The organism is Escherichia sp. KTE52 (genome assembly GCF_000408325.1).
Taxonomy (GTDB): domain Bacteria; phylum Pseudomonadota; class Gammaproteobacteria; order Enterobacterales; family Enterobacteriaceae; genus Escherichia; species Escherichia marmotae.
The window spans coordinates 576,210-632,961 of the sequence record NZ_KE138676.1 but is presented as its reverse complement, the minus strand read 5'-3'; the positions used below and the strand labels follow the sequence as shown (position 1 = coordinate 632,961).

The 56,752-nt window shown below is 50.1% G+C and carries 61 protein-coding genes and 2 pseudogenes (1 of these 63 running past the window's edge); 38 read left to right on the top strand and 25 right to left on the bottom strand.

Annotation, left to right across the window (positions count from 1 at the left end):
- The 9 genes from xthA to ynjE all read left to right on the top strand — a co-directional run.
- Positions 1–523 carry the 3' portion of an exodeoxyribonuclease III gene (xthA, locus tag A1SC_RS18045; protein WP_000673938.1) on the top strand. Its footprint begins 284 nt before the window's first position, so the window shows 523 of its 807 coding nt (coding positions 285–807); its start codon lies beyond the left edge, outside the window; the stop codon is at positions 521–523.
- A gap of 166 nt (positions 524–689) precedes the next feature.
- A complete protein-coding gene (locus A1SC_RS18050) occupies positions 690–1,400 on the top strand; it encodes a TVP38/TMEM64 family protein (protein ID WP_016242631.1) in 711 nt (236 codons plus the stop codon).
- Positions 1,401–1,404: 4 nt separating this feature from the next.
- Positions 1,405–2,082: a lipoprotein YdjY gene (ydjY, locus tag A1SC_RS18055; RefSeq protein ID WP_016261964.1), complete on the top strand. Its 678-nt coding sequence runs from the start codon at positions 1,405–1,407 to the stop codon at positions 2,080–2,082.
- Positions 2,083–2,096: 14 nt separating this feature from the next.
- A complete protein-coding gene (locus A1SC_RS18060; protein WP_016248648.1) occupies positions 2,097–2,804 on the top strand; it encodes a TVP38/TMEM64 family protein in 708 nt (235 codons plus the stop codon).
- Complete coding sequence (locus tag A1SC_RS18065) at positions 2,804–3,352, top strand: carboxymuconolactone decarboxylase family protein (protein ID WP_000524099.1); 549 nt, start codon at positions 2,804–2,806, stop codon at positions 3,350–3,352. Before A1SC_RS18060 ends, A1SC_RS18065 begins: the two co-directional genes overlap by 1 nt.
- A 9-nt stretch (positions 3,353–3,361) precedes the next feature.
- Complete coding sequence (locus tag A1SC_RS18070; protein WP_016261963.1) at positions 3,362–4,528, top strand: ABC transporter substrate-binding protein; 1,167 nt, start codon at positions 3,362–3,364, stop codon at positions 4,526–4,528.
- Positions 4,501–6,036 (top strand): ABC transporter permease family protein, encoded by a 1,536-nt coding sequence (locus tag A1SC_RS18075; protein WP_016261962.1) that lies wholly within the window; start codon positions 4,501–4,503, stop codon positions 6,034–6,036. The genes A1SC_RS18070 and A1SC_RS18075 overlap by 28 nt, the downstream gene beginning before the upstream one ends.
- Positions 6,036–6,689 (top strand): ATP-binding cassette domain-containing protein, encoded by a 654-nt coding sequence (locus A1SC_RS18080; protein ID WP_016261961.1) that lies wholly within the window; start codon positions 6,036–6,038, stop codon positions 6,687–6,689. The genes A1SC_RS18075 and A1SC_RS18080 overlap by 1 nt, the downstream gene beginning before the upstream one ends.
- Before the next feature lie 66 nt (positions 6,690–6,755).
- Positions 6,756–8,063, top strand: coding sequence for a thiosulfate sulfurtransferase YnjE (ynjE, locus tag A1SC_RS18085; protein WP_001516290.1), 1,308 nt, complete (start codon positions 6,756–6,758; stop codon positions 8,061–8,063).
- Between the two features lie 8 nt (positions 8,064–8,071).
- On the opposite strand, the gene A1SC_RS18090 is transcribed toward ynjE, so the two are convergent.
- On the bottom strand, positions 8,072–8,692 hold the full coding sequence (locus A1SC_RS18090) for a CDP-alcohol phosphatidyltransferase family protein (protein WP_001516289.1): 621 nt from the start codon (positions 8,690–8,692) through the stop codon (positions 8,072–8,074).
- Between the two features lie 86 nt (positions 8,693–8,778).
- Here A1SC_RS18090 and A1SC_RS18095 point away from each other — a divergent pair, with 86 nt between their 5' ends.
- Positions 8,779–9,192 (top strand): pyrimidine (deoxy)nucleoside triphosphate diphosphatase, encoded by a 414-nt coding sequence (locus tag A1SC_RS18095; RefSeq protein ID WP_000781858.1) that lies wholly within the window; start codon positions 8,779–8,781, stop codon positions 9,190–9,192.
- Here the strand turns inward: A1SC_RS18095 and A1SC_RS18100 are convergent.
- A complete protein-coding gene (locus tag A1SC_RS18100; protein ID WP_016261960.1) occupies positions 9,152–9,424 on the bottom strand; it encodes a YnjH family protein in 273 nt (90 codons plus the stop codon). The genes A1SC_RS18095 and A1SC_RS18100 overlap by 41 nt on opposite strands.
- Before the next feature lie 331 nt (positions 9,425–9,755).
- Here A1SC_RS18100 and gdhA point away from each other — a divergent pair, with 331 nt between their 5' ends.
- On the top strand, positions 9,756–11,099 hold the full coding sequence (gene gdhA / locus A1SC_RS18105) for an NADP-specific glutamate dehydrogenase (RefSeq protein WP_000373052.1): 1,344 nt from the start codon (positions 9,756–9,758) through the stop codon (positions 11,097–11,099).
- Positions 11,100–11,264: 165 nt separating this feature from the next.
- On the opposite strand, the gene topB is transcribed toward gdhA, so the two are convergent.
- From topB to A1SC_RS18120, 3 genes are all read right to left on the bottom strand, one after another.
- Positions 11,265–13,220 (bottom strand): DNA topoisomerase III, encoded by a 1,956-nt coding sequence (gene topB, locus A1SC_RS18110; RefSeq protein ID WP_016248644.1) that lies wholly within the window; start codon positions 13,218–13,220, stop codon positions 11,265–11,267.
- A gap of 4 nt (positions 13,221–13,224) precedes the next feature.
- Complete coding sequence (gene selD / locus A1SC_RS18115) at positions 13,225–14,268, bottom strand: selenide, water dikinase SelD (protein WP_001516286.1); 1,044 nt, start codon at positions 14,266–14,268, stop codon at positions 13,225–13,227.
- A gap of 116 nt (positions 14,269–14,384) precedes the next feature.
- Complete coding sequence (locus A1SC_RS18120) at positions 14,385–14,936, bottom strand: NAD(P)H nitroreductase (RefSeq protein ID WP_016261959.1); 552 nt, start codon at positions 14,934–14,936, stop codon at positions 14,385–14,387.
- A gap of 161 nt (positions 14,937–15,097) precedes the next feature.
- On the opposite strand from A1SC_RS18120, the gene sppA reads away from it, so the two are divergent.
- The 4 genes from sppA (at position 15,098) to pncA (ending at position 19,725) form a co-directional block, all read left to right on the top strand.
- Complete coding sequence (gene sppA / locus A1SC_RS18125; RefSeq protein ID WP_001259890.1) at positions 15,098–16,954, top strand: signal peptide peptidase SppA; 1,857 nt, start codon at positions 15,098–15,100, stop codon at positions 16,952–16,954.
- A gap of 115 nt (positions 16,955–17,069) precedes the next feature.
- Positions 17,070–17,780: an SIMPL domain-containing protein gene (locus A1SC_RS18130; RefSeq protein WP_016261958.1), complete on the top strand. Its 711-nt coding sequence runs from the start codon at positions 17,070–17,072 to the stop codon at positions 17,778–17,780.
- Between the two features lie 131 nt (positions 17,781–17,911).
- Positions 17,912–18,928, top strand: coding sequence for an asparaginase (ansA, locus tag A1SC_RS18135; RefSeq protein ID WP_001516285.1), 1,017 nt, complete (start codon positions 17,912–17,914; stop codon positions 18,926–18,928).
- Between the two features lie 155 nt (positions 18,929–19,083).
- Complete coding sequence (pncA, locus tag A1SC_RS18140; RefSeq protein WP_001120524.1) at positions 19,084–19,725, top strand: bifunctional nicotinamidase/pyrazinamidase; 642 nt, start codon at positions 19,084–19,086, stop codon at positions 19,723–19,725.
- A 153-nt stretch (positions 19,726–19,878) separates the two neighbouring features.
- Here the strand turns inward: pncA and A1SC_RS18145 are convergent, their stop codons facing one another.
- Both A1SC_RS18145 and msrB read right to left on the bottom strand, forming a co-directional pair.
- Positions 19,879–20,151, bottom strand: a complete 273-nt coding sequence (locus A1SC_RS18145) for a YeaC family protein (protein WP_010376102.1) — start codon at positions 20,149–20,151, stop codon at positions 19,879–19,881.
- Between the two features lie 41 nt (positions 20,152–20,192).
- The gene (gene msrB / locus A1SC_RS18150; protein WP_001284624.1) at positions 20,193–20,606 is read right to left on the bottom strand and encodes a peptide-methionine (R)-S-oxide reductase MsrB; all 414 of its coding nucleotides are present in this window, start codon (positions 20,604–20,606) and stop codon (positions 20,193–20,195) included.
- Positions 20,607–20,947: 341 nt separating this feature from the next.
- On the opposite strand from msrB, the gene gapA reads away from it, so the two are divergent.
- Entirely contained in the window at positions 20,948–21,943 is a 996-nt protein-coding gene (gene gapA / locus A1SC_RS18155; protein WP_000153502.1) for a glyceraldehyde-3-phosphate dehydrogenase, read from the top strand.
- A gap of 83 nt (positions 21,944–22,026) precedes the next feature.
- Positions 22,027–22,911 (top strand): D-hexose-6-phosphate mutarotase, encoded by an 885-nt coding sequence (locus tag A1SC_RS18160; protein WP_016261957.1) that lies wholly within the window; start codon positions 22,027–22,029, stop codon positions 22,909–22,911.
- Between the two features lie 50 nt (positions 22,912–22,961).
- Here A1SC_RS18160 and yeaE read toward each other — a convergent pair whose 3' ends face one another.
- Together yeaE and mipA are read right to left on the bottom strand one after the other, a co-directional pair.
- The gene (yeaE, locus tag A1SC_RS18165) at positions 22,962–23,816 is read right to left on the bottom strand and encodes a methylglyoxal reductase YeaE (RefSeq protein WP_001186329.1); all 855 of its coding nucleotides are present in this window, start codon (positions 23,814–23,816) and stop codon (positions 22,962–22,964) included.
- Between the two features lie 89 nt (positions 23,817–23,905).
- Complete coding sequence (gene mipA / locus A1SC_RS18170) at positions 23,906–24,652, bottom strand: scaffolding protein MipA (RefSeq protein ID WP_000163778.1); 747 nt, start codon at positions 24,650–24,652, stop codon at positions 23,906–23,908.
- Between the two features lie 435 nt (positions 24,653–25,087).
- On the opposite strand from mipA, the gene yeaG reads away from it, so the two are divergent.
- From yeaG to yeaK, 5 genes are all read left to right on the top strand, one after another.
- Positions 25,088–27,022, top strand: a complete 1,935-nt coding sequence (gene yeaG / locus A1SC_RS18175; protein WP_001019882.1) for a protein kinase YeaG — start codon at positions 25,088–25,090, stop codon at positions 27,020–27,022.
- Between the two features lie 123 nt (positions 27,023–27,145).
- On the top strand, positions 27,146–28,429 hold the full coding sequence (locus tag A1SC_RS18180) for a YeaH/YhbH family protein (protein ID WP_000219671.1): 1,284 nt from the start codon (positions 27,146–27,148) through the stop codon (positions 28,427–28,429).
- A 278-nt stretch (positions 28,430–28,707) separates the two neighbouring features.
- Positions 28,708–30,051 carry a sensor domain-containing diguanylate cyclase gene (locus A1SC_RS18185; protein WP_001516280.1) on the top strand — a complete coding sequence of 448 codons (1,344 nt, stop codon included), beginning with the start codon at positions 28,708–28,710 and terminating at the stop codon, positions 30,049–30,051.
- A 180-nt stretch (positions 30,052–30,231) separates the two neighbouring features.
- On the top strand, positions 30,232–31,722 hold the full coding sequence (gene dgcJ / locus A1SC_RS18190) for a diguanylate cyclase DgcJ (RefSeq protein ID WP_001516279.1): 1,491 nt from the start codon (positions 30,232–30,234) through the stop codon (positions 31,720–31,722).
- A gap of 42 nt (positions 31,723–31,764) precedes the next feature.
- Positions 31,765–32,268 carry a mischarged aminoacyl-tRNA deacylase gene (yeaK, locus tag A1SC_RS18195; protein ID WP_016248639.1) on the top strand — a complete coding sequence of 168 codons (504 nt, stop codon included), beginning with the start codon at positions 31,765–31,767 and terminating at the stop codon, positions 32,266–32,268.
- On the opposite strand, the gene yoaI is transcribed toward yeaK, so the two are convergent.
- Positions 32,269–32,373, bottom strand: coding sequence for a small membrane protein YoaI (yoaI, locus tag A1SC_RS22705; RefSeq protein ID WP_050558860.1), 105 nt, complete (start codon positions 32,371–32,373; stop codon positions 32,269–32,271). It lies immediately after the preceding gene.
- Positions 32,374–32,541: 168 nt separating this feature from the next.
- Here yoaI and A1SC_RS18200 point away from each other — a divergent pair, with 168 nt between their 5' ends.
- Both A1SC_RS18200 and A1SC_RS18205 read left to right on the top strand, forming a co-directional pair.
- The gene (locus tag A1SC_RS18200) at positions 32,542–32,988 is read left to right on the top strand and encodes a DUF441 domain-containing protein (protein ID WP_001516278.1); all 447 of its coding nucleotides are present in this window, start codon (positions 32,542–32,544) and stop codon (positions 32,986–32,988) included.
- Positions 32,989–33,085: 97 nt separating this feature from the next.
- Positions 33,086–33,433, top strand: coding sequence for a DUF488 domain-containing protein (locus A1SC_RS18205; RefSeq protein WP_010376127.1), 348 nt, complete (start codon positions 33,086–33,088; stop codon positions 33,431–33,433).
- A 21-nt stretch (positions 33,434–33,454) separates the two neighbouring features.
- Here the strand turns inward: A1SC_RS18205 and A1SC_RS18210 are convergent, their stop codons facing one another.
- A complete protein-coding gene (locus A1SC_RS18210) occupies positions 33,455–33,709 on the bottom strand; it encodes a putative hemolysin (protein WP_016261956.1) in 255 nt (84 codons plus the stop codon).
- A 184-nt stretch (positions 33,710–33,893) separates the two neighbouring features.
- Between A1SC_RS18210 and A1SC_RS18215 the strand changes: the two genes are divergently transcribed.
- From A1SC_RS18215 to yoaJ, 3 genes are read left to right on the top strand one after another with little or no spacing between them, the layout of a single operon-like run.
- Positions 33,894–34,919: a sensor domain-containing diguanylate cyclase gene (locus A1SC_RS18215; RefSeq protein ID WP_001516275.1), complete on the top strand. Its 1,026-nt coding sequence runs from the start codon at positions 33,894–33,896 to the stop codon at positions 34,917–34,919.
- A gap of 32 nt (positions 34,920–34,951) precedes the next feature.
- Positions 34,952–35,050, top strand: a complete 99-nt coding sequence (locus A1SC_RS0121255; RefSeq protein WP_001219350.1) for a YoaK family small membrane protein — start codon at positions 34,952–34,954, stop codon at positions 35,048–35,050.
- A gap of 2 nt (positions 35,051–35,052) precedes the next feature.
- A complete protein-coding gene (gene yoaJ / locus A1SC_RS24415; protein WP_001386836.1) occupies positions 35,053–35,127 on the top strand; it encodes a protein YoaJ in 75 nt (24 codons plus the stop codon).
- Between the two features lie 58 nt (positions 35,128–35,185).
- On the opposite strand, the gene A1SC_RS18220 is transcribed toward yoaJ, so the two are convergent.
- The 5 genes and pseudogenes from A1SC_RS18220 to A1SC_RS0121250 form a co-directional block, all read right to left on the bottom strand.
- On the bottom strand, positions 35,186–35,434 hold the full coding sequence (locus A1SC_RS18220; RefSeq protein WP_000512152.1) for a GlsB/YeaQ/YmgE family stress response membrane protein: 249 nt from the start codon (positions 35,432–35,434) through the stop codon (positions 35,186–35,188).
- Positions 35,435–35,582: 148 nt separating this feature from the next.
- Positions 35,583–35,765, bottom strand: coding sequence for a DUF1869 domain-containing protein (locus A1SC_RS18225; RefSeq protein WP_000513737.1), 183 nt, complete (start codon positions 35,763–35,765; stop codon positions 35,583–35,585).
- 3 nt (positions 35,766–35,768) lie between these two features.
- Positions 35,769–36,128: a DUF1971 domain-containing protein YeaR gene (yeaR, locus tag A1SC_RS18230; RefSeq protein ID WP_000939314.1), complete on the bottom strand. Its 360-nt coding sequence runs from the start codon at positions 36,126–36,128 to the stop codon at positions 35,769–35,771.
- A 171-nt stretch (positions 36,129–36,299) separates the two neighbouring features.
- On the bottom strand, positions 36,300–36,938 hold the full coding sequence (leuE, locus tag A1SC_RS18235) for a leucine efflux protein LeuE (RefSeq protein WP_000457213.1): 639 nt from the start codon (positions 36,936–36,938) through the stop codon (positions 36,300–36,302).
- 126 nt (positions 36,939–37,064) lie between these two features.
- Positions 37,065–37,385, bottom strand: a pseudogene (locus A1SC_RS0121250) (LysR substrate-binding domain-containing protein); the annotation flags it as partial.
- A gap of 1 nt (position 37,386) precedes the next feature.
- Between A1SC_RS0121250 and A1SC_RS25720 the strand changes: the two are divergent.
- A pseudogene (locus tag A1SC_RS25720) lies at positions 37,387–37,497 on the top strand (tartrate dehydrogenase); the annotation flags it as partial.
- A 97-nt stretch (positions 37,498–37,594) separates the two neighbouring features.
- On the opposite strand, the gene rnd reads toward A1SC_RS25720, so the two are convergent.
- The 5 genes from rnd to A1SC_RS18260 all read right to left on the bottom strand — a co-directional run bounded on the left by rnd (position 37,595) and on the right by A1SC_RS18260 (position 43,966).
- Positions 37,595–38,710 (bottom strand): ribonuclease D, encoded by a 1,116-nt coding sequence (gene rnd / locus A1SC_RS18240; RefSeq protein WP_001516274.1) that lies wholly within the window; start codon positions 38,708–38,710, stop codon positions 37,595–37,597.
- An 81-nt stretch (positions 38,711–38,791) separates the two neighbouring features.
- On the bottom strand, positions 38,792–40,477 hold the full coding sequence (fadD, locus tag A1SC_RS18245; RefSeq protein ID WP_010376141.1) for a long-chain-fatty-acid--CoA ligase FadD: 1,686 nt from the start codon (positions 40,475–40,477) through the stop codon (positions 38,792–38,794).
- A 204-nt stretch (positions 40,478–40,681) separates the two neighbouring features.
- Positions 40,682–41,263 (bottom strand): Slp family lipoprotein YeaY, encoded by a 582-nt coding sequence (gene yeaY / locus A1SC_RS18250; protein ID WP_000290579.1) that lies wholly within the window; start codon positions 41,261–41,263, stop codon positions 40,682–40,684.
- 39 nt (positions 41,264–41,302) lie between these two features.
- Entirely contained in the window at positions 41,303–41,998 is a 696-nt protein-coding gene (gene tsaB, locus A1SC_RS18255; protein ID WP_016261955.1) for a tRNA (adenosine(37)-N6)-threonylcarbamoyltransferase complex dimerization subunit type 1 TsaB, read from the bottom strand.
- A gap of 57 nt (positions 41,999–42,055) precedes the next feature.
- A complete protein-coding gene (locus A1SC_RS18260) occupies positions 42,056–43,966 on the bottom strand; it encodes a DNA repair helicase YoaA (protein WP_000128825.1) in 1,911 nt (636 codons plus the stop codon).
- Positions 43,967–44,097: 131 nt separating this feature from the next.
- On the opposite strand from A1SC_RS18260, the gene A1SC_RS18265 reads away from it, so the two are divergent.
- A complete protein-coding gene (locus tag A1SC_RS18265) occupies positions 44,098–44,442 on the top strand; it encodes a RidA family protein (RefSeq protein ID WP_010376144.1) in 345 nt (114 codons plus the stop codon).
- A 419-nt stretch (positions 44,443–44,861) separates the two neighbouring features.
- The gene (locus A1SC_RS18270) at positions 44,862–45,161 is read left to right on the top strand and encodes a DUF1889 family protein (RefSeq protein ID WP_001112001.1); all 300 of its coding nucleotides are present in this window, start codon (positions 44,862–44,864) and stop codon (positions 45,159–45,161) included.
- A 91-nt stretch (positions 45,162–45,252) separates the two neighbouring features.
- Here A1SC_RS18270 and A1SC_RS18275 read toward each other — a convergent pair whose 3' ends face one another.
- A complete protein-coding gene (locus A1SC_RS18275; protein ID WP_000618094.1) occupies positions 45,253–45,705 on the bottom strand; it encodes a pentapeptide repeat-containing protein in 453 nt (150 codons plus the stop codon).
- Positions 45,706–45,711: 6 nt separating this feature from the next.
- Entirely contained in the window at positions 45,712–45,891 is a 180-nt protein-coding gene (locus tag A1SC_RS18280; protein ID WP_000457334.1) for a YoaH family protein, read from the bottom strand.
- Between the two features lie 73 nt (positions 45,892–45,964).
- On the opposite strand from A1SC_RS18280, the gene pabB reads away from it, so the two are divergent.
- The 4 genes from pabB to A1SC_RS18300 all read left to right on the top strand — a co-directional run bounded on the left by pabB (position 45,965) and on the right by A1SC_RS18300 (position 51,184).
- Complete coding sequence (gene pabB, locus A1SC_RS18285) at positions 45,965–47,326, top strand: aminodeoxychorismate synthase component 1 (protein WP_016261954.1); 1,362 nt, start codon at positions 45,965–45,967, stop codon at positions 47,324–47,326.
- 3 nt (positions 47,327–47,329) lie between these two features.
- Positions 47,330–47,908: a CoA pyrophosphatase gene (locus A1SC_RS18290; RefSeq protein ID WP_000456725.1), complete on the top strand. Its 579-nt coding sequence runs from the start codon at positions 47,330–47,332 to the stop codon at positions 47,906–47,908.
- Positions 47,909–48,091: 183 nt separating this feature from the next.
- Positions 48,092–49,456 (top strand): L-serine ammonia-lyase, encoded by a 1,365-nt coding sequence (sdaA, locus tag A1SC_RS18295; RefSeq protein WP_000624308.1) that lies wholly within the window; start codon positions 48,092–48,094, stop codon positions 49,454–49,456.
- Between the two features lie 129 nt (positions 49,457–49,585).
- On the top strand, positions 49,586–51,184 hold the full coding sequence (locus A1SC_RS18300) for an EAL domain-containing protein (RefSeq protein ID WP_001516271.1): 1,599 nt from the start codon (positions 49,586–49,588) through the stop codon (positions 51,182–51,184).
- A 3-nt stretch (positions 51,185–51,187) separates the two neighbouring features.
- Here A1SC_RS18300 and yoaE read toward each other — a convergent pair whose 3' ends face one another.
- Complete coding sequence (gene yoaE / locus A1SC_RS18305; protein ID WP_000395006.1) at positions 51,188–52,744, bottom strand: CNNM family cation transport protein YoaE; 1,557 nt, start codon at positions 52,742–52,744, stop codon at positions 51,188–51,190.
- On the bottom strand, positions 52,732–52,890 hold the full coding sequence (locus A1SC_RS26005) for a protein YoaL (RefSeq protein WP_269471531.1): 159 nt from the start codon (positions 52,888–52,890) through the stop codon (positions 52,732–52,734). Before A1SC_RS26005 ends, yoaE begins: the two co-directional genes overlap by 13 nt.
- 316 nt (positions 52,891–53,206) lie before the next feature.
- Here A1SC_RS26005 and manX point away from each other — a divergent pair, with 316 nt between their 5' ends.
- The 4 genes from manX to A1SC_RS18325 all read left to right on the top strand — a co-directional run bounded on the left by manX (position 53,207) and on the right by A1SC_RS18325 (position 56,418).
- Complete coding sequence (manX, locus tag A1SC_RS18310; RefSeq protein WP_000150534.1) at positions 53,207–54,178, top strand: PTS mannose transporter subunit IIAB; 972 nt, start codon at positions 53,207–53,209, stop codon at positions 54,176–54,178.
- Positions 54,179–54,240: 62 nt separating this feature from the next.
- Positions 54,241–55,041: a PTS mannose transporter subunit IIC gene (gene manY / locus A1SC_RS18315; protein ID WP_000406934.1), complete on the top strand. Its 801-nt coding sequence runs from the start codon at positions 54,241–54,243 to the stop codon at positions 55,039–55,041.
- 12 nt (positions 55,042–55,053) lie between these two features.
- Positions 55,054–55,905 (top strand): PTS mannose transporter subunit IID, encoded by an 852-nt coding sequence (manZ, locus tag A1SC_RS18320; RefSeq protein ID WP_001516270.1) that lies wholly within the window; start codon positions 55,054–55,056, stop codon positions 55,903–55,905.
- A gap of 54 nt (positions 55,906–55,959) precedes the next feature.
- A complete protein-coding gene (locus A1SC_RS18325) occupies positions 55,960–56,418 on the top strand; it encodes a DUF986 family protein (RefSeq protein WP_000156311.1) in 459 nt (152 codons plus the stop codon).
- Positions 56,419–56,752 lie beyond the last annotated feature (334 nt).

The following is a 56,752-nucleotide window of genomic DNA, read 5'->3' as shown; positions in this document are numbered from 1 at the left end:
AATCCCCTCGCCGCTGGGCAATGTCACCGTGATCAACGGCTACTTCCCACAGGGCGAAAGCCGCGACCATCCAATTAAATTCCCGGCAAAAGCGCAGTTCTACCAGAACCTGCAAAACTATCTGGAAACTGAGCTTAAGCGCGATAATCCGGTGCTGATTATGGGCGATATGAACATCAGCCCCACCGACCTGGATATCGGCATTGGCGAAGAGAACCGCAAACGCTGGCTGCGTACCGGTAAATGCTCCTTCCTGCCGGAAGAACGCGAATGGATGGACAGACTGATCGGCTGGGGGCTGGTAGATACCTTCCGTCACGCTAATCCGGAAACAGCAGATCGCTTTTCGTGGTTTGATTACCGCTCAAAAGGTTTTGACGATAACCGTGGTCTGCGTATCGACCTGCTGCTCGCCAGCCAGCCGTTGGCGGAATGCTGCGTAGAAACCGGCATCGACTATGAAATCCGCAGTATGGAAAAACCGTCAGATCACGCACCTGTGTGGGCGACCTTCCGCCGCTAATTTATCTGCTCTCCTGACCCGCACGAGGTCAGGAGAATTAACCTTGAGAAAAATCAACAAACTGTCAGTAATGATTTGTTGCCTGCCGTCCTTTGTTATACCGTCACTGCGTTTTTAGTTGTCTGACCACTTCTCTATTATCAAGTTTGATATAGGAAACTCTACGATGAACGCTGAGCGTAAATTTCTTTTTGCCTGTCTGCTTTTTGCACTGATAATTTACGCTATCCACGCTTTCGGTTTATTCGATCTGGTCACCGATTTACCCCACTTACAAACGCTCATTCGCCAGAGCGGATTTTTCGGTTATAGCCTCTATATTCTGTTATTCATTATCGCTACCCTCTTTCTGTTACCCGGTAGCGTACTGGTGATCGCCGGTGGAATAGTCTTTGGCCCGTTGTTGGGAACGCTACTTTCGTTAATTGCCGCTACGCTGGCCTCGTCGTGCTCATTCCTGCTGGCGCGCTGGCTGGGGCGTGACTTGCTGCTGAAATACGTCGGTCATAGCCATACTTTTCAGGCTATTGAAAAAGGTATTGCGCGTAATGGTATCGATTTTCTTATTCTGACCCGCTTAATCCCGCTGTTTCCTTACAATATTCAAAATTACGCTTACGGATTAACTGCTATAGCCTTCTGGCCTTTTACCCTTATTTCGGCATTAACTACCCTGCCTGGGATTATTATTTATACCGTGATGGCCAGCGATCTCGCCCGTGAAGGCATTACCGTGCACTTTATTTTAAACCTCTGTCTGGCTGGACTGACGCTGTTTATTCTCGTCCAACTCGCCAAACGCTACGCCCGCTTTAAACACGTGGATCTGACTGCTTCTGACAGCCAACCGCTTACTCACCCTAAAAACGAAGGATAGAACGATGTTGCAACAATATTCAGTGTCATGGAAAAAAGGACTGGCTGCGCTGTGTTTACTGGCAGCGGCAGTGCTTAGCGGCTGTGATCAAAAAGAGAATACCGAGGCCAAAGTGGAATACGATGGGCTTTCGGCCAGTGAGCCACTGCGCGTCGATACACAGGCACATACGGTAACTATGTTGGTGCAAATTAATGGTCGTTTCCTCACCGACGATACCCGTCACGGCATTGTGTTTAAAGACGGCTCCAACGGGCATAAATCACTGTTTATGGGATATGCCACCCCGAAAGCATTTTATGACGCTCTGAAACAGGCGGGTGGCACACCGGGCGAAAATATGACTATGGATAACAAAGAAGCTACCCATGTTGCAGGCAGCAAACTGGATATTTCGGTGAACTGGCAAGGGGCGGCAAAAGCGTATTCCTTCGATGAAGTGATTGTTGATAGTAATGGCAAGAAACTGGACATGCGCTTTGGTGGCAATTTAGCGGCGGCAGAAGAGAAAAAAACCGGTTGTCTGGTGTGCCTGGATAGCTGCCCGGTCGGTATTGTCAGCAATGCGACATACACTTATGGTGCGGTGGAAAAACGTGGCGAAGTGAAATTCAAAGGCAATGCGTCAGTTCTCCCGGCAGATAGCACGCTGGCAACGGTGACCTTTAAAATCACAGAATAAAACATGGATAAAGGATGATGAAGATGCATTCGCGTAAAATCTGGTACTACCGTACAGCCATCATCATCCTGTTGTTCGCTACGCTGCTCGCATGGGCGCTGGTTCCTGGCGTCCATGACTTTATCAATCGCAGCCTTGCGGCGTTTGCCGCTGTGGACCAACAGGGTATAGAACGATTTATTCAGTCTTACGGCACACTGGCGGCAGTTGTCTCATTCTTGTTGATGATTTTGCAGGCCATTGCCGCACCGCTGCCTGCGTTTTTGATCACCTTTGCCAATGCGTCGCTGTTTGGCGCGTTCTGGGGGGGCTTGCTGTCGTGGACCAGTTCGATGGCGGGTGCGGCGCTGTGCTTTTTTATCGCCAGAGTGATGGGCCGCGAAGTAGTGGAAAAGTTAACCGGTAAAACCGTGCTCGATAGCATGGACGGTTTTTTCACTCGCTACGGCAAACATACCATCCTGGTATGTCGGTTATTGCCTTTTGTCCCTTTTGATCCAATCAGCTATGCTGCCGGCCTGACATCAATACGTTTTCGTCCGTTTTTTATCGCCACCGGGCTTGGTCAGTTACCCGCAACCATTGTCTATTCCTGGGCGGGCAGCATGTTAACGGGCGGCACATTCTGGTTTGTTACCGGACTGTTTATCCTGTTTGCCCTGACTGTGGTGATTTTCATGGCGAAAAAAATATGGTTTGAGCGCCAGAAGAGGAATGTCTGATGGGTTTACCGCCGCTTAGCAAAATTCCTTTAATTTTACGTCCGCAGGCGTGGCTACATCGTCGCCATTACGGTGAGGTGCTAAGTCCGATTCGCTGGTGGGGGCGGATCCCATTTATCTTCTATCTGGTGTCGATGTTTGTCGGCTGGCTGGAGCGCAAACGCTCCCCGCTCGATCCGGTGGTGCGATCGCTTGTCAGCGCGCGCATTGCGCAAATGTGCCTGTGTGAGTTTTGCGTAGACATCACCAGCATGAAAGTCGCTGAACGAACCGGCAGCACCGATAAACTGCTGGCGGTGGCCGACTGGCGGCAAAGCCCGCTGTTCAGCGATGAGGAGCGGCTGGCGCTGGAATACGCCGAAGCCGCCAGCGTTACGCCGCCAACGGTAGATGATGCCCTGCGCACCCGACTGGCAGCCCATTTTGACGCTCAGGCGCTCACCGAACTGACGGCATTAATCGGCCTGCAAAACCTGTCGGCCCGTTTTAATTCTGCTATGGCCATTCCCGCCCAGGGACTGTGCCGACTTCCTGAAAAACGTTCTTAAGGAGAAATGATGCGCCATTGTGGGTGGTTGCTGGGACTGTTATCGCTGTTTTCTTTGGCAACACATGCCAGTGACTGGCAGGAAACTAAGAACGACGCCAAAGGGCAAACCGTCTGGTTTAACGCCTGGGGCGGCGACACCGCGATTAACCGCTATCTCGACTGGGTCAGCGGTGAGATGAAAACGCATTACGATATAAACCTGAAGATTGTTCGCCTGGCTGATGCCGCTGACGCAGTAAAACGCATTCAGACCGAAGCCGCAGCCGGACGTAAAACGGGCGGCTCGGTAGATCTCTTGTGGGTAAATGGTGAAAATTTCCGCACGTTAAAAGAGGCGAATTTGCTGCAAACCGGCTGGGCGGAAACATTACCTAACTGGCGTTATGTCGACACGCAACTACCTGTACGGGAAGATTTTTCTGTCGCTACCGAGGGGGCAGAATCCCCCTGGGGCGGCGCACAACTTACGTTTATCGCTCGCCGCGATCTGACACCACAACCACCGAAAACACCGCAAGCCTTGCTGGAGTTTGCCAAAGCCAATCCAGGCGCAGTTACCTATCCACGCCCACCAGACTTTACCGGCACAGCATTTCTTGAACAGTTGTTGATTATGCTGACGCCAGATCCCGCTGCATTAAAAGAAGCGCCGAACGATGCTACTTTCGCCCAGATTACTGCACCGCTGTGGCAGTATCTCGATGCGCTGCATCCGTATTTGTGGCGCGAAGGAAAGGATTTCCCCCCTTCGCCCGCGCGAATGGATGCCCTGCTGAAATCCGGCACATTGCGCCTGTCGCTGACCTTTAACCCCGCTCATGCCCGGCAAAAAATAGCCAGTGGCGATTTGCCAGCGAGCAGTTACAGCTTTGGCTTTAGCGAGGGAATGATTGGCAACGTGCATTTCGTCACCATTCCTGCCAACGCCAGTGCCAGTGCTGCGGCGAAGGTGGTCGCCAACTTCCTGCTCTCACCCGAAGCGCAACTGCGTAAAGCGGATCCTGCGGTCTGGGGCGATCCTTCTGTTCTTGAACCACAAAAACTGCCTGCCGGGCAGCGCGAAACATTACAATCAAGAATGCCGCAGGATCTGCCGCCAGTACTGGCGGAACCGCATGCTGGTTGGGTAAATGTGCTGGAACAAGAATGGCTACGCCGTTACGGTACGCATTAATTTTATTGCTGTGGGTGGTGATGGCGGTGATTTACGCACCGCTGATCCCGGCAGCGCTCACGCTGATAACGCCTGCCTTGTCGTTGACACACTGGCAGGCGTTATTTGCCGATCCGCAGTTATCACAGGCAATACTGGCAACGCTGGTGTCGACAACTATCGCGGCGGTAGGTGCGTTGTTGATTGCCCTGCTGGTGATTGTGGCGCTGTGGCCTGGCGCGAAATGGCTGCATTTGTGCGCCCGTCTGCCGTGGCTGCTCGCCATCCCCCACGTCGCTTTTGCCACCAGCGTCCTGCTACTGTTTGCCGAAGGCGGCCTGGTTTATCAGTTTTTCCCTTTCCTCACTCCGCCGACAGACAGATTGGGTATCGGTCTGGGCATTACTCTGGCGGTGAAAGAAAGCGCATTTCTGCTGTGGATTTTGGCGGCAGTATTGAGTGAAAAAAGGCTGTTGCAACAAGTCATCGTGCTGGATTCACTGGGCTACAGCCGCTGGCAATGCCTGAACTGGCTGCTGTTACCCTCAGTCGCTCCCGCACTGGCAATGGCGATGCTGGCAATTGTGGCCTGGTCGCTATCGGTCGTGGATATCGCAATTATCCTTGGGCCGGGTAATCCACCGACGCTGGCGGTAATTAGCTGGCAGTGGTTAACCCAGGGCGACACCGATCAACAGATAAAAGGCGCACTTGCCAGCCTGCTGCTGATGCTGTTACTCGCCACCTGTGTTTTGCTGGGCTATCTTTTATGGCGCACCTGGCGGCGCACAATTCCCCGCAAAGATGGCGTTCGCAAACCAGCCACGCCTTTATTGCCCGGTAGTACGCTGGCGAGATTATTACCATTGACTGGCGTGCTCTGTGTGGTTCTGCTGGCGATCCTTGCAGATCAATCGACGATCAATGACGAGGCGCTATTCAATAGCCTGACGATGGGACTGGCAACGACATTCATCGCTTTGATCCTATTACTGCTGTGGCTGGAATGGGGAGCAAAGCGTCGCCAGTTGTGGTTATGGCTGCCCATTTTATTACCAGCGCTGCCGCTGGTGGCAGGCCAGTACACGCTGGCGCTGTGGTTACATCTGGATGGCTGCTGGGCTGTGGTGGTGTGGGGACATCTGCTGTGGGTGATGCCGTGGATGTTGTTTATCCTGCAACCGGCCTGGCAGCGTATTGACTCACGGTTAATTCTGATTGCCCAAACGCTGGGTTGGTCGCGAGGCAAAATATTCTTTTACGTGAAATGCCCACTCATGCTGCGTCCTGCGCTTATTGCCTTCGCTGTCGGATTTTCAGTCAGCATTGCGCAATATATGCCGACGCTGTGGCTGGGCGCGGGGCGCTTCCCGACGCTGACGACTGAAGCAGTGGCGTTAAGCAGTGGCGGCAGCAACGGTATCCTCGCCGCTCAGGCTTTATGGCAACTGCTATTACCACTTATTATTTTTGCCCTTACCGCCCTGCTTGCAAAATGGGTAGGTTTTGCCAGACAAGGACTCCGTTAATGCTCTGCGTAAAAGATGTTTCGCTACGTTTGCCTGAAACCTGCTTACTGGAAAACGTTAATTTCACAGTCAATAAAGGTGACATTGTCACGTTAATGGGCCCGTCTGGCTGCGGAAAATCTACGCTGTTTTCCTGGATGATTGGCGCACTGGCGGGACAATTTTCTTACACCGGTGAACTATGGCTCAATGAGCAACGCCTCGACACCCTACCCACCGCCCGGCGTCAGATTGGTATTCTTTTCCAGGATGCGCTGTTGTTTGATCAGTTCAGCGTTGGACAAAATTTACTACTGGCACTACCGTCAACGCTCAAAGGTGACGCAAGACGCAATGCAGTGGATGATGCGCTTGAGCGTGCGGGACTTGGCGGAACTTTCCATCAGGACCCGGCCACGCTGTCTGGTGGCCAACGTGCGCGGGTGGCTCTGCTGCGCGCCCTTCTCGCCCAGCCAAAGGCATTATTGCTTGATGAACCGTTCAGCCGTCTTGACGTAGCTCTGCGCGATAATTTTCGTCAGTGGGTATTCAATGAAGTCCGCGAACTGGCGATCCCCGTCGTTCAAGTCACCCACGATTTTCAGGATGTTCCTGCCGATAGTCCCGTTCTGGATATGGCTCAGTGGTCAGAAAATTACAACAAACTGCGATAACGCAAAGTTTTTCCCGATGCGTCAGTTCAGAATGGCGCACTCAAAACTACAATGTCGGGATTTTCGATGAAACGTGTTTCTCAAATGACCGCGCTGGCAATGGCTTTAGGGCTGGCTTGCGCTTCTTCGTGGGCCGCTGAACTGGCGAAGCCTCTTACACTTGACCAGCTTCAACAACAAAATGGCGCAGCAATAGATACCCGCCCAAGCGCGTTTTATAACGGCTGGCCACAAACCTTAAATGGCCCTTCCGGCCATGAACCTGCCGCCTTAAACCTTTCTGCAAGCTGGCTCGACAAAATGAGTACTGAACAGCTCAACGCGTGGATTAAGCAACATAACCTGAAAGCCGATGCGCCGGTGGCGTTATACGGTAATGACAAAGACGTCGAAGCCGTTAAAACGCGTCTGCAAAAAGCAGGCTTTACGCATATCTCCATCTTGAGTGGCGCGCTAAGCGAACCTTCCCGTCTGCAAAAATTGCCGCACTTTGAGCAACTGGTTTACCCGCAATGGCTGCATGACCTGCAACAAGGCAAAGAAGTTACGGCGAAACCTGCGGGTGACTGGAAAGTGATCGAAGCAGCATGGGGCGCTCCGAAACTTTACCTCCTCAGCCATATTCCTGGTGCCGATTACATTGACACCAACGAAGTGGAAAGCGAACCACTGTGGAATAAAGTCTCTGACGAACAACTTAAAGCAATGCTGGCAAAACATGGCATTCGTCATGACACCACAGTAATTCTGTACGGGCGCGACGTTTACGCCGCCGCGCGCGTGGCGCAGATTATGCTCTACGCTGGCGTGAAAGATGTGCGCTTGCTGGACGGTGGTTGGCAAACCTGGTCTGATGCGGGTCTGCCCGTTGAACGCGGTACGCCACCGACAGTGAAACCCGAACCTGACTTCGGCGTGAAGATCCCGGCGCAACCGCAACTGATGCTCGATATGGAACAGGCGCGCGGTCTGCTGCATCGCCAGGATGCGTCACTGGTCAGCATTCGTTCATGGGCTGAATTTATCGGCACCACCAGCGGCTATGACTACATCAAGCCAAAAGGTGATATCCCAGGCGCACGTTGGGGTCATGCGGGCAGCGACTCAACGCATATGGAAGATTTCCATAACCCAGACGGCACTATGCGTACTGCGGACGACATCACAGCGATGTGGAAAGAATGGAACATCCTGCCGGATCAACAAGTCTCGTTCTACTGCGGCACCGGCTGGCGCGCATCAGAAACCTTTATGTATGCGCGGGCAATGGGCTGGAATAATGTCTCTGTTTACGACGGTGGTTGGTACGAATGGAGCAGCGATCCGAAAAACCCGGTAGCAACCGGTGAACGCGGCCCGGACAGTAGCAAATAACACTGCAATTACTGACGCTGAAGCCCCTTCAGCGTCAGATACCCACTCCACACCCGTGTAAATGTCGTCATCCAGCACAGCGCGCCAAATATCCACGCAAACCACGGGAAATACGCTGGAAAGAGGCAACTCAGAACAAACAGCAAAATCGTCTCGCTGCCTTCAGTTAATCCCCCCAGATAGTAAAACGATTTATGCGCATAACCGGGGTTATCGATCTGATGCTTCGCCGCCAGCGCAGCAAAAGCAAGAAAACTGCTGCCCGTGCCGATAAACGCAAACAGCAGCCAGCCGCCCGCCAGCGCATTTTGTTCTGGTGCCGCGAGAATAAAGCCAAACGGCACCAGCGCATAAAAGAGAAAATCGAGAGAAATATCAAGAAAACCGCCTGCGTCAGTTAATCCTCTACGCCGCGCCAGCGCGCCATCCAGACCATCAAGTAATCTGTTCAGCAAAATGGCGATCAGCGCAGGCAGATACCAGCCCAACGCCAGAAACGGCAGTGCCAGCACACCAACAGCAAACCCGACTAACGTTAAACCATCTGGCGTGATGCCGGGTTTATCAAGCACCTGCACGCATTGATGCAGCAAAGGTTTAATCCGGGGGTGAAGATGGCGGTCTAACACGGGCACTCCTTAAATATAAAGCCCTTCAGCTCGGGCAACACTGCGGATATTATGGCATTTTTCGCTTATCTGCCTGTGGGTAATTTATGAAAATGATTGATGTTGTTGCCGCCATTATCGAACGGGATAGCAAAATTTTACTCGCACAGCGCCCCGCTCATAGCGATCAGGCGGGGTTATGGGAGTTTGCAGGTGGCAAAGTCGAGCCGGATGAAAGCCAGCCGCAGGCGCTGGTGCGGGAATTGCGCGAAGAACTCGGCATCGAAGCTACTGTCGGTGTTTACGTTGCCAGCCATCAGAAGGAAGTGTCTGGCCGGATTATCCATCTTCATGCCTGGCACGTACCGGACTTCCACGGTACGTGCCAGGCACTCGAACATCAGGCGCTGGTCTGGTGTTCGCCAGAAGAGGCTTTGCAATATCCGCTGGCTCCTGCTGATATTCCACTTTTACAGGCGTTTATGGCTTTACGCGCCGCCAGACCAGCGGATTGGTGCTAATGGTTTTGTCATCCCGCTGGCATTGCAGCAATATCCCCTCCGCTTTAATCACTGCCCCCTCCGAATAGTTTTGATCCTGATAAACGCAGCACTGGTTACAGGGCTGCACCGATTGTCCGCCAGAACTAAACACCTCCGGCGGCACATTCGCCTCTACATCCGGACGATATTGCGGGTTGGCCAGCGCAAAGAATGGAAATGCCAATGTTACGGCGAATAATGCTCTACTCACAGGAAACTCCTTATATTCGTTGTCTCTGCTACTGATAACGGTAACCGGGCAGAAAAACTTTAGCGTCTGGTTGCCGGATGCGACGTGCACGTCTTATCCGCCTCGAACCACTCTTGAAAATGCGCACGGTTTTCCAGGTCTGATAAAACGCACCAGAGTCACAGCAAACATTAGGTGACGTTTATAAAACCCGCAGATCATTAATTTGCTTTCCTGCGTCATTTTTTTCTTGCTTACCGTCACATTCTTGATGGTATAGTCGAAAACTGCAGAAACATCTAAAACAAACAACACCAGCACAATCGTATTAATATATAAGGGTTTTATATCTATGGATCAGACATATTCTCTGGAGTCATTCCTCAACCATGTCCAAAAGCGCGACCCGAATCAAACCGAGTTCGCGCAAGCCGTTCGTGAAGTCATGACCACACTCTGGCCTTTTCTTGAACAAAATCCAAAATATCGCCAAATGTCGTTACTGGAGCGCCTGGTTGAACCGGAGCGCGTGATTCAGTTTCGCGTAGTCTGGGTTGACGATCGCAATCAGGTACAGGTTAACCGCGCATGGCGTGTCCAGTTCAGCTCCGCCATCGGCCCGTACAAAGGCGGTATGCGCTTCCATCCTTCAGTAAACCTCTCCATCCTTAAATTCCTCGGCTTCGAACAAACCTTTAAAAATGCTCTGACTACCCTGCCAATGGGCGGTGGTAAAGGTGGTAGCGATTTCGATCCGAAAGGGAAAAGCGAAGGCGAAGTGATGCGTTTCTGCCAGGCGCTGATGACTGAACTGTATCGCCACCTGGGCGCGGATACCGACGTTCCGGCGGGCGATATCGGCGTTGGTGGCCGTGAAGTCGGCTTTATGGCGGGGATGATGAAAAAACTGTCTAACAATACCGCCTGCGTCTTCACCGGTAAGGGGCTTTCTTTTGGCGGCAGTCTGATTCGTCCGGAAGCCACCGGTTACGGTCTGGTTTATTTCACTGAAGCGATGCTGAAACGCCACGGTATGGGTTTTGAAGGAATGCGTGTTTCCGTTTCTGGCTCCGGCAACGTCGCCCAGTACGCTATCGAAAAAGCGATGGAATTTGGCGCTCGCGTGGTTACAGCATCAGACTCCAGCGGCACCGTGGTTGATGAAAGTGGATTTACCAAAGAGAAACTGGCGCGTCTTATCGAAATCAAATCCAGCCGTGATGGTCGCGTTGCGGATTACGCCAAAGAATTTGGTCTGGTCTATCTCGAAGGCCAACAACCGTGGTCTGTGCCGGTTGATATCGCCCTGCCGTGCGCGACCCAGAACGAACTGGATGTTGACGCTGCACATCAGCTTATCGCCAACGGCGTTAAAGCGGTGGCCGAAGGGGCAAATATGCCAACGACCATCGAAGCGACTGAGCTGTTCCAGCAGGCAGGCGTGCTGTTTGCGCCAGGTAAAGCGGCTAATGCAGGTGGCGTTGCAACATCGGGGCTGGAAATGGCGCAAAACGCTGCGCGTCTGGGCTGGAAAGCCGAAAAAGTTGATGCGCGTTTACACCACATTATGCTGGATATCCACCATGCCTGTGTTGAGCATGGTGGTGAAGGTGAGCAAACCAACTACGTGCAGGGCGCGAATATTGCTGGTTTTGTGAAGGTTGCCGATGCGATGCTGGCGCAAGGGGTGATTTAAGTCATCAGGCGTTTGTGCCGGATGCGGCGTGAACGCCTTATCCGGCCTACGAAAACCCTCTGAATCAGAGAACAGCTCTGTAGGCCTGATAAGACGCGCAAGCGTCGCATCAGGCATTTGTCCGGGTGCGACGTAAACCCCCTGAAAATCTTCAGCATCACGCCTTTATGTTATCGCTCCACTGCCCGCATCTTCCGATGGTGGGCTTTTTTTCGGCGTTCGCTTGCGTGGTGAAGCCTTTTTCTTCTCTTCGCCGCTGCCCGGAGCCACTATGCCGCGAAACTGCCGCACCGGCGTGCGCTTAGCCTGATCAATCAGTTGGTACAGCGTCCCCACCAGCGGCTGCATAAAGTCCTGGTAGCGGCACTGTTTTTCGCTGATTTGCGTCAGCACCGATTCCCAGTGCGCTGTCATGTCCGGTCGCGTCGCCATTTCTGGCAGCGAATGGAATAACGCTTTTCCGGCATCAGTAGAGTGGATGTAGCGCCCTTTTTTGGTCAGGAAGCCGCGCTTGAACAGCAGTTCAATAATCCCCGCGCGGGTCGCTTCTGTGCCCAGACCATCGGTCGCACGAAGGATCTTCTTCAGATCTTTGTCCTGTACAAAGCGCGCAATCCCGGTCATTGCCGAAAGCAGTGTTGCATCGGTGAAATGGCGCGGCGGCTGGGTTTGCCGCTCTACCACTTCACCCTTCTCGCACAGCAACTCATCGTCTTTTGCCACCACAGGAAGTGGCGTGCCGTCGTTTTCTTCGTCACGCTCTTTGCTGCCTAACAGCGTGCGCCAGCCCGCTTCGGCAAGAAAACGTGCTTTTGCAACAAATTTGCCTTTTGCTATGTCCAGTTCGATCACACACTTGCGGAACACCGCGTCCGGGCAGAATTGCATCAGATACTGACGAGCAATCAGACTATAAACCTTCGCTTCGTTCTCCGTCAGGTTGATAGCCGAACTCCGCGCGGTCGGGATGATGGCGTGGTGGGCATCCACCTTTTTGTCATCCCAGCAGCGGTTGCGTAAATCTGGATCAACCACGGGCTGCGGCAGAAGACTCGGCGCATGGACACTGATGGCATTCATCACCGCATGGCGTCCGGCAAAATGTTCCTCCGGCAAATAACGACAATCGGAACGTGGATAGGTAATCAGCTTGTGCGTTTCGTACAATTTCTGACAGATATCAAGCACGTTCTGCGCACTCAGGCCAAAACGTTTTGCCGCTTCAATCTGTAACGTCGAAAGCGAAAATGGCAGCGGCGCGGATTCTGATTCCCGTTTATCGTTATAACTGGTGACAATCGCCGGTTGGCCGCTGATGCGGTTAACGACATGCTCCGCCAGCGGACGATGCAACAAACGCCCCTCTTCATCCTGGTACGGCTCACACGCTTCGCTCGGTTGCCAGATGGCGGTAAACCGCTCATCGGCAGGCGTCACGATATGCGCTTTGACTTCAAAGAAATCTTTCGCCACGAAGTTTTCAATCTCTTCGTCGCGGCGCACCACCAGCCCAAGCACTGGCGTCTGCACGCGCCCAACGGAAAGTACCCCCTGGTAGCCAGCATTACGCCCCAGAATGGTATATGCGCGGGTCATATTAATGCCGTACAACCAGTCGGCACGCGCTCGCGCCAGCGCAGAAACGCACAACGGTACAAACTCACTGTTGGAACGAAGACGATCGATCGCCCGCTCAACCGCCTGCGGGTTCAGGTCGTTGATTAAACAACGCTGAACTTGCTGGCGCTTTTCCGGCGCAAGTTGCAGGTAATCCAGCACTTCATCCACCAGCAATTGCCCTTCACGATCCGGGTCTCCGGCATGAACGATTTCGCTGGCTTCGTGCAGAAAGCGTTTGATGACGTTAAGTTGTTTGGTCACGGAAGGCCGCGGTTGCAATTGCCACTTTTCCGGGACAATCGGCAGATCTGCCAGATTCCAGCGCGCATAGCGGCTGTCGTAGGCGTCTGGCTGCGCCTGCTCAAGCAGGTGACCGATACACCAGGTCACCACCTGACCATTGCCGCATTCGATAAAGCCATCGCCTTTACGGTGCGGTTTGGGCAGGACATCAGCAATAGCGCGCGCCAGACTCGGTTTTTCGGCAATAAATAACCGCATTGAATTAACGGATCTCAACCATGGCACGACCACCGCGCGCAGGCACCAGTTCGCCAATCGCTGTCAGTTCGATACCAAATTCGGCTGCGGTAGCTTTAACTTCGTTTTCCGCCTCTGGCATAACCGCCAGTAGCAGGCCGCCGGAAGTTTGCGGATCGCACAGCAGATCGCGCACTTCGCGTGGCATTTCACCCATCAGATGACCGTAGCTGGCAAAGTTGCGTTCGGTGCCCCCCGGCACAGCGCCCAGCTTAATGTACTCTTCCACGCCCGGCAGTTTCGGGATTGCTTCATAGTCAATGCGCGCCTGCACGCCTGCGCCCTGGCACATTTCGCTTAAATGGCCCAGCAGACCAAAACCGGTAACGTCGGTCATCGCTTTTACGCCTTCAATGTTGGCAAAGGACGCTCCCGCGATATTCATCCGACACATTACTTCCGTCGCCAGTCCCTGATGTTCCGGTTTCAGCAGTGATTTTTTCTCGGCAGTGGTAAGAACACCAATCCCCAGCGGTTTCGTCAGGAACAGTTTACATCCCGCTTGTGCGGTACTGTTTTTCTTCACCCGTTCAGTCGGTACGATCCCCGTCACCGCCAGACCAAAAATCGGTTCCGGCGCGTCGATGGAGTGACCACCGGCCAGCGCGATACCCGCCTGACGGCATGCATAACGGCCACCTTCGGTCACTTCACGGGCAATTTCCGGGGACAGTTTGTTAATCGGCCAGCCGAGGATCGCAATTGCCATAATCGGTTTGCCGCCCATCGCAAAAATATCGCTGATGGCGTTAGTCGCCGCAATGCGACCAAAATCGAAAGGATTATCAACAATCGGCATAAAGAAGTCGGTGGTGCTGATGACGCTGGTGCCATTGCCCAGATCGTACACCGCCGCGTCGTCGCGGGTTTCGTTACCCACAAGCAAATTCGGATCAACAAACTTCGCCTGCTCACTGTGCAGGATGGTTTCCAACACTTTTGGGGAAATTTTACAGCCGCAACCAGCTCCGTGGCTGTATTGGGTCAAACGAATCGAGTTCTCGCTCATGGACATCTCCTGTCAATGCAATCCGGGTATGGTAACCCTCATTCCGTGAAGTGATAAGTGAGAGTGTCTGAATTCCTGCGTCTTTGCTCACAATCCACTCAGTTTCACCGCAATTATCAGAAATAAGTCACAAACGGTGTCGGGTCCGGAACGTTAATTGACGTTGACGCTTTCAACTGCGGTGTGCCGAGGTAGAGAAACCCGACGATTTTATCCTGATCCCGACAACCGAATGCATCACGTACCACCGGGCTTTCGGTTAACGCCCCACTACGCCAGATCCCGCCAAAGCCCTGGGCAACCGCAGCCATTTGCATTGCCATGACCGCGCAACCGGCAGACATTTCCTGTTCCCAGCGCGGGACTTTATGATTTTCTTCGCATTTCGCCACCACCGTTATGATAAGTGGCGCGCGGAACGGCGCATTACGGGCTTTGTCGATCGCTTTCTCATCACTCCCCGCAGCAACTGCGCCCTGTTCCAGAACGGCGCTGAAACGTTCGCGCCCTTCCCCCTCAATCACAAAAAAATGCCACGGTTGCATGGACTTATGGTCCGGCGCACGCATCCCCGCACGCAGGATGTTTTGCAGTTGCTCACCTGTTGGTGCGGGTTCCGCCAGGCGGGAGGCGCTACGGCGATTGATCAATAGTTCGAGTGCATCCATTTGATTAACTCCTGTCATGATGTTTATTCACAAAATTAACACGAGAGTGGATTTTGTTACAGCACAGGCCGCGATTCCTGCTGACAAGTGCCGGTTGGGTCATTACGATAACCACATCTATTGCACCTGCGACAGGTGTAACTTTTAGTCTGGGAGAATACATGCGAACCCTTTGGCGACTTATTGCCGGATTTTTTAAATGGACGTGGCGTCTACTGAATTTTGTCCGTGAAATGGTACTTAACCTGTTTTTTATTTTTCTCGTGCTTGTTGTCGTGGGTATCTGGATGCAGGTCAGTGGTAGCGATAGCAAAGAAACCGCCAGTCGTGGCGCGTTGCTGCTCGATATCTCCGGCGTGATCGTCGATAAGCCTGACAGTTCGCAGCGGTTTAGCAAGCTGAGCCGTCAGTTACTTGGTGCCAGTTCTGATCGTTTGCAGGAAAACTCACTGTTTGACATTGTAAACACCATTCGCCAGGCAAAAGATGACCGGAACATCACCGGTATCGTGATGGATCTGAAAAACTTCGCGGGCGGCGATCAGCCTTCCATGCAGTACATTGGTAAAGCCCTGAAAGAGTTTCGTGACAGCGGCAAACCGGTTTATGCCATTGGCGAGAACTACAGCCAGGGGCAATATTATCTTGCCAGTTTTGCCAACAAAATCTGGCTATCACCACAAGGCGTGGTTGATCTGCATGGTTTTGCGACCAACGGACTGTATTACAAGTCATTGTTGGATAAGTTAAAAGTTTCCACCCATGTGTTCCGCGTCGGTACGTATAAATCTGCCGTTGAGCCGTTTATTCGTGATGATATGTCACCGGCAGCCCGCGAGGCTGACAGCCGCTGGATTGGTGAGCTGTGGCAAAACTATCTCAACACTGTGGCTGCTAATCGTCAGATCACCGCCCAGCAAGTATTCCCTGGCGCACAAGGGGTGCTTGATGGCTTAACCAAAACCGGTGGCGATACCGCGAAGTACGCGCTGGATAACAAACTGGTCGATGCACTGGCATCAAGTGCCGAAATCGAAAAAGCCCTGACCAAAGAGTTCGGCTGGAGTAAGGCGGATAAAAATTATCGCGCCATCAGTTATTACGATTATGCTTTGAAAACTCCGGCAGATACCGGCGACAGCATCGGTGTCGTCTTCGCAAATGGCGCAATTATGGATGGCGAAGAAACCCAGGGTAATGTTGGCGGCGACACAACCGCAGCGCAAATCCGCGACGCTCGTCTTGACCCGAAAGTGAAAGCGATTGTTCTGCGTGTTAATAGCCCTGGCGGCAGCGTTACTGCGTCTGAAGTGATTCGATCTGAACTGGCAGCAGCCCGAGCGGCTGGCAAGCCTGTGGTTGTATCGATGGGCGGCATGGCGGCATCTGGTGGTTACTGGATCTCCACGCCGGCCAATTACATTGTGGCTAACCCCAGCACTCTGACCGGTTCTATCGGTATCTTCGGCGTGATCACTACCGTAGAAAACAGTCTGGATTCGATTGGTGTACATACTGATGGCGTTTCAACCTCACCTCTGGCGGATGTTTCCATTACTAAAGCACTGCCGCCGGAAGCGCAGCAGATGATGCAGTTAAGCATTGAGAACGGTTATAAACGCTTCATCACGCTGGTTGCGGATTCGCGTAACTCGACGCCAGAGCAGATCGATAAAATCGCTCAGGGGCACGTCTGGACTGGTCAGGATGCGAAAGCTAACGGTCTGGTCGATAGTCTCGGTGATTTCGATGATGCAGTTGCCAAAGCGGCAGAACTGGCCAAAATGAAACAGTGGCATCTGGAATATTACGTCGATGAACCAACCTTCTTCGACAAAGTGATGGACAACATGTCAGGTTCTGTACGGGCGATGTTGCCAGATACGCTCCAGGCTATGTTGCCTGCACCGCTGGCCTCGGTGGCTTCAACCGTTAAAAGCGAAAGCGACAAGCTGGCGGCCTTTAACGATCCGCAAAACCGTTACGCGTTTTGCCTGACCTGCGCCAACGTGCGGTAATCCCTGCAAATATGTGGCCGATATGCTGTCGGCCACACTCCTGAACCGGACTGTCTTTCACTTCCTCTCTCCACTACATTGCCTTGCTCATTCTGCATCTGATAAGGAGTCATCAGTGAATAAGGCACCCTCTTTAATTGCCGCTATTGTCCTCGGACTGGGGATCAGCGCCTGTGGTTATTTCGTTGGCGATGGAGTTAAGCATTTAAAAACTAACAACCGTTATGTGAACGTGCGGGGGCTTTCGGAAAAAGAAGTTCGCGCAGATACGGCTGAATTAACCATTGCGATTAACTTTAAGGGCAATGTTCCCGGCGAGCTTTTCCCAAAACTGGAAGACGCGCAGAAAAAAATTGTTGTCGAACTCAACGCTCAGGGGATTAGCAGCACAGAGATAAACCTGGGCCAATGGACAAGCAAGCGAACGGACTCCTTTTATCTCAAAGATGATCCAACGATGCCTCGCTATAATGCCGACGGGTCAGTGACGATAAAAACCCATAACGTTGCTGCCGTCGAAAAAGTCGTCGCTAAACTAAACGAACTGCAAGTCGCCACGGATGGTGCTATCGCTGATAGCAAAATCGCCTATCGTTTTAATGGCATTGGCGCACTTCGCGCTGAGATGATTGCCGCCGCGACAAAAGACGCACGCAACGCAGCATTACAGTTTGCGACGGATTCAGGTAGTCAGGTGGGGTCAATCAGCGATGCTTCGCAAGGGGTGTTCCAGATCTTCGCCAGTGGCAGTGATGAAGATGATCCTACGGCGATTAATAAAACGGTGCGCGTGGTAACGACCGTAACCTATGCGTTGCAGGATTAATCACTTTTCTCCGGCGGGATGCTACACCCTCTGTTCCGCCAGACTTTTCTCATATCCACAGAGTATCCAGGTGCGCTCCCTGCCCCTCACGTATATACTTTTGCTCTTTCGATATCATTCATATCAATATCATGCAAAAGAAATCAATTTACGTTGCCTACACGGGCGGAACCATCGGGATGCAGCGTTCCGAGCAGGGTTATATTCCAGTGTCAGGTCATCTGCAACGCCAGTTGGCGTTGATGCCGGAATTCCATCGCCCGGAGATGCCAGATTTCACTATTCATGAATATACGCCGCTAATGGATTCTTCCGATATGACGCCGGAAGACTGGCAGCATATCGCTGAAGACATTAAAGCGCACTATAACGAGTACGATGGTTTTGTCATTCTGCACGGCACCGATACCATGGCATATACCGCCTCTGCACTGTCGTTCATGCTGGAGAATCTTGGTAAACCGGTCATTGTGACAGGGTCACAAATCCCGTTAGCCGAGCTACGCTCTGACGGACAAATCAATCTGCTGAATGCGTTGTACGTTGCTGCTAACTACCCGATCAACGAAGTAACGCTGTTTTTTAATAACCGCCTGTATCGCGGAAACCGAACCACTAAAGCCCATGCCGATGGTTTTGATGCCTTTGCTTCCCCCAATCTTCCACCGTTACTGGAGGCAGGTATCCATATTCGTCGTTTGAATACACCACCCGCCCCGCACGGTGATGGAGAACTGATCGTTCATCCAATTACGCCACAACCGATCGGCGTGGTGACAATTTATCCGGGGATCTCTGCCGATGTTGTGCGTAATTTCCTGCGCCAACCGGTTAGGGCGTTGATTCTTCGCTCTTACGGCGTGGGTAATGCGCCGCAAAACAAAGCTTTCCTGCAAGAATTACAGGAGGCCAGCGATCGCGGTATCGTGGTGGTTAATCTGACGCAATGTATGTCCGGTAAAGTGAATATGGGGGGATATGCCACCGGTAACGCCCTCGCCCACGCCGGCGTTATTGGCGGCGCGGATATGACTGTGGAAGCCACTCTCACCAAGCTGCACTATCTACTTAGCCAGGGACTGGATACTGAAACCATTCGCAAGGCTATGAGCCAAAACCTACGCGGCGAGCTGACGCCGGATGATTAAGCAACTGTCTTGTTCGGGTTTCAGATGAGTGGCTCAGTGTATGCGCCAAACGCTTAATCACGGGCTATAAACCCCAGGAGACAACAGGCTGCATACTCATTGCCAAATCTAATCGCTGTTATATTAACCAATTTTCAAGATACAAGGAGATTGCAATGCCCCATCGCGCCCTGTTACTGGTCGATTTACAAAATGATTTCTGTGCCGGTGGCGCGCTCGCCGTGCCAGAAGGTGACAGCACTGTGGATGTCGCTAACCGCTTGATTGACTGGTGTCAGTTGCGCGGTGAACCAGTTATCGCCAGTCAGGACTGGCATCCGGCTAATCACGGCAGTTTTGCCAGCCAGCATCAGGTGGAGCCATACAGCCAGGGGACGCTCGACGGTTTGCCGCAAACATTCTGGCCTGAACACTGCGTGCAGAGCAGTGAAGGCGCGCAATTACATCCGTTACTCAATCAAAATGCGATCGCAGCAGTGTTCCATAAAGGCGAAAACCCTTTAGTTGACAGTTACAGTGCTTTTTTTGATAACGGACGTCGGCAGAAAACCGCGCTCGATGGCTGGTTACGCGACCATGAAATCAATGAATTGATCGTTATGGGGCTGGCTACTGACTATTGTGTGAAGTTTACCGTGCTGGACGCGTTGCAGTTAGGTTATAGCGTGAGCGTGATTACCGATGGCTGTCGTGGCGTAAATATTCAGCCGCAGGACAGTGCACACGCATTTATGGAGATGTCAGCGGCTGGAGCAACACTGTACACGCTGGCGGACTGGGAAGAGACGCAGGGATAATTTTGCTGGCCTACGATTCAGTACTGACGTTGTAGGCCAGATAAGACACATCAACGGCGCATCTGGCGTGCTCGTAGTTAAATCAAACAATCAACTCGTAACAGTAAAGATTATCCCTCTCTTCATAAACGTCTGATAAAGGGAACAAATCTCTTACTTAAACATGGCTATCGGCTTTGCCGAGATACCAAAATCTTCTTTCAACTGTTGTTTGCTCTTCATGACCATCTGACCGTTAGTGTCGATTGTCATATGCTGCGCATCGGTATTGTTTCGGGCCTGCCATAACATCACCAGTTGCAGGCAGTTCTCTTTTTGTTCTTCAGTCAGCGCAACACCATCTGGCCATTTTCCCAGTTCAACGGCAGTCGATAAACGCTGGTAAACCTCAGGCGTCATGCTGTTGATTATTTCATCAAGATCCATAATTTTCCCGCTCCTGTGGAATAAGTTGCTGAATCGTTTTTTCAACCGTTGATTTCTTCGCCATTTTCGTCATCAGTAAAGCGCAATGATGCCGAGTTAACACAATAACGTTCGCCTGTGGGTTGCGGGCCGTCGGGAAAGACGTGCCCCAGATGGGCATCACAGTTTCCACAACGAATTTCTATCCGCTGCATACCATGTGACAAGTCTTTGATATAACGGATCGAATCTTCACTCACCGGCTCATAAAAACTGGGCCAGCCACAGCCTGAATCATACTTGGTTTGGGAGTGAAACAGAGGTGCATCGCAAATCAAACAGTGGTAAACACCGCCGCGCTTGTTATGCAGTAAACGTCCAGTGAATGGCGGCTCCGTCCCGTGATTCTGAGTCACGTAAAACTGCATCTCGGACAAATTTTTTTTCAGTTCTTCTGCCGAAGGTTTGTTAGCCATTTGCTCACATCTCACTTTAATCACGCTCACATTACGTGACTTATTCTAACAAAACATTAACACCTACTGGCAAAATTTTGTCCTAAACTTGATCTCGACGAAATAGCTGCACCTAAATCGTGATGAAAATCACATTTTTATCATAATTGCCCTTTAAAATTCTGGGCGCCGCCCTCATGTGGTTTCAAGCCCAAAGGAAGAGTGAGGCGAGTCAGTCGTGTAATGCCAAGGCACAGGATTGATTTGTCGCAATGATTGACACGATTCCGCTTGACGCTGCGTAAGGTTTTTGTAATTTTACAGGCAACCTTTTATTCACTAACAAATAGCTGGTGGAATATATGACTATCAAAGTAGGTATCAACGGTTTTGGCCGTATCGGTCGCATTGTTTTCCGTGCTGCTCAGAAACGTTCTGACATTGAGATCGTTGCAATCAACGACCTGTTAGACGCTGATTACATGGCATACATGCTGAAATATGACTCCACTCACGGTCGTTTCGACGGCACCGTTGAAGTGAAAGACGGTCATCTGATCGTAAACGGTAAAAAAATCCGTGTTACCGCTGAACGTGATCCGGCTAACCTGAAATGGGACGAAGTTGGTGTTGACGTTGTCGCTGAAGCAACTGGTCTGTTCCTGACTGACGAAACTGCTCGTAAACACATCACCGCTGGTGCGAAAAAAGTGGTTATGACTGGTCCGTCTAAAGACAACACTCCGATGTTCGTTAAAGGCGCTAACTTCGACAAATATGCTGGCCAGGACATCGTTTCTAACGCTTCCTGCACCACCAACTGCCTGGCTCCGCTGGCTAAAGTTATCAACGATAACTTCGGCATCATCGAAGGTCTGATGACCACCGTTCACGCTACTACCGCTACTCAGAAAACCGTTGACGGCCCGTCTCACAAAGACTGGCGCGGCGGCCGTGGCGCTTCCCAGAACATCATCCCGTCCTCTACCGGTGCTGCTAAAGCTGTAGGTAAAGTACTGCCAGAACTGAATGGCAAACTGACTGGTATGGCGTTCCGTGTTCCGACTCCGAACGTATCCGTCGTTGACCTGACCGTTCGTCTGGAAAAAGCTGCAACTTACGAGCAGATCAAAGCTGCCGTTAAAGCTGCTGCTGAAGGCGAAATGAAAGGCGTTCTGGGCTACACCGAAGATGACGTAGTATCTACCGATTTCAACGGCGAAGTTTGCACTTCCGTGTTCGATGCTAAAGCGGGTATCGCTCTGAACGACAACTTCGTGAAACTGGTATCCTGGTACGACAACGAAACCGGTTACTCCAACAAAGTTCTGGATCTGATCGCTCACATCTCCAAATAAGTTGAGATGACTCTGTGATCTAAAAAGAGCGACTTCGGTCGCTCTTTTTTTTACCTGATGAAATGAAGTTAAAGGACTGCGTCATGATTAAGAAAATTTTTGCCCTTCCGGTCATCGAACAAATTTCCCCTGTCCTCTCCCGTCGTAAACTGGATGAACTGAACCTTATTGTGGTCGATCATCCCCAGGTAAAAGCCTCTTTTGCATTACAGGGCGCACACCTTCTCTCCTGGAAACCTGCAGGTGAAGAAGACGTTCTGTGGTTGAGTAATAACACGCCGTTTAAAAATGGCGTCGCCATTCGCGGCGGCGTGCCGGTTTGTTGGCCGTGGTTTGGTCCGGCAGCACAGCAAGGTCTGCCTGCTCACGGTTTTGCCCGCATTCTGCCGTGGACGCTGAAATCGCACAGTGAAGATGCCGATGGCGTAGCGCTGACTTTTGAACTGACACAAAGCGACGAGACGAAAAAATACTGGCCGCACGACTTTACGCTGTTAGCGCATTTCCGCGTGGGTAAGACTTGTGAAATTGATCTTGAAGCGCACGGCGAATTTGAAACCACCTCTGCCCTGCATACCTACTTTAACGTGGGTGATATTGCTAAGGTGAGCGTCAGTGGCCTGGGCGATCGCTTCATTGATAAAGTCAATGACGCGAAAGAAGGCACTTTGACCGGGGGGATTCAGACATTCCCGGATCGTACCGATCGCGTGTATCTGAATCCGCAAGATTGTAGTGTGATTAATGACGAAGCGTTGAATCGCATTATTACCGTTGGTCACCAGCATCATCTGAACGTTGTTGGCTGGAATCCAGGTCCGGCGCTTTCAGTCAGCATGGGCGATATGCCAGATGACGGCTACAAAACCTTTGTCTGCGTAGAAACCGCTTACGCCTCTGAAGCACAAAAAACGTCCAAAGATATGCCCTCTCGTCTGGCACAATCCATCCGCGTTGCCAAACGCTAATCTGCGCTAGTTTTGTGTGCCGGATGCGATGTATCCGGCACTGCTCAGCATCACACCATATCCAGCGCAGTTTTTACTTTTGGTGCCGGATACGCTTTGTCCAGCATCGCTAATTCTTCTGGCGAAAGCACAATCTCCAGCACAGCCGCATTTTGTTGAACATGCGCGATAGTTGCCGCTTTTGGAATCGCCATCACGCCTTGATGGCTGATTACCCACGCCAGCAGAACTTGCGCCGCGCTGACATTGTGGGCATGTGCGATTTCGTTGACGACCGCGTTTTTTAGCAGTCCATTGCGCAACCGCCCAGCCTGGGCTAACGGGCTGTAAGCCATCACCGGCATCTGCTGTTGCTGGCACCAGGGGAGTAAATCGAACTCAATACCCCGTGAGCCAAGATGATAAAGCACCTGATTAGTCGCACACTGATTTCCCCCCGGCACCTGCCAGAGCTCCTGCATATCGGCATAATCAAGATTAGAAACGCCCCAGCGGCGGATTTTGCCCTGGGCGATCAATTTTTCCATCGCGGCAACAGTTTCTTCAAAAGCGAAACTGCCAGACCAGTGTAATAAATAAAGATCGAGATAATCGGTATTAAGACGGCGTAAGCTGGCTTCGCAGGCATTAATCGCTTTTTGTCCGCCAGCATTCCACGGATAGACCTTAGAGACGAGAAAGGCCTTATCACGCAGGCCAGTTAATGCTTCACCAACTACCTTTTCAGCACCACCGTCCGCATACATTTCGGCGGTATCAATGAGGGTTAAACCGAGTTCAATGCCCGCGCGCAGTGCAGCGACTTCTGTTTTGCGCTGACTGACATCTTCGCCCATAAACCATGTTCCCTGCCCTATGGCTGGCACTGAGTCCCCATCACTAAACTGAATCATTTTTTGTTGCATTGTTTCCTCCCAGGTTACGCACCACCGTAATGCAAAACAGGGCGTGACGCCCTGTTTTTATGCACAAAATGCCCTGGAAAGATGCACTATCAGAATTTGTAGGTGATCCCGGTCGAAATCAGACCTGTCCAGGACTTATCAACCATCGGGCTATCGGTAACTTCATCGGACAGACGGGTGTAGCGCGCAGTACCGTAAATGCTCCAGTCGCCCATGAAGTTGTAGTTGGCGCTCAGTTCCAGATACGGACTCCAGCTATCATTCGGGTTATAGCCACGCAGACCGCTGCGCGCAGACTCTTTACGCGATACGCCATAATAGTATTCGTTATGGTTTTCGCTGTTCCACTGCACACCGATACCCGGGGTCAGAGTCAGACCACCGTTAGTGTAACGGTACAACCAGGCCGTATCCCAGACGATACCGTTGCTGTTATCCAGTGTGTCGGCTGCCAGAGAGGTACGCAGATAACCGTACTGGGTAAAGTGAGCGTAGGACAGACCGGCCATCATAGTGCTCTTACGGTCATCCAGGTGGCGCATCTGGTGGTTGCCACTGTCTTTAGCTTTGAAGTAGAGCGGCGACCAGTAAGCGGTAATCGAAAGTTTATCCGTTGCATCGTTCCACAGGTAGTAACCACCACCTAAGCCACGGAACCAGAAGTTATCGCCTTCATAGTTGATTACCGGTACTGGGTAAACATCGGTATCGTAATCTTTATAAGGGTGTTCAACGACACCTACGCCTGCGCCCAGGGAAAATTTACCTTCAGCGTGTGCTACGCCTGCAGACGTTGCGATAAGCACTCCAAGTGCCAGAAGTTTGAGTTTGGTCACAATTAATCATTCCTTAAACAAATGTTTAGCGGGCGACAAAGTTTACCCGTCAATACATCGAAACCCAACCTTTTTACATTTTCATTTCTAAAGGTAACTGTTTAATTTTCCTGACGCTGGTGACATCAGGCTTACACCTGAATGAATTTTGCATTACCGACGGCAATATTCTTTACATTAGTTATGCAATTTTTATGGGTGAGTTGTTGATATGCCATTGAAATCCAGAAAGCCGTGCAGGCAAGTTTTCCATTTGCCATCTACGCTTAATTTTGAAGGTGTATCACCGGGCACGTTCTTCTCGCAGTCGGTAAGATGGCATGAGAGTTGCTGTGTTTTAGCAAGAGACGTCGTTCAGTTTACCTCTTCCGGGAGCCTCTACTATTCATATGAACGGCTCTTAACCTGTGCTAAAAAACGAAAGGACGGCATACCATGAATATATTCGATCACTATCGCCAGCGATATGAAGCTGCCAAGGACGAAGAGTTCACACTGCAGGAGTTTCTTACCACTTGTCGGCAAGATCGCAGTGCTTATGCCAACGCGGCTGAGCGGCTACTGATGGCTATTGGTGAGCCTGTCATGGTCGATACAGCCCAGGAACCCAGACTTTCTCGACTCTTCTCGAACCGGGTCATCGCACGTTATCCGGCGTTTGAAGAGTTTTACGGCATGGAAGACGCGATTGAACAGATTGTCTCTTATCTGAAACACGCGGCTCAGGGGCTGGAAGAGAAGAAACAAATTCTGTATCTGCTGGGGCCTGTGGGTGGGGGGAAATCGTCGCTTGCGGAGCGACTGAAATCATTAATGCAACTCGTGCCTATTTATGTATTGAGCGCCAATGGTGAGCGCAGCCCGGTCAACGATCATCCGTTCTGTCTGTTCAATCCACAGGAAGATGCGCAGATCCTCGAAAAAGAGTACGGCATTCCGCGCCGCTACCTCGGCACTATCATGTCGCCGTGGGCCGCGAAGCGCCTGCATGAATTTGGTGGCGATATCACTAAATTTCGGGTTGTGAAGGTCTGGCCGTCGATTCTACAACAAATTGCCATCGCTAAAACGGAGCCCGGCGATGAGAACAACCAGGATATCTCAGCGCTGGTAGGGAAAGTCGATATTCGTAAGCTCGAACACTACGCGCAGAACGATCCAGACGCCTATGGTTATTCCGGTGCGCTGTGCCGCGCCAACCAGGGGATCATGGAATTTGTCGAGATGTTTAAAGCACCGATTAAAGTGCTGCATCCTCTGTTGACCGCCACCCAGGAAGGCAACTACAACGGGACGGAAGGTATCTCCGCCCTGCCGTTCAACGGGATTATTCTCGCCCACTCGAACGAATCCGAATGGGTCACTTTCCGTAACAATAAAAACAACGAGGCCTTCCTCGACCGTGTCTATATCGTGAAGGTGCCGTACTGCTTGCGCATTTCCGAAGAGATTAAAATCTACGAGAAATTACTTAATCATAGTGAACTGACTCACGCACCATGCGCACCTGGCACGCTGGAAACTCTGTCACGTTTTTCCATTCTTTCGCGTCTGAAAGAGCCAGAAAACTCCAGCATTTATTCAAAGATGCGCGTTTATGATGGCGAAAGTCTGAAAGATACCGATCCGAAAGCCAAATCGTATCAGGAGTATCGGGATTACGCGGGCGTCGATGAAGGGATGAACGGTCTGTCCACACGTTTTGCGTTTAAGATCCTCTCTCGCGTGTTCAACTTCGATCACGTGGAAGTGGCAGCTAACCCGGTCCATCTGTTCTACGTTCTTGAACAGCAGATTGAGCGCGAGCAGTTCCCGCAAGAGCAGGCAGAACGCTATCTGGAGTTCCTGAAAGGTTATCTGATCCCGAAATATGCCGAGTTTATCGGCAAAGAGATCCAGACGGCTTATCTGGAGTCTTATTCCGAATATGGACAGAACATTTTCGATCGTTATGTCACCTATGCGGATTTCTGGATCCAGGATCAGGAGTATCGCGACCCGGATACCGGTCAGTTGTTTGATCGCGAGTCGCTGAACGCCGAGCTGGAGAAAATCGAAAAACCAGCGGGGATCAGCAATCCGAAAGATTTCCGTAACGAGATTGTCAACTTCGTGCTGCGCGCCAGAGCAAATAACAGCGGACGCAATCCGAACTGGACCAGTTATGAAAAACTGCGCACGGTTATTGAGAAAAAAATGTTTTCCAATACCGAAGAATTACTGCCAGTCATTTCGTTTAACGCTAAAACCTCAACCGACGAGCAGAAGAAACACGACGATTTTGTCGACCGTATGATGGAGAAAGGCTACACCCGTAAACAGGTGCGTTTACTGTGCGAATGGTATTTGCGCGTACGTAAATCCTCTTAACAACCATGGCCCGGAGCACATGCTCATGGGCCTACAACGACAGCGAACCGTAGGCCGGATAAGCGAAGCGTGTCCGGCAATACAGGTGCAGCATACAGTTGGCAAATGCAGTACGGGGGGCATATGACCTGGTTTATTGACCGGCGTCTGAACGGCAAAAACAAAAGCATGGTGAATCGCCAGCGTTTTTTACGCCGTTATAAAGCGCAAATTAAACAGTCGATCTCCGAGGCCATTAATAAGCGTTCGGTGACTGACGTCGACAGCGGCGAGTCCGTCTCCATTCCAACGGAAGATATTAGCGAACCGATGTTTCATCAGGGGCGTGGCGGCCTGCGCCATCGCGTTCACCCGGGTAACGACCATTTCATCCAGAACGATCGCATTGAACGTCCCCAGGGCGGCAGCGGCGGTTCCGGTAGTGGTCAGGGCCAGGCTAGTCAGGACGGTGAAGGTCAGGATGAATTTGTCTTCCAGATTTCGAAAGACGAATATCTCGACCTGCTGTTTGAAGATTTAGCCTTACCGAATTTAAAACAGAACCAGCAACGCCAATTGACCGAGTTTAAAACGCATCGGGCGGGTTATACCGCTAACGGCGTTCCGGCCAATATCAGCGTGGTGCGTTCATTGCAAAACTCACTGGCGAGACGTACCGCGATGACCGCAGGTAAACGGCGGGAACTTCATGCTCTGGAAGAAGATTTGGCAATCATCAGCAACAGTGAACCTGCGCAATTGCTGGAAGAGGAACGGCTACGCAAAGAGATTGCCGAATTACGCGCCAAAATTGAACGCGTTCCGTTCATCGACACCTTCGATTTACGTTATAAGAACTACGAAAAACGACCCGATCCCTCCAGTCAGGCGGTAATGTTTTGTCTGATGGACGTTTCTGGTTCAATGGATCAATCCACCAAAGATATGGCCAAACGTTTTTATATTTTGCTGTATCTGTTCCTGAGCAGAACTTACAAGAACGTGGAGGTCGTTTACATCCGCCACCATACCCAGGCGAAAGAAGTCGATGAACATGAGTTTTTCTACTCGCAGGAAACGGGTGGCACCATTGTTTCCAGCGCTCTGAAACTGATGGATGAGGTGGTGAAAGAGCGTTATAACCCGGCACAATGGAATATTTATGCCGCGCAGGCGTCGGACGGTGATAACTGGGCCGATGACTCTCCGCTTTGCCATGAAATTCTGGCGAAAAAATTGTTGCCCGTTGTTCGTTATTACAGCTATATCGAAATTACCCGTCGCGCTCATCAGACATTGTGGCGGGAATATGAGCATCTGCAATCTACATTCGAAAACTTTGCGATGCAGCATATCCGCGATCAGGATGATATTTATCCGGTGTTTCGCGAACTATTTCATAAACAAAATGCAACTACTAAAGACTAAAACCATCAGCCAGGTCATTATTCCCTGGCTGATTTTTAGTTAATTGTAAATACAGTTATTTATTATCTACATTAGCTTACAAACAACTTAAATATAACAGCGTAACCTTTACAGAACTTAGTTTCATGAAACAATCATTCGGAAAAATGATTCTGTTAGCACGCTTTTCTCAATGCTATACTTTAATTCTTTTTTACTGATAATGATAATTGATCCCGGTCAAAACTCCATTTCTCTGCAATCAATAAAATCGACTACTCAGATTGCTCTCCTTTTTTATGGTTCCCATGGGTACACAAAAATTAAAAGCACACAGCTTTTTTATTTTCAGCTTACTATTGACATTAATTTTATTTTGCATTACCACCTTATATAATGAAAACGCTAATATAAAGCTCATCCCTCAGATGAACTACCTGATGGTCGTTGTGGCTTTATTTTTCCTTAACGCCGTCATTTTCCTTTTCATGTTAATGAAGTATTTTACTAATCGAGATATTTTCCCAACCCTAATTTTAAGTCTTGCTTTTTTAAGTGGCCTTGTCTATTTAACTGAAACGATCGTTATTATTCACAAGCCTATCAGCGATAGTACGCTGATCCAGACGAAATCGAATGACGTTTCCATTTTCTATCTTTTTCGCCAACTAAGTTTTATTAGCTTAGCATCGCTGGCTCTTTTCTGTTATGACCGAAACAGCATTCTGACAAACAACAAGAAAAAAACATGCATCCTGTTGCTGGCACTAATACCTTTTATGTTGTTTCCATTACTGGCGCACAACCTGAGCAGTTATAATCCTGACTATGCCTTATATGTCGTAGATTACTGCCCGAATAATAATACTGCGAGTTGGGGTATTAACTACACCAAGATTCTGGTTTGTCTGTGGGCATGTTTACTATTTTTTATTATCACACGGACAGGTTTAGCGAGCGAACTTTGGCCGTCAATCGCGTTATTATGTCTGGCCTCACTCTGTTGTAACTTGTTGCTACTGACTCTGGATGAATATAATTACACCATCTGGTATATCAGCCGCGGTATTGAGGTTTCCAGTAAACTGTTTGTGGTTTCTTTCCTGATTTATAACATTTTTCAGGAACTACAACTTGCCAGTAAACTGGCGGTTTATGATGTACTGACCAATATTTATAACCGCCGTCACTTTTTCAACAGTGTAGAGTCATTACTCTCTCGCCCTGTTGTGAAGGATTTTTGTATCATGCTGGTAGATATTAACCAGTTCAAACGCATAAATGCTCAGTGGGGTCATCATGTGGGCGATAAAGTTCTGGTTTCAATTGTCGATATTATCCAGCAAAGTATCCGCCCCGATGACATCTTCGCGCGTCTGGAAGGTGAAGAGTTCGGTTTACTATTTACCGAATTGAATGCTGCCCAGGCAAAAATTATCGCCGATCGGGTGCGTAAAAATGTCGAACTACTGACCGGTTTTAGTAATAGATATAATGTCCCTGAACAAATGACCATCAGCATTGGCTGTGTTTTTTCCACTGGCGACACGCGTAATATCTCGCTTGTCATGACGGAAGCTGATAAAGCGTTACGAGAAGCGAAAAATGATGGTGGCAACAAAGTGATTATTCATTATATTTGAGTGCAAAATTATTCACAGCCATGCGTTTTGCGTGGCTTTGGCATACAATTTATTATCAATACCCCTAAATTTCCCCTCCCCAGCGGCGCAGAGATGAGTATAATTAGCGCCCCTGTACCAGGCCGCAATCGAACTTTATCTGGTTTTCTCGTTTCACTAACCGAAGGAGTGCCATTTATCATGAAATTGCACCATAGAATGCTCCGGCATTTTATCGCCGCAAGTGTCATTGTGCTGACATCTTCCTTCCTTATTTTTGAACTTGTCGCCAGCGACAGGGCAATGAGTGCTTATTTGCGCTATATCGTCCAGAAAGCAGATTCCTCCTTTCTCTACGACAAGTATCAAAATCAGAGTATCGCCGCACATGTGATGCGCGCGCTTGCTGCGAAACAGTCTGAGGTGTCGCCAGAACAGCGACGTGCCATCTGTGAAGCTTTTGAATCTGCCAACAATACCCATGGCTTAAACCTGACAGCCCATACTTACGCGGGTTTACACGGAACATTGCAGACTGCATCCACTGACTGCGACACGATTGTGGAAGCTGCGGCGCTATTACCGGCATTTGATCAGGCAGTTGAAGGCAACCGCCATCAGGATGATTATGGTTCCGGTCTTGGCATGGCCGAAGAGAAATTTCACTATTATCTCGATCTCAATGACCGCTATGTCTATTTTTATGAGCCAGTCAATGTTGAGTACTTCGCGATGAATAACTGGTCCTTCCTGCAATCAGGAAGCATTGGCATTGATCGTAAAGATATTGAAAAAGTGTTTACCGGACGTACTGTGTTATCGAGCATTTACCAGGATCAGCGTACTAAACAGAACGTGATGAGTTTGCTGACACCAGTTTATGTTGCAAGGCAGTTAAAAGGTATTGTACTGCTGGATATTAATAAGAATAATCTACGAAATATCTTTTACACTCATGATCGCCCTCTCCTCTGGCGTTTTCTTAATGTCACGCTAACCGATACAGATTCGGGACGGGACATTATTATCAACCAGAGCGAAGATAACCTGTTTCAGTATGTCAGTTACGTCCACGACTTACCTGGCGGTATTCGCGTTTCGTTATCCATTGATATTCTTTACTTTATCACGTCTTCGTGGAAAAGCGTTCTGTTCTGGATTTTGACAGCGTTAATTTTGCTGAATATGGTCCGGATGCACTTCCGCTTGTACCAGAACGTGACGCGCGAAAATATCAGTGATGCGATGACCGGACTGTATAATCGCAAAATATTAACGCCTGAACTGGAGCAGCGTTTGCAGAAACTGGTGCAATCCGGTTCTTCTGTCATGTTTATTGCAATTGACATGGACAAGTTAAAGCAAATTAATGACACCCTTGGTCATCAGGAGGGCGATTTAGCGATTACATTATTAGCCCAGGCGATTAAGCAGTCGATTCGTAAAAGCGATTATGCCATCCGTCTCGGTGGCGATGAATTTTGCATCATTCTGGTCGATTCGACGCCGCAAATTGCCGCGCAACTGCCTGAACGTATCGAAAAACGCCTGCAACATATCGCGCCGAAGAAAGAGATCGGCTTCTCTTCCGGTATTTACGCGATGAAAGAAAACGATACGTTACATGATGCGTATAAAGCTTCTGATGAACGTTTATATGTCAATAAGCAGAACAAAAACAGCCGTTCATGATAATCTTCTGTGGTTATTTGGTTATAATTCCAGGAGCGTGAAATGACTGAAATGACTAAAGGAAGCGTGACGCATCAGCGGTTAATCGCTTTATTATCACAAGAAGGTGCTAACTACCGCATCGTTACCCACGAAGCGGTAGGTAAATGCGAAGCGGTGTCAGAAATTCGTGGCACCGCTTTGGGTCAGGGAGCTAAAGCACTGGTGTGTAAAGTCAAAGGTAATGGCGTAAATCAGCATGTTCTGGCGATCCTCGCAGCCGATCAACAGGCTGATCTTAGTAAACTCGCCAGTCACATCGGTGGGCTACGCGCTTCGCTGGCCAGCCCGGCGGAAGTCGATGAACTGACAGGCTGTGTCTTTGGCGCTATCCCCCCCTTCAGCTTCCACCCAAAACTCAAACTGGTTGCCGACCCACTACTCTTTGAGCGATTCGATGAGATTGCCTTCAACGCAGGCATGCTGGATAAATCTGTAATTCTGAACACCACAGATTACTTGCGCATTGCGCAACCAGAACTGGTCAAATTCCGCCGTACTGCGTAACTAGCTGGTCCGTTCAATAAGCAGAACGGACAGTACTAACACAACTGCAATGGCAAAAAACGATGACGTGATAATCAGTGTCTCAACGAGCATTTGATCGTTCATGGTTTTCCCCCAGAAGATACCTGTTTTCACGTTATTGTTAGCGTGTACAAGTGGCAATTTGATGACAAATTGCCTGATTTTTTATGCATAACACGTAATTTTTTCTGCTTCCTTTCAGCAGCAGGCGTAAAGTAGGCGGGGTTATTATTTTTTGGCAAGGAAACCACGATGTTTGATGTCACTTTGCTGATCCTGCTCGGCTTAGCTGCGCTGGGCTTTATCAGCCACAACACCACTGTCGCCGTTTCAATTCTGGTGTTGATCATTGTCCGCGTCACACCGTTAAGCACCTTTTTTCCGTGGATCGAAAAACAGGGACTGAGTATCGGGATAATCATTCTGACCATTGGCGTAATGGCCCCTATTGCCAGCGGAACACTGCCCCCCTCGACACTGATTCACTCGTTTCTGAACTGGAAATCGCTGGTAGCGATTGCCGTGGGAGTGATTGTCTCCTGGCTTGGAGGACGCGGCGTGACGTTAATGGGCAGCCAGCCGCAACTGGTCGCCGGGCTGCTGGTAGGCACAATTTTAGGTGTGGCACTGTTTCGCGGTGTACCGGTCGGCCCGCTTATTGCCGCGGGACTGGTCTCTCTGATCATCGGGAAACAGTAGACTGTTTTCGAACTCAGAACTGGCACAACAAAAAACCAACAGCCACAAAGTGCTATAGTGACGTGGTAAATCATGCGTGAAAGGGAGAACAAACACGATGAATATTCAGTGTAAACGCGTTTATGATCCGGCTGAACAGAGCGATGGTTATCGCGTACTGGTCGACCGCCTCTGGCCGCGTGGTATCAAAAAAACTGATTTAGCATTTGATGAGTGGGATAAAGAGATCACACCATCAACAGAGTTGCGCAAAGCCTTTCACGGAGAAGTGGTCGATTTTAAAACCTTTCGCGAACAATATCTTGCTGAACTGGCGCAACACGAGCCGGAAGGGAAACGGCTGGCGGAAATCGCTCAAAAACAGCCGCTGACCCTGCTCTACTCGGCAAAAAATACCACGCAAAACCATGCACTGGTCCTGGCCGACTGGCTACGCAGCTTGTGATTTTAGCATGGCATCCGGCTGTTATTTTTCACCAGCCGGATGATCCCGCCGCCATAACGCCCATTCATCAATCGTTTCACCACCCGGCAATTTGCAATTGTTACTGACCCCTTGCGGTGTCTGCACCGGAATGAGCGTACCGCCTTTCTGCTGACAGTAGACCGAAGCCGGATTCGCCATGCCAACCTGCGGCGGTTTTGGCGCATCCGGCTGAGAAGTAGTTGAACACCCTGCCAGAATTAGCAGGCAAGGCAGAGCAAAACTGTGAATTTTCATATATTGATCCCGCACATTTATCTACGCCTTAGAATATCGCGGTATCGTTTTGTTTTGCAGCACTATTTCTTTTACATTCACTTAAAATATATTACAGCTAGTTTCATCTTCGTTGATGATGTTTTATCATGCCTGTAAAGATTAAATAATCAGCATTTTACCCGCAGCATCCTGGAGTTCTTTCGTGTCAGATCAGATCATTGCCCGCGTTTCGCAGTCACTCGCCTCAGAACATTCTCTCGAAAGTCTGGTTCGGCAGCTTCTGGAGATGCTGGAAATGGTCACCGACATGGAGTCGACTTATCTGACAAAAGTGGATATTGACGCGCGCCTGCAACATATTCTGTTCGCCCGTAATAGCCAGAAAATGCACATTCCGGAGAATTTTACTGTCTCGTGGGATTACTCGTTGTGCAAACGCGCCATTGATGAAAACTGTTTTTTCAGCGATGAAGTTCCCGATCGTTGGGGTGACTGCATCGCAGCCCGCAATCTCGGCATCACGACATTCCTGAGCACGCCGGTTCACTTACCGGATGGTTCATTCTATGGCACGCTTTGCGCCGCCAGCAGCGAGAAGCGTCCGTGGAGTGAGCGCGCAGAGCAGGTTTTACAGTTATTCGCCGGGCTGATTGCACAATATATTCAAAAAGAGGCGCTGGTTGAGCAATTACGTGAAGCCAATGCCGCTTTGATTGCGCAGTCGTATACTGACTCTTTAACTGGGCTACCTAATCGGCGGGCGATTTTTGATAACCTGAAGACGCTGTTTTCTCTTGCCCGGCATCTGAAGCGTAAAGCCATGATTGCCTTTATCGACCTGGATAACTTCAAACTAATCAATGACCGTTTTGGCCACAATAGCGGCGATCTGTTTCTTATTCAGGTTGGTGAGCGCCTCAATAAGCTGCATCAAAATGGCGAGATTATTGGTCGTCTCGGCGGCGATGAATTTTTAGTCGTATCTCTGGTTAATGAAAACGCGGATATCCCGTCACTGCGTGAGCGTATTCAACAGCAAATACGTGGAGAATATCACTTGGGCGATATTGAGCTGTTTTATCCTGGTGCCAGTCTTGGCATAGTTGAAGTGGATCCTGAAACAACCGACGCAGACAGTGCCCTGCACGCTGCCGATATCGCGATGTATCAGGAGAAAAAACACAAAGAGAAAACACCTTTTATCGCGCATTCAGACAGGCATTCCTGAGGCATATTCACATCCTTTTCTTTGGTGGTAACATGCGAATCGGTATTATCTTTCCCGTCGTAATCTTTATTACGGCAGTCGTATTTTTAGCGTGGTTTTTTATTGGCGGCTATGCGGCCCCAGGGGCATGAAGATGAAAAAAACAACGATTATCATGATGGGCGTGGCGATTATTGTCGTTCTTGGCACCGAGCTGGGATGGTGGTAACACTACGTCGGTAAAAATAGCAAAGGCTGCCTGTCGGCAGCCTTTGTGTTTTTCAGCATTAACTTTTGACTTTTCTGTAGATAAACAACACGACAAGCGCACCAATCACGGCAACAACAAAACTACCAAAGTTAAAGCCATCGACTTTGCCAAAACCAAACAGTGTACTGATCCATCCACCAACTACGGCACCGATAATTCCCAGCAGGATGGTCATAAAGAATCCACCACCATCTTTACCAGGCATGATCCACTTCGCCAGAATACCGGCAATAAGTCCAAAAATAATCCATGACAGAATGCCCATTGTTTCCTCACTTATCTGTTTTGCATTAGCGGGTTAGTCGCTGATAAAAAGCATAGCACAACATAAGAGAAGCAAGAATTGTGATGTGTGTCACAGAGGATTTTTTTTGCGATGGCGCTGAATTAGCGCCATCTGACATTAGCAATTATTACCAACCACAAACATCATGTTCGTTTTCCGTGTCATATGAACGCACGGTATTGACAAGATCTTTTATTACTTCAGCCGCCACTTCTGGCACCAGCAAGGTCATCGGCGTCTCTGTTTCGTAATCGACAGAAACACCATTACTGTTATTGGTGACGGTTACGGTATACGTTGCTTTGCCCATGATTCATTTCCCGCTATGAATGACTTTCCGTTGTTTTGCACCTTCCATCAGGACTTCAGGAGCAACGAAGAAGTCAATGTTGAAATAAGTATCGTCAGTCATGGCTTCAATATTGTGCCACTTTTCTGGCGGGAACACCGCGAATTGACCTGCTTCGATGAGGATCACCTGATCAGGTTCTGCGCTGTGTTCATCGGCGTAGCCGAGATATTTGACCGCCCCATGCATAACGGACAGGCGTGGATAAACACCCGGACGCGTTCCTTTATCAAGATGACGTTCGAATATTCCGGCAGGCGCAGTTTGTTTATTCCAGAAAGGTGTTGAGCGCGTATGAATGTAGTTCTGTGGGATTTGCAGCATCCTTTTCCCTCCTTCAGTAAATATGCTGAAAACCATTTATTTCAGCCGTTTCAGAGTACGCCTGATAATTTGCATTTTAAATACCATTTATTGGTTACTTTTTAGCATCATCAAACGGTGAATACAGATGCATTTCAGGAGGGAAGCCCGCAGCATCGCGGGCTGAAAGCATTAAGACTGCAGCGTCGCCAGTCGTGCGGCAAAACCAACAAACATCAGACCAATCAGCGAGTTGCCCACTTTGGCTAGTTTCTTCTTGGTGCGAATGTATTGCGTGACAAATGCACCTGAAATAATCAGGAAGCTCAAATAACAGAAGCTTACCAATTCCAGTGTTGTCGCCAAAATAAAGAATGAAATCCCAGTATGTGGCGCATTGACATCAATAAACTGTACGAAAAACGACACATAGAACAAAATGGCTTTCGGATTGGTCAGACTCAAAATTAATGCGCGCTTGAAGATGGCACCATATTGTGGCTCATCTGATTTAGCCTCGTTATTTTTACCTTTCAGGGTGGCGTAAAGAATTTTACCCCCCAGATAGAGCAAATAAAACGCGCCAAGATAACGTACGATATTGAATAATATCGGTGTGGTCTTAATTAAGGTTGCGACACCAGCCCACGCCAGAAACATCAATACCGCGTCACCGATAAATACACCGCAGGCCGCAAGATAACCGCCTTTCACTCCACTGCTGACGCTATTTTTAAGCACAAACAGGGTATTCGGCCCAGGCACCAACACGATAAAAATGGCACCAACCAGATAGGTCCAGTAATTCAGAACCCCATATTCTGCGAACACATTAACCTCTTTAATTCTCTTTGGATCATGCGCGATTAAAGGTGAATATGCTAACCAATCCGCAACGGCTTAGAAAGGAGAAAATCAGGGTTTAACCTGACAATAACTGGACAATTGAATTGTTATTCATGCCTGGTCCAGTGAAAAATTCGGATAGTGTTGGGAAAAATACTGGCGTAAAAACTCTACCGTTATCCGCACCTTCGCTGACATCGCCAGCCTTGATACATATACCACCCAGACATTCGCTGGCTGGTAATATTCCGGTAGCACTTGCGCTAAATGACCACTGGCAATATTTTCACTGACATCCCACCAGGAGCGCAGCGCAATCCCCTGGCCATCGAGGCACCACTGATGCACAATTTCCCCATGGTTAGACAACATCGGCCCGGTAACTTTAATCGTATGCTGCCCTTCTTTATTGCACAATTGCCAGACACCAAACCTGGCAGCGATTGAAGAAGTGATTACTCACGGGCCAAAAACACCGGATATGAAAGGCAATGCCACCACGCCACAATTTACTGACGCTATTTGCAAAATTATTTTGCGTTAAGGTCAAACCAGTTTATTTGAACCGACTGGTGTTGGATTTGTAGTTTATCCGAAGCCGGATGCAGCGCATAACGCACCTTGTCCGGCTTACGCACGTTTTATTGCGGATATTCCTGCAATAAATTGTGTAATGCTTCCGCCATCAGCGCACCACGCCAGCCGGAAATCAGCTCTGGCAAATTATTCTGTGGTTTTAATTTCCAGTGCCAGTTCAGCAGTTGGTTGATTTGCCGACGCGATGCCAGCAATTCGACGCTGATCTTGTGCGTTTCACTCACGTCAGTAATCAGCGACTTAATCGCTTTAAACGCTTTGCGATAACCGGGCATATCCATCAGGTTAAGCATCGGCTGCGGCAAGGCCTCTTCTGGCAATGCCTGCGCTTTCTCTACCAGCGCCAGCAACGTCTTACCGTGGAAGCGGATTTCGCTACCGGATAAGCCCAGGCTATCCAGCTCGCCCAGACTGCCCGGCATATAACGCGCTACCGACCACAAATGTTCTTCACGCACGACAAAGTTCACCGCCAGATCGCGCTCCCGAGCCTTACGCAGCCGCCAGTCGGCTAGCAGTTGCAGACAGGCGAGTTGGCGCGTGCGTAATTGCCAGGCATTGGTGATATCACGCCATGCGTCTTCTGGCGCAACGATCTCCTGACGACGCGTTTGCATCAGGCGGCATTCATCCAGTGCCGCAGGTAGCCAACCAGAGGCTTCCGTTTCAACCATCAGCTTTGCGGCGATCGGTAACAGATACCAGACGTCCGCCGCCGCGTATTCGCATTGACGCTCGGTTAGCGGTCTGGCCAGCCAGTCGGTGCGCGATTCGCTCTTGTCGAGCGTAACGCCGGAATACTCTTCCACCATAGAGGCAAAGCCCCATGACATCGGGCGTCCACAGAATGCGGCGAGGATTTGCGTGTCAATCAGAGGTTGTGGTAACTCACCAAAGACATTGAGGAACACTTCCAGATCTTCACTGCCCGCATGGAGAAATTTGGTGATGGAAGGATCGCGCAGGATCGCTTTCAGCGGTGACCAGTCGGTGATCCCGAGTGGATCGATTAGCGCCAGATGTTCGCCATCAAAAAGTTGAATCAACCCAAGTTGCGGGTAATAGGTGCGCGTACGTACAAATTCAGTATCCAGGGCTATCGCCGGAAAGGCACGGACGGCTTCACACAAAGAAGCCAGCGCATCGTCCGTGGTAATCATTTGGTAATTCAAATTGTATTCTCTTTAGTGGGCGTCAAAAAAAACGCCGGATTAACCGGCGTCTGACGACTGACTTAACGCTCAGGCTTTATTGTCCACTTTGCCGCGCGCTTCGTCACGTAATTCTCGTCGCAAAATTTTTCCGACGTTAGATTTCGGTAACTCATCACGAAACTCCACCAGCTTCGGTACTTTATAGCCTGTGAGCTGACGGCGGCAAAAAGTCACCAGTGATTCTTCCGTGAGTGACGAGTCTTTTTTCACCACGAAGATTTTCACCGCTTCACCGCTGGAACCGGAAGGTACGCCAACAGCCGCCACTTCCTGTACACCTGGGTGCTGCATGACCACATCTTCAATCTCATTGGGGTAGACGTTAAAGCCAGAAACCAGAATCATGTCTTTTTTACGATCGACAATGCGCAGGAATCCTTCTTCATCCATCACCGCGATGTCGCCGGTGTGTAACCAGCCATTTTTGATGATTTCATCGGTAGCATCCGGACGCTGCCAGTAGCCCAGCATCACCTGCGGCCCTTTGACACAAAGCTCACCCGGTTGACCCGGCGGTACTTCGTTATCGTCGTCATCAACCAACTTGGCTTCGGTCGACGGCACCGGCAAACCAATGCTACCGCTATGATAATCAATATCATACGGGTTAACGCTGACCAGCGGTGCACACTCGGTCAGGCCATAACCTTCCAGCAGATATTGTCCGGTCAGTTTCACCCAGCGTTCTGCCACCACTTGCTGAACAGGCATCCCACCACCAGCGGAAAGATGCAGACTGGAGAAATCCAGTTGCTGGAATTCTTTATTGTTCAGCAACGCGTTGAACAACGTGTTAACGCCGGTGATCGCGGTAAACGGATATTTCGCCAGCTCTTTCACCAGCCCCGGAATATCACGTGGGTTAGTAATAAGCAGATTCTGCCCGCCCAGTTCGATAAACAGCAGGCAGTTAATGGTCAATGCGAAAATGTGATACAGCGGCAATGCCGTCACCACCAGCTCTTTACCCGGATACAACAGCGGCCCGTAGGTCGCGTTAACCTGTTCCAGATTTGCCAGCATGTTGCGGTGAGTCAGCATTGCGCCTTTCGCTACGCCAGTGGTGCCGCCGGTGTATTGCAGGAAGGCTAAATCTTCCGGCACCAGTTCAGGTTTTACATACTGCATCCGGTAACCATTATGCAGAGCGCTACGAAATGAAATGGCATCTGGCAGATGATATTTCGGCACCAGACGCTTGATGTATTTAACAACGAAGTTAACCAGCGTCCCTTTCGCCGTAGAAAGCTGATCGCCCATACGTGTCAGAATCACGTGCTGGACAGCGGTTTTATCAACCACTTTTTCCAGGGTATGGGCAAAGTTGGACACGATGACAATCGCAGATGCGCCGCTGTCGTTGAGCTGATGCTCAAGCTCGCGCGGGGTATATAACGGATTGACGTTTACGACGATCATCCCGGCGCGCAAAATGCCGAACAGCGCCACCGGATATTGCAATAAGTTAGGCATCATCAGCGCAACGCGATCGCCCTTCTTCAGCCCCAGCCCTTGTTGTAAATACGCGGCGAACGCACGACTGCGCTCTTCCAGTTTGCGGAAGGTCATCACCTCCCCCATATTCACAAACGCGGGCTTGTCGGCATAGCGCGCGACCGATTGCTCAAACATATCTACCAGAGATTGATAACGGTCAGGGTTGATCTCCGTCGGAACATCCGCGGGATAACGGTTAAGCCAAACCTTCTTCAATTCTTCACCTCTAAAATGCGTGTTCGTCGTCATCGCAACCCCAAGTGATATACATGTTATTAACATAATATTAACTCATCATACCAGCTTGATAATTCCCCAACGAAAAGGTTGCGAAGCGCGTCACTATTTATTTTTATCTTTACTCTAAGAATGCAGAAACAGCGGACCAGCCGCTGTTTCTTTTTCTTTAAAAACAAGCAATTATTCAGTTACAACTGTTTGTACTCTTGCAGGGCCGGGATTATACCAGCCCCATCCGCCGTAGCCATAGGGCCAGCCACGGCCACCATAAAACCACGGATCAATCGGCTGCGGCGGCATAATCACCTGCTGGGTTAAATGCCAACGCTTATAGCCCGTTACCTGCATAACCATAAATTTATAGGGTGTATTGCCGATTTTACCGTCAACCGTACCGGTGATTGGCCCGACAACCGTCACCAGTTGTCCGCGGAAATCAACTGGATCAAGAAAACCGTTCACATCGGCATAAATGCGCCCGCGAGAAGGTTCCCCCAACGTCGGCCTGGCTCCGCTATCGAGCGGTACGGTGGCAATTTCCAGACGGGTTTTCCCCTGCTGGTTTTGTACCGCGACCACTTTGCCGCCAAAGCGCGCTTCCTGACCAACATACAATTGCGGCGCGCTCATCACCCGAACTAAATCTTGTTGCGGCGTGGGACTGCTGCCTTTAATGGCATCCGGCACAGTGACACAACCGCTCAACATTAGCGCAAACGTACCTGCCAGTATGCCTTTGATAACATTCTTTTGAACCGCCATGATGCGACTCCTTTTTTTCTCAGGGCATACTCTTAAGATTCATTCTTTGCCCGGAAGTTTCTTCCACGCGACGTTGTTACGCAAATAAACCGGCTCGGCATGTTCCACTGCCACCGTTTTGCCTTCAGCAAAGAGCTGGCAGGCAATCGGCAGCATATCTTCTGCGGCGGGCAGTAACACTTCGCCATCGCGCAAAAGCAGCCCGCTCTCTTTACCGAGATCCGGCCAGGCTTGCCAGCCTGTCCCCACCGTCACCCATTCACCGGAAAGCTGCTGCATCCGCTCATGAACGAGTTCTGGTTTGAGTACAGCTTCGGTTTCTTCACCGTGCCAGATACCATTTTCATCACGCTGATATTCGGCCCAGTAAACTTCGCCCATTCGCGCGTCAATGGCCGCCAGCACGCGGGTCGCGCCATTTTTGCGCCATGTCCCTTGCGCCATGGTCATTAGCGTGGAGACGCCAATCATCGGCAGCTCCGCGCCAAGCGCCAGCCCTTGTGCAATACCAATACCGATACGCACACCGGTGAAGCTACCGGGACCACGCCCGTAAGCTAATGCGTTTATGTTAGTCAGGGAGGTTCCGCTGGTGGTCAGGATATCCTGCACCATCGGTAAGATTCGTTGAGTATGTTCACGTGGGCAAAGCTCAAAATGAGCGTTGACAGTGCCGTCATTCCACAGGGCGACAGAGCAGGCCTCTGTCGCGGTATCGATAGCCAGAATTCGCATGGGTCTTCGTGCTTAGATCAATAAAAAGGCGCGCATCATACCATACTCCATCACAAATTACCTGGAGGAAGGTATCGCAAGGAAACGAACCGCACGGGCTATATCACGGGTGCGCGGCGCAGGCGGCAGGCTGGCGAGGAACGTCGCGCCGTAAGGGCGCATCACCAGCCGATTGTCGCAAATCACCAGCACACCGCGATCGTCGGCGTCGCGAATCAGTCGCCCTACCCCCTGTTTGAGAGTAATGACCGCATCTGGCAGTTGCACTTCATCGAACGGGTCGCCACCGCGCAAACGACAATCTTCCATTCGCGCTTTTAGTAGTGGGTCGTCCGGCGAGGTAAACGGCAACTTGTCGATAATCACCAGTGACAGCGTATCGCCGCGCACATCCACCCCTTCCCAGAAACTACTGGTTGCGACAAGAAGCGCGTTACCGGCACTGACAAACTGCTGCAACAATTGCCCTTTACTGGTTTCACCCTGCAACAAAACGGGAAGCGTCATGGTGGCACGGAACTGCTCGGCCAGATCGCGCATCATGGCGTGTGAGGTGCAAAGCATAAAGCAGCGCCCATTGTTGGCTTCGATGAGCGGTCGCAACATTGCTGCCAGTTGCCGTGCGGAACCCGGTTGATTAGTTTGCGGCAGGTTACGCGGCACACAGAGTAACGCCTGGCGGCTGTAATCAAATGGGCTGGGTAACAGCAACGACTCGGCCTGTTCGATGCCAAGCCGGGAGGTAAAATGATGCAGATCGTCATTCACTGACAACGTTGCCGAGGTAAAAATCCAGCTTCCGGGTTTTTGTGCCATTAACTCTTTGAATTTATCCGCCACGCTGAGCGGCGTCAGCGCCAGAGTGAAATGACGTGAGGTGCATTCGTACCAGTAACTGTAGCCCGGTTGGTTGATCTCTTTCAGCCGCTTCAGACGTGTGCGATATAACGTGGCACGTTCAAATGCCGCATCCAGCAACGCGGAACGACCCAGCGACAATTTCGCCACGTCGTAACAGAGTTCAAGCGTGTCATCGAGCAGTAAAAACGCCCGCTGAATTTGCGGATTGGCTAACAATTCGCGCAGATTGCCACGATAACCCGGCTCACCGAGTTGCAGGCGAAAATCCTGCGCACTCTGAGCAAGGCGGTCGGCGCACTTTTGTAACTGTTGAGTGTCTTTTAATTCAGTGCGATAGGCGATGGTGATGTCTTTTGCCAGGTCGAGCAGTTGTCGGCTGGAAAGTGACTGACCAAAGTACTGGCTGGCAATATCCGGCAACTGATGGGCTTCGTCGAAGATCATCACGTCCGCTTCCGGGATCAGTTCGCCAAATCCGCTCTCTTTGACCACCATATCCGCCAGAAACAAATGATGGTTTACCACCACTACATCGGCGTCCATCGCTTTTTTGCGTGCTTTGACCACAAAGCAATCTTTATACATCGGGCAGTCGCTGCCGAGGCAGTTATCGTTAGTGCTGGTGACCAGCGGCCATGCCTGAGAATCTTCCGCAACGCTGACGCAGGTGCTGATATCACCATCGACGGTTTGATTGGACCAGGAGCGTAGCAGGATCACATCGCTTAAGATTTGTACCGGCAGATCGCCGCCCGCCAGCGCCTGCTGTTCGAGACGTTCGAGGCAGAGGTAGTTTGAACGTCCTTTCAACAATGCCACATTGCCGGTGTATTTCAGCGCCTTTGACACCGTCGGCAAATCACGGCTGTAGAGTTGATCTTGTAATGCTTTCGAGCCAGTCGAGATAATGACTTTCTTTTTCGCCCGCAGCGCAGGGGCAAGGTAAGCGTAGGTTTTGCCCGTACCGGTTCCCGCTTCCACCACCAGCGGTTGGCTTTTTTCTATCGCCCCGGTGACGGCTACCGCCATCTGTCGCTGTGGTTCACGCGGCTTAAAGCCTGGTATCGCTTTCGCCAACTGACCGTCTGGTGCAAAATCGTCCGTCACACTACCCCCTGTTGATTTGAACAGGGATTATGTCAGGCCAGGCTATTTTTCGCCAGTTGAAGTGATGACGGCGACTTCACATTGTGGCAGTCTTTGCAGCACAAAAATGGAATGATAATGAGGACAAAATGATGACTATCGTTCGTATAGACGCCGAAGCCCGCTGGTCTGATGTGGTGATCCACAACAACACGCTCTACTACACTGGCGTACCGGAAAACCTCGACGCCGATGCTTTTGAGCAAACGGCAAATACACTGGCGCAAATTGACGCGGTGCTGGAAAAACAGGGCAGCAATAAGTCGAGCATTCTGGATGCCACCATTTTCCTGGCCGATAAAAACGACTTTGCGGCAATGAATAAAGCGTGGGATGCCTGGGTTGTCGCGGGTCATGCTCCGGTACGCTGCACGGTGCAAGCGGGACTGATGAATCCGCAGTATAAAGTTGAAATTAAGATTATTGCGGCGGTTTAATTCCGGAAGAGAATTATCGAAAATACTGGTCGATCATGAACAAATCGACCAGTGCTTAAGCTCTTACTTTAGATGGACGGTGCCCCAGTCGGGGGCTTTATTATTTATTTTTTTGATTTCAAGTTTATTTATAAAGAAACGATATTAATCATAAAAACTAAACCACGTGTTAATCACTCAATTAACCTAACCTGTTTTCCGCTGTTGCCCTTACTTACCTGAACAACCTGGCTACGGTACTACGATTCTCTGTTAATTTCGGCACATCACTAGATAACCCGCCATGACCTGCTACCTTTAAAATACCTGAATGTCAACAGGTTAACGAATGAGATATTGTCATAATCCTTTTGATATTAGGCACAATTTAATGTCATATATAGCCTTATCGAAAACGTGGTTAATTTAAGGACAAGAATATGCCTGCTGTAATAGATAAAGCCCTGGATTTCATTAGTGCTATGGATATATCAGCACCAACCCCCAGCTCTATGAATGAAAGTACGGCGAAGGGAATATTTAAATATTTGCATGCTCTGGGTGTACCCGCGACGGCCACCGATATTACTGCGCGAGCTGAACAGGAAGGCTGGAATCCTGGATTCACGGAAAAAATGGTTGGCTGGGCAAAAAAAATGGAGTCTGGTGAACGCGTGGTGATTAAAAACCCTGAATACTTCTCGTCTTATATGCAGGAAGAACTTAAAGCCCTTGTGTGAGTCAAAACTCCAGCACTAAAAATCAATCCGGACGCTTTCATTGATCTTAGAAAAGCGTCCTTTTTTCTCGTTATCAATAAAACCGCTGAATTCAATCAAGCAAAACAGCCCCGCGTTTCTTTGGTTCAAACGCTGCAGGCCAAATGGTTCGCTTGTCATAATGCACCCCGTTGAAACAAACATTCTGAAGATCTGTCCCAGCGAAATTAGCACCTCTTAAATCGGCAGCGGTAAAATCTGCCCCACAAAGTCGTGAATGTCTAAAATCAGCAGCAATGGGGCGTGACTGATAAAAATTACAATTCGTCAGATCGGCGTGATTTAGCCAGGCACACATCAGGGCGGCAGACGAGAGGTCGGCCCCAATAAGGGAGGATGTGATAAAACTGATATTACGCAGATGCGCATCATTAAACCGAGCACCATCCAGACACATGCCATCAAAAATAGCGCGATGTAAATTCATGCCAGAAAAATCCCAGCCGATGAGGCTATCCGTATCAAGATACAGAACGTCATCCGTGACGAAATCGATACGGATCATTGTGTATTACTCGTCTTCATCCTCAAAACGCGCCACAATCCGTTCGCCGGAATGGTTGGCGCGTAACTCTTCGGCTACCAGTGCGATTGCCTGACCGCTGCTCATCCCCTGTGCCATCAATTCCTGAATCCGCTCAACGGCTTTTTGCTGCTGTTCATGGGTGAGTGAAGGTAAACCTGCAAACATTGTTAACTCCTGCTAAATTGTTGGCGCTAATTATTTCATGCTACCCGGCACATAGCCAGTAGAGTCAGGACTAATGAAGACGTTATCTCCCGCTGTGATTACTTTACCCTGGCGTCAGGACGCCGCTGAATTTTATTTCTCCCGCTTGAGCCACTTGCCGTGGGCGATGCTTTTGCACTCCGGCTATGCCGATCATCCGCATAGTCGGTTTGATATTGTGGTGGCAGACCCCGTTTGCACCTTAACAACTCACGGTAATGAAACCGTGGTGTGTGAAGGAGAAACCCGTACAACGACCACTGATGACCCGTTAAAGGTACTCCAACAGGCGCTGGAGCATGCAAACATTCACCCGTTGCATAATGGTAATTTGCCATTTCAGGGTGGCGCACTGGGTTTATTTGGCTATGACCTGGGCCGCCGTTTTGAGTCCCTGCCGGAATTGGCGCTGAGAGATATCAACCTTCCTGATATGGCGGTAGGTATCTACGACTGGGCGTTGATTGTCGACAACCAGCGCCGGGTTGTTTCTTTGCTGAGTCATAATGATGTCAATGCCCGTCTGGCGTGGCTGGAAAACCAGCAAATTACACCGCAGGGTGATTTCACGCTAACCTCTGCCTGGCAATCTAATATGAGCCGCGAACAGTATGGCGAGAAATTTCGCCAGGTGCAGGAATATCTGCACAGCGGCGATTGTTACCAGGTGAATCTTGCCCAGCGTTTTCAAGCTACCTATTCTGGTGATGAGTGGCTGGCGTTCGTTAAACTCAACCAGGCCAACCGTGCACCATTTAGTGCCTTCCTGCGCCTGGAGCAAGGTGCGATTTTAAGCCTCTCGCCAGAACGTTTTATTCTTTGTGCTGATGGTGAGATCCAGACCCGTCCGATTAAAGGCACTCTGCCGCGTCTGGCCGATCCTCAGGAAGATAGCAAACAGGCAGAAAAACTGGCGAACTCACCGAAAGATCGCGCCGAAAACCTGATGATTGTCGATTTAATGCGTAATGATATTGGCCGTGTTGCCGTCGCAGGTTCGGTAAAAGTGCCGGAGCTGTTCGTGGTGGAGCCCTTCCCTGCAGTGCATCATCTGGTCAGCACCATAACGGCACGCCTTCCCGAGCAGTTGCATGCCAGCGATCTGCTGCGCGCGGCTTTTCCCGGAGGCTCAATCACCGGCGCACCGAAAGTACGGGCAATGGAAATTATCGACGAACTGGAACCTCAGCGACGCAACGCCTGGTGTGGCAGCATTGGCTATTTAAGTTTTTGCGGCAATATGGACACCAGCATCACTATCCGCACCCTGACCGCGGTTAACGGGCAAATTTACTGCTCTGCGGGCGGCGGTATTGTCGCCGATAGCCAGGAAGAGGCGGAATATCAGGAAACTTTTGATAAAGTTAATCGTATTCTGAAGCAACTGGAGAAGTAAGACGTGGAATACCGTAGCCTGACGCTTGATGATTTTTTATCACGCTTTCAACTTTTGCGCCCGCAAATTAACCGGGAAACCTTAAATCATCGTCAGGCTGCTGTGTTAATCCCCATCGTGCGCCGACCGCAACCGGGTTTGTTACTTACTCAGCGTTCAATTCACCTGCGTAAACACGCCGGACAGGTGGCGTTTCCAGGTGGCGCAGTAGATGACACCGACGCGTCAGTTATCGCCGCCGCGCTACGCGAAGCCGAAGAAGAAGTCGCTATACCGCCTTCAGCCGTTGAAGTTATCGGCGTGCTGCCGCCCGTCGATAGCGTAACGGGTTACCAGGTAACCCCAGTCGTCGGTATTATCCCGCCCGATTTACCCTATCGCGCCAGTGAAGATGAAGTCTCCGCTGTGTTTGAAATGCCGCTCGCTCAGGCATTACATCTGGGGCGCTATCACCCTTTAGATATCTACCGCCGTGGCGATTCACATCGGGTATGGCTTTCCTGGTACGAACAGTATTTTGTATGGGGAATGACCGCAGGCATAATTCGTGAGCTGGCGCTGCAAATTGGTGTGAAACCCTGACTATACTTATCTTTACATCTACAAAACACTACTTGAGACAATCATCGCAATATTAGTTAAATCGCGGTTTTTGATTAGTTTAATTCATGTGAATAGTTAAGCCGATCGCCGCGTTCCCTCTTACACTATGCGCTGTTATTAGTTCGTTACTGGAAGTCCAGTCACCTTGTCAGGAGTATTATCGTGATTAGTCTATTCGACATGTTTAAGGTGGGGATTGGTCCCTCATCTTCCCATACTGTAGGGCCTATGAAGGCGGGTAAACAGTTCGTCGATGATCTGGTCGAAAAAGGCTTACTGGATAGCGTTACCCGCGTTGCCGTGGACGTTTACGGTTCTCTATCGCTGACGGGTAAAGGCCATCATACCGATATCGCCATTATTATGGGTCTTGCAGGTAACGAACCTGCCACCGTGGATATCGACAGTATTCCCGGTTTTATTCGCGACGTAGAAGAGCGCGAACGTCTGCTGCTGGCGCAGGGACGGCATGAAGTGGATTTCCCCCGTGACAATGGGATGCGTTTTCATAACGGCAACCTGCCGCTGCATGAAAACGGGATGCAGATCCACGCGTATAATGGCGATAAAGTTGTTTACAGCAAAACTTATTATTCCATCGGCGGCGGTTTTATCGTCGATGAAGAACATTTTGGTCACGATGCCACCAACGAAGTCAGTGTGCCGTATCCGTTTAAATCTGCAACCGAGTTGCTGGCGTACTGTAATGAAACTGGCTATTCCCTTTCCGGCCTGGCAATGCAGAACGAACTGGCGCTGCACAGTAAGAAAGAGATCGATGACTATTTCGCGCATGTCTGGCAGACCATGCAGGCGTGTATCGATCGCGGAATGAATACCGAAGGCGTATTGCCTGGGCCGCTGCGTGTTCCGCGCCGTGCATCTGCCCTGCGCCGGATGCTGGTTTCCAGCGATAAACTGTCTAACGATCCGATGAATGTTATCGACTGGGTGAACATGTTTGCGCTGGCAGTGAACGAAGAAAACGCCGCAGGTGGGCGCGTGGTGACAGCGCCTACCAACGGTGCGTGCGGCATTGTTCCGGCAGTGTTGGCCTATTACGACCACTTTATTGAATCGGTCAGCCCGGATATCTATACCCGCTATTTTATGGCCGCTGGGGCAATTGGCGCGTTGTATAAAATGAACGCTTCTATTTCCGGTGCTGAAGTGGGTTGTCAGGGCGAAGTCGGCGTAGCCTGTTCAATGGCCGCCGCAGGCCTGGCTGAATTGTTGGGCGGTAGCCCGGAACAGGTTTGTGTGGCAGCGGAAATTGGGATGGAACACAACCTCGGTCTGACCTGCGATCCGGTGGCCGGTCAGGTTCAGGTGCCATGCATTGAGCGTAATGCTATTGCATCGGTGAAGGCGATCAACGCCGCACGCATGGCTTTACGCCGCACCAGTGCTCCGCGCGTCTCGCTGGATAAAGTCATCGAGACAATGTACGAAACCGGTAAGGATATGAACGCCAAGTACCGTGAAACCTCTCGCGGTGGTCTGGCAATAAAAGTCCAGTGTGACTAATACTTTTCTTTCGCCCATCTGCAACGGATGGGCGAATTTCCCCCGCTTTCTCGTCTGCTGTAAATTTCCCCACTACACTTCCACTGTTGCGTCAGGCGTTTGTTGCCATACGCTTACAGGGCGGCCCGCATGCAAAAAGCACAACGGATCATCAAAACTTATCGCCGTAATCGAATGATTGTTTGTACAATTTGCGCACTCTTTACGCTTGTGGCGACACTAAGCGTGCGATTTATTTCACAGCGTAATTTAAATCAACAGCGGGTGATACTTTTCGCCAATCACGCGGTTGAAGAGCTGGATAATATATTGCAACCCCTTCAGGCGGGACGCGAGATGTTACTTCCGTTGATTGGCCTCCCTTGCTCAGTCACTCATTTGCCTCTACGCAAACAAGCCGCAAAACTGCAAACGGTGCGTTCTATTGGTCTGGTACAAAACGGTACACTTTACTGCTCCAGTATCTTTGGCTATCGCAATGTTCCGGTTCATGATATTCAGGCCGATTTGCCCGCCCCACAGGCTCTTTTGCGCCTTACCACCGATCGCGTATTGATTAAAGGTAGTCCAGTGCTGATCCAGTGGTATCCCTCTCAATCACATACTGGCGATGGCGTTCTGGAGATGATCAACATTGACCTATTGACGACGATGTTACTGGAACCGCAGTTGCCGCAAATTAGAAACGCCAGCCTGACGGTGGCTGATCGCCATTTACTCTATGGTGACGGTCTGGTTGACGCTTTACCTCCACTTAATGGCAATGAACGTTACCAGGTTTCATCGCAGAACTTCCCTTTTACCATCAGCGTTAGCGGCCCTGGCGCGACAGCGCTGGCGTTGCATCATCTTCCCAGCCAGTTTCCACTGGCGGTACTGTTGAGTTTACTGGTGGGTTACATCGCATGGCTGGCAACCGCCCATAGAATGAGTTTTTCGCGCGAAATTAATCTTGGCCTCGCGCAACATGAATTCGAGCTATTCTGTCAACCTTTACTAAACGCTCGTAGCCAGCAATGTGTTGGTGTAGAAATATTGCTGCGCTGGAATAACCCGCGTCAGGGGTGGATCTCACCAGATGTATTTATCCCTATCGCGGAAGAACATCATCTGATAGTGCCGCTTACCCGTTATGTGATGATGGAAACCATCCGCCAAATCCACGTTTTTCCAATGAGCAGCCAGTTTCACATTGGGATTAACGTCGCCCCCAGCCATTTTCGCCGCGGCGTGTTATTGAAGGATCTCAATCAATATTGGTTTAGTGCTAACCCGATTCAGCAACTCATCCTCGAAATCACCGAGCGCGATGCCTTACTGGATGTCGATTATCGGATTGCCCGCGAACTGCATCGTAAAAACGTCAAACTGGCGATTGATGACTTCGGCACCGGCAACAGTTCGTTTTCCTGGCTGGAAACGTTACGCCCTGATGTGCTGAAAATCGATAAGTCTTTCACCGCTGCAATTGGTTCCGATGCGGTTAACTCGACGGTAACCGATATCATCATCGCATTGGGGCAAAGACTGAATATTGAACTGGTGGCGGAGGGCGTAGAAACGCAAGAACAGGCGAAGTATTTACGCCGTCATGGGGTGCATATTTTACAAGGGTATTTGTACGCGCAGCCGATGCCACTGCGTGATTTCCCAAAATGGCTGGCGGGCAGCCAACCGCCGCCCGCCCGGCATAATGGGCATATCACGCCCGTCATGCCATTTCGTTAATGATTATTCGTCTTCGTCGTGCGCCAGTTGCTCTTTAACAATGCGAACCAGATCAACACGATAATCGTTAGCTTCAACAATGGTGATATGTAACGGCCCTACGTCAATCACATCGCCAGCACGCGGGATGTGACCATTTGCAGAAATCACCAGACCTGCCACCGTCGCGATATCATCGTCATCGGCAAGGTGCTCAACATCAAGCGCCTGCTGTAAGGCATGTAAGTCTGTACCGCCTTTTACCAGCCAGCCGTCGCCGTCAGTAATGATTTCCGGCGTTTCATCAGCGTCCGGGAACTCACCGGCAATGGCTTCCAGCACATCCAGAGGCGTGACCAGGCCTTGCACCACACCAAACTCGTTGGTAACGATAACAAAACTACCGCGAGCACGACGCAGCACGCCCAGCAGGTTGATCGGATCGAGGGTTTCCGGAACGATAATCGCCGGAGAAGCCGAGGCAATTGCTGCGACATCAACGCCATCTTCCAGCGCCACCAGCAGTTCTTTAGCACGCACGATACCGATGATTTCATCCAGTTCACCGCGACATACCGGGAACAGACTATGTGGCGAAGAAAGCAACTGCTCACGGATTTCATCAACACCGAGATTAGCGTCAACCCAGCTAATTTCGCCGCGCGGTGTCATAATCCCACGCAGAGAGCGAGACGCCAGTGTCAGCACGCCGTTAATCATATATCGCTCTTCTTCCGCAAACGCGCCTTCCGGCACAGGGATCGGCATCGGGTTATCGGCATCGTGCTGAACGTTCGCCTGACGTTTACCCCCCATCAAACGCAGGATGGCATCGGCAGTACGCGCACGCAGCGGTAAAGCTGACTGATGACGAATAAAGTTACGGCGCGCAATTTGGTTAAACACTTCGATGATGATCGAGAAGCCAATCGCGGCATACAGGTAACCTTTCGGAATATGGAAGCCAAACCCTTCAGCAACCAGGCTCAGACCAATCATTAACAAGAAGCTCAGGCAGAGCACCACCACTGTAGGATGCTGGTTAACGAATCTCGTCAACGGTTTCGACGCCAGCAACATGACCGCCATCGCAATCACCACCGCCGCCATCATCACCGGCAGGTGGTTGACCATCCCAACTGCGGTAATCACCGCATCCAGCGAGAAGACGGCATCGAGAATGACAATCTGCGTTACTACCACCCAGAAGCTGGCATAACCTTTACCGTGACCGGAATCATGATCGCGGTTTTCCAGCCGTTCATGCAGCTCCGTTGTCGCTTTAAACAGCAAGAATATCCCCCCGAACAACATAATCAGGTCGCGACCAGAGAAGGAAAAATCCATCACGGTAAATAGCGGTTTGGTCAGCGTGACCATCCATGAAATCAGCGACAGCAGTCCCAGACGCATGATCAGCGCCAGCGACAGTCCTAACAAACGAGCTTTATCACGTTGTTTCGGTGGCAGTTTGTCGGCAAGGATGGCGATGAAAACCAGGTTATCGATACCCAGCACGATTTCAAGAACGACAAGCGTGAGTAGCCCCACCCAAATCGAGGGGTCCATTAAGAATTCCATGACAAGCTCCTGCTTAAGGAATAGCTATTCGGCGCCAGAAATAATGCAGGCGTAACAACAAAATGCAAACAAAAGGTGCGGCAAAAAGTGCCAGAAAGGCAGGCGCTGAAAGGCCTGATGCTGAAATGACGTCGGTGACGATCCATACTGCGGGCTGCTGCCCTATACTCCTTGGTTGTTAAACGGGAGTTAAACATATCAGAGAGACCTCTGATTTGGCAAAGATTTACCTTCCTTTGCAAACAAATGTGACGAAAATATTTTCTCTTTCGGAATTTTGATAATCCAAAGTTAAATTACGGATCTTCATCACATAAAATATTTTTTTCGATATCTAAAATAAATCGCGAAACGCAGGGGGTTTTTGGTTGTAACCCTTATCTGAATCGATTCGATTGTGGACGACGATTCAAAAATACATCTGGCACGTTGAGGTGTTAACAATAATAAAGGAGGTAGCAAGTGACCATTGCTATTGTTATAGGCACACATGGTTGGGCTGCAGAGCAGTTGCTTAAAACGGCAGAGATGCTGTTAGGCGAGCAGGAAAACGTCGGCTGGATCGATTTCGTTCCAGGCGAAAATGCCGAAACGCTGATCGAAAAGTACAACGCTCAGTTGGCAAAACTCGACACCACTAAAGGCGTGCTGTTTCTCGTTGATACATGGGGAGGCAGCCCGTTCAATGCTGCCAGCCGCATTGTCGTCGACAAAGAGCATTATGAAGTGATCGCAGGCGTTAACATTCCAATGCTGGTGGAAACGTTAATGGCTCGTGATGATGACCCGGGCTTTGATGAACTGGTGGCGCTGGCAGTAGAAACAGGCCGTGAAGGTGTGAAAGCACTGAAAGCCAAACCGGTTGAAAAAGCAGCTCCCGCCCCCGCTTCGGCGGCACCCAAAGCGGCCCCAACTCCGGCAAAACCAATGGGACCAAATGACTACATGGTTATTGGCCTTGCGCGTATCGACGACCGTCTGATTCACGGTCAGGTAGCTACCCGCTGGACCAAAGAAACCAATGTCTCCCGTATTATTGTTGTTAGTGATGAAGTGGCTGCGGATACCGTTCGTAAGACACTGCTCACCCAGGTCGCACCTCCGGGCGTAACAGCACACGTGGTTGATGTTGCCAAGATGATTCGCGTCTACAACAACCCGAAATATGCTGGCGAACGTGTAATGCTGTTATTCACCAACCCGACAGATGTTGAGCGCCTCGTTGAAGGCGGCGTGAAAATTACCTCTGTTAACGTCGGTGGTATGGCATTCCGTCAGGGCAAAACCCAGGTGAATAACGCGGTTTCGGTTGATGAAAAAGATATCGAAGCGTTCAAGAAACTGAATGCACGCGGTATCGAACTGGAAGTCCGTAAGGTTTCCACCGATCCGAAACTGAAAATGATGGATCTGATCAGCAAAATCGATAAGTAACGTATTGTGTTGATTATCACTCAGTTTTCACACTTAAGTCTTACGTAAACAGGAGAAGTACAATGGAGATTACCACTCTTCAAATTGTGCTGGTATTTATCGTAGCCTGTATCGCAGGTATGGGATCTATCCTCGATGAATTTCAGTTTCACCGTCCGTTAATCGCCTGTACCCTGGTGGGTATCGTTCTTGGGGATATGAAAACCGGTATTATTATCGGTGGTACTCTGGAAATGATCGCTCTGGGCTGGATGAATATCGGTGCCGCAGTTGCGCCTGACGCCGCCCTGGCTTCTATCATTTCTACCATTCTGGTTATTGCAGGTCATCAGAGCATCGGTGCCGGTATCGCGCTGGCAATCCCGCTGGCCGCTGCGGGCCAGGTGCTGACCATCATCGTTCGTACCATCACCGTTGCTTTCCAGCACGCTGCGGATAAGGCGGCTGAGAATGGCAACCTGACGGCAATTTCCTGGATCCACGTTTCTTCGCTGTTCCTGCAAGCGATGCGTGTGGCTATCCCGGCCGTAATTGTTGCGCTGTCTGTAGGCACCAGTGAAGTTCAGAACATGCTGAACGCCATTCCGGAAGTGGTGACCAATGGTCTGAACATTGCTGGCGGCATGATCGTGGTTGTTGGTTATGCAATGGTTATCAACATGATGCGTGCAGGCTACCTGATGCCGTTCTTCTACCTCGGCTTCGTAACCGCAGCATTCACCAACTTTAACCTGGTTGCTCTGGGTGTAATTGGTACTGTTATGGCAGTGCTCTACATCCAACTTAGCCCGAAATATAACCGCGTAGCTGGTGCGCCTGTTCAGGCTGCTGGTAACAACGATCTCGATAACGAACTGGACTAACAGGTGAGCGAAATGGTTGATACAACTAAAACTACCACCGAGAAAAAACTCACTCCGAGTGATATTCGTGGCGTCTTCCTGCGTTCTAACCTCTTCCAGGGTTCATGGAACTTCGAACGTATGCAGGCACTGGGTTTCTGCTTCTCTATGGTTCCGGCGATTCGTCGCCTCTACCCTGAGAACAATGATGCCCGTAAACAGGCGATTAAACGTCACCTAGAATTCTTTAACACCCAACCGTTCGTGGCTGCGCCAATTCTGGGCGTAACCCTGGCTCTGGAAGAACAGCGTGCTAACGGCGCAGAGATCGACGACGGTGCTATCAACGGTATCAAAGTAGGTCTGATGGGTCCGCTGGCAGGCGTGGGTGACCCGATCTTCTGGGGTACGGTACGTCCGGTTTTTGCAGCTCTGGGAGCCGGTATCGCGATGAGTGGCAGCCTGTTAGGTCCGCTGCTGTTCTTTATCCTGTTTAACCTGGTGCGTCTGGCAACACGTTACTACGGCGTAGCGTATGGTTACTCCAAAGGTATCGATATCGTTAAAGATATGGGTGGCGGCTTCCTGCAAAAACTGACGGAAGGGGCGTCTATTCTCGGCCTGTTTGTCATGGGGGCGTTGGTTAACAAGTGGACACATGTCAACATCCCTCTGGTCGTCTCTCGCATCACCGACCAGACGGGTAAAGAGCACGTTACCACTGTCCAGACCATTCTTGACCAGTTAATGCCAGGCCTGGTGCCGCTGCTGCTGACCTTTGCCTGTATGTGGCTGCTGCGCAAAAAAGTTAACCCGCTGTGGATTATCGTTGGCTTCTTCGTCATTGGTATCGCTGGTTACGCTTGCGGCCTGCTGGGACTGTAATACTGTTGTACACTACCGGGGCCTTTTGGCCCCGTTTTTTTATCTGGAGGATTAATGACAATCACGGAACTGGTACTGATTCTGTTCATCGCCGCACTGCTTGCTTTTGCGATATACGATCAGTTCATCATGCCCCGCCGCAACGGCCCCACCCTGCTGGCAATTCCTTTGCTCCGGCGCGGTCGCATCGATAGCGTTATCTTTGTCGGGCTGATTGTCATTCTTATCTATAACAATGTAACCAGCCATGGCGCACAAATAACCACCTGGTTATTAAGTGCACTGGCGCTAATGGGATTTTATACTTTCTGGATCCGGGTTCCGAAAATCATATTCAAACAAAAAGGGTTTTTCTTCGCCAATGTTTGGATTGAATATAGCCGAATTAAAGCGATGAACTTATCGGAAGATGGTGTACTGGTGATGCAATTAGAACAGCGCCGTTTGTTAATCCGCGTCCGAAATATCGACGACCTGGAAAAGATTTATAAACTTCTAGTTTCAACTCAATAAGTTATCAACTTAGCCAAAGCTATGTGTAGTGTATTTTTAATAACCAGACATAGCTTAGGCTATATTACGCCGTCCCTTATTTGTTATTATTTTTAACGTTTTATTGATATATAAATCTAAATGAAAATCGTTATCAGTAATAGCAATAGAATAATATATTCTGACAGTTGTTTTATATTCTCAAAATATGTTAAGGTTGCGCCCTCATTTGGGGAGTAGCCGATTTCCAGACTCCGGAAATGTACGTGTCAACATACTCGTTGCAAAACGTGGCGCGTACGGACTGAACATTTTCAGTCAGGCGAGACCATATGCACATCAATCGCTATGCCTG

What these genes read in the sequence shown, in the direction of transcription:
- ydjY (WP_016261964.1), top strand. Translation starts at nt 1,405, where the DNA reads ATGTTGCAACAATATTCAGTGTCATGGAAAAAAGGACTGGCTGCGCTG.
- A1SC_RS18185 (WP_001516280.1), top strand. Translation starts at nt 28,708, where the DNA reads ATGGTTCCCATGGGTACACAAAAATTAAAAGCACACAGCTTTTTTATT.
- gdhA (WP_000373052.1), top strand. Translation starts at nt 9,756, where the DNA reads ATGGATCAGACATATTCTCTGGAGTCATTCCTCAACCATGTCCAAAAG.
- yeaY (WP_000290579.1), bottom strand. Translation starts at nt 41,263, where the DNA reads ATGGCGGTTCAAAAGAATGTTATCAAAGGCATACTGGCAGGTACGTTT.
- topB (WP_016248644.1), bottom strand. Translation starts at nt 13,220, where the DNA reads ATGCGGTTATTTATTGCCGAAAAACCGAGTCTGGCGCGCGCTATTGCT.
- dgcJ (WP_001516279.1), top strand. Translation starts at nt 30,232, where the DNA reads ATGAAATTGCACCATAGAATGCTCCGGCATTTTATCGCCGCAAGTGTC.
- A1SC_RS18220 (WP_000512152.1), bottom strand. Translation starts at nt 35,434, where the DNA reads ATGGGCATTCTGTCATGGATTATTTTTGGACTTATTGCCGGTATTCTG.
- A1SC_RS18145 (WP_010376102.1), bottom strand. Translation starts at nt 20,151, where the DNA reads ATGGATCTTGATGAAATAATCAACAGCATGACGCCTGAGGTTTACCAG.
- A1SC_RS18225 (WP_000513737.1), bottom strand. Translation starts at nt 35,765, where the DNA reads ATGGGCAAAGCAACGTATACCGTAACCGTCACCAATAACAGTAATGGT.
- A1SC_RS18270 (WP_001112001.1), top strand. Translation starts at nt 44,862, where the DNA reads ATGCCTGCTGTAATAGATAAAGCCCTGGATTTCATTAGTGCTATGGAT.
- msrB (WP_001284624.1), bottom strand. Translation starts at nt 20,606, where the DNA reads ATGGCTAACAAACCTTCGGCAGAAGAACTGAAAAAAAATTTGTCCGAG.
- A1SC_RS18080 (WP_016261961.1), top strand. Translation starts at nt 6,036, where the DNA reads ATGCTCTGCGTAAAAGATGTTTCGCTACGTTTGCCTGAAACCTGCTTA.
- ynjE (WP_001516290.1), top strand. Translation starts at nt 6,756, where the DNA reads ATGAAACGTGTTTCTCAAATGACCGCGCTGGCAATGGCTTTAGGGCTG.
- A1SC_RS18070 (WP_016261963.1), top strand. Translation starts at nt 3,362, where the DNA reads ATGCGCCATTGTGGGTGGTTGCTGGGACTGTTATCGCTGTTTTCTTTG.
- selD (WP_001516286.1), bottom strand. Translation starts at nt 14,268, where the DNA reads ATGAGCGAGAACTCGATTCGTTTGACCCAATACAGCCACGGAGCTGGT.
- A1SC_RS0121255 (WP_001219350.1), top strand. Translation starts at nt 34,952, where the DNA reads ATGCGAATCGGTATTATCTTTCCCGTCGTAATCTTTATTACGGCAGTC.
- yoaI (WP_050558860.1), bottom strand. Translation starts at nt 32,373, where the DNA reads ATGAACGATCAAATGCTCGTTGAGACACTGATTATCACGTCATCGTTT.
- A1SC_RS18065 (WP_000524099.1), top strand. Translation starts at nt 2,804, where the DNA reads ATGGGTTTACCGCCGCTTAGCAAAATTCCTTTAATTTTACGTCCGCAG.
- A1SC_RS18095 (WP_000781858.1), top strand. Translation starts at nt 8,779, where the DNA reads ATGAAAATGATTGATGTTGTTGCCGCCATTATCGAACGGGATAGCAAA.
- A1SC_RS18325 (WP_000156311.1), top strand. Translation starts at nt 55,960, where the DNA reads ATGACAATCACGGAACTGGTACTGATTCTGTTCATCGCCGCACTGCTT.
- yeaK (WP_016248639.1), top strand. Translation starts at nt 31,765, where the DNA reads ATGACTGAAATGACTAAAGGAAGCGTGACGCATCAGCGGTTAATCGCT.
- A1SC_RS18275 (WP_000618094.1), bottom strand. Translation starts at nt 45,705, where the DNA reads ATGATCCGTATCGATTTCGTCACGGATGACGTTCTGTATCTTGATACG.
- tsaB (WP_016261955.1), bottom strand. Translation starts at nt 41,998, where the DNA reads ATGCGAATTCTGGCTATCGATACCGCGACAGAGGCCTGCTCTGTCGCC.
- gapA (WP_000153502.1), top strand. Translation starts at nt 20,948, where the DNA reads ATGACTATCAAAGTAGGTATCAACGGTTTTGGCCGTATCGGTCGCATT.
- yeaE (WP_001186329.1), bottom strand. Translation starts at nt 23,816, where the DNA reads ATGCAACAAAAAATGATTCAGTTTAGTGATGGGGACTCAGTGCCAGCC.
- A1SC_RS18060 (WP_016248648.1), top strand. Translation starts at nt 2,097, where the DNA reads ATGATGAAGATGCATTCGCGTAAAATCTGGTACTACCGTACAGCCATC.
- A1SC_RS18205 (WP_010376127.1), top strand. Translation starts at nt 33,086, where the DNA reads ATGAATATTCAGTGTAAACGCGTTTATGATCCGGCTGAACAGAGCGAT.
- yeaR (WP_000939314.1), bottom strand. Translation starts at nt 36,128, where the DNA reads ATGCTGCAAATCCCACAGAACTACATTCATACGCGCTCAACACCTTTC.
- A1SC_RS18180 (WP_000219671.1), top strand. Translation starts at nt 27,146, where the DNA reads ATGACCTGGTTTATTGACCGGCGTCTGAACGGCAAAAACAAAAGCATG.
- pncA (WP_001120524.1), top strand. Translation starts at nt 19,084, where the DNA reads ATGCCCCATCGCGCCCTGTTACTGGTCGATTTACAAAATGATTTCTGT.
- A1SC_RS18210 (WP_016261956.1), bottom strand. Translation starts at nt 33,709, where the DNA reads ATGAAAATTCACAGTTTTGCTCTGCCTTGCCTGCTAATTCTGGCAGGG.
- A1SC_RS18280 (WP_000457334.1), bottom strand. Translation starts at nt 45,891, where the DNA reads ATGTTTGCAGGTTTACCTTCACTCACCCATGAACAGCAGCAAAAAGCC.
- yeaG (WP_001019882.1), top strand. Translation starts at nt 25,088, where the DNA reads ATGAATATATTCGATCACTATCGCCAGCGATATGAAGCTGCCAAGGAC.
- rnd (WP_001516274.1), bottom strand. Translation starts at nt 38,710, where the DNA reads ATGATTACCACGGACGATGCGCTGGCTTCTTTGTGTGAAGCCGTCCGT.
- A1SC_RS18265 (WP_010376144.1), top strand. Translation starts at nt 44,098, where the DNA reads ATGACTATCGTTCGTATAGACGCCGAAGCCCGCTGGTCTGATGTGGTG.
- ansA (WP_001516285.1), top strand. Translation starts at nt 17,912, where the DNA reads ATGCAAAAGAAATCAATTTACGTTGCCTACACGGGCGGAACCATCGGG.
- yoaE (WP_000395006.1), bottom strand. Translation starts at nt 52,744, where the DNA reads ATGGAATTCTTAATGGACCCCTCGATTTGGGTGGGGCTACTCACGCTT.
- A1SC_RS18200 (WP_001516278.1), top strand. Translation starts at nt 32,542, where the DNA reads ATGTTTGATGTCACTTTGCTGATCCTGCTCGGCTTAGCTGCGCTGGGC.
- sppA (WP_001259890.1), top strand. Translation starts at nt 15,098, where the DNA reads ATGCGAACCCTTTGGCGACTTATTGCCGGATTTTTTAAATGGACGTGG.
- A1SC_RS26005 (WP_269471531.1), bottom strand. Translation starts at nt 52,890, where the DNA reads ATGGATCGTCACCGACGTCATTTCAGCATCAGGCCTTTCAGCGCCTGC.
- manY (WP_000406934.1), top strand. Translation starts at nt 54,241, where the DNA reads ATGGAGATTACCACTCTTCAAATTGTGCTGGTATTTATCGTAGCCTGT.
- A1SC_RS18160 (WP_016261957.1), top strand. Translation starts at nt 22,027, where the DNA reads ATGATTAAGAAAATTTTTGCCCTTCCGGTCATCGAACAAATTTCCCCT.
- A1SC_RS18120 (WP_016261959.1), bottom strand. Translation starts at nt 14,936, where the DNA reads ATGGATGCACTCGAACTATTGATCAATCGCCGTAGCGCCTCCCGCCTG.
- pabB (WP_016261954.1), top strand. Translation starts at nt 45,965, where the DNA reads ATGAAGACGTTATCTCCCGCTGTGATTACTTTACCCTGGCGTCAGGAC.
- A1SC_RS18075 (WP_016261962.1), top strand. Translation starts at nt 4,501, where the DNA reads ATGGCTACGCCGTTACGGTACGCATTAATTTTATTGCTGTGGGTGGTG.
- A1SC_RS18050 (WP_016242631.1), top strand. Translation starts at nt 690, where the DNA reads ATGAACGCTGAGCGTAAATTTCTTTTTGCCTGTCTGCTTTTTGCACTG.
- A1SC_RS18300 (WP_001516271.1), top strand. Translation starts at nt 49,586, where the DNA reads ATGCAAAAAGCACAACGGATCATCAAAACTTATCGCCGTAATCGAATG.
- manZ (WP_001516270.1), top strand. Translation starts at nt 55,054, where the DNA reads ATGGTTGATACAACTAAAACTACCACCGAGAAAAAACTCACTCCGAGT.